This is a genomic window from Bradyrhizobium sp. T-1 (assembly GCF_053592855.1).
The window spans coordinates 6,829,317-6,885,784 of record NZ_CM132115.1 but is presented as its reverse complement, the minus strand read 5'-3'; the positions used below and the strand labels follow the sequence as shown (position 1 = coordinate 6,885,784).

The 56,468-nt window shown below is 62.3% G+C and carries 52 protein-coding genes (2 of these 52 cut by a window edge); 28 read left to right on the top strand and 24 right to left on the bottom strand.

The genetic code is table 11. From position 1 onward, the window contains the following. Window positions 1-229: the start of an acyl-[ACP]--phospholipid O-acyltransferase gene (locus ACWAT4_RS32925; RefSeq protein ID WP_212299889.1), read on the bottom strand. 3,176 nt of this gene lie to the left of the window's left edge; only the first 229 of its 3,405 coding nucleotides appear in the window; the start codon lies at window positions 227-229; its stop codon lies beyond the left edge, outside the window. A gap of 681 nt (window positions 230-910) precedes the next feature. On the opposite strand from ACWAT4_RS32925, the gene ACWAT4_RS32920 reads away from it, so the two are divergent. Beyond that, the gene (locus tag ACWAT4_RS32920; RefSeq protein ID WP_449731296.1) at window positions 911-1,531 is read left to right on the top strand and encodes a TetR/AcrR family transcriptional regulator; all 621 of its coding nucleotides are present in this window, start codon (window positions 911-913) and stop codon (window positions 1,529-1,531) included. A 15-nt stretch (window positions 1,532-1,546) separates the two neighbouring features. Here ACWAT4_RS32920 and ACWAT4_RS32915 read toward each other — a convergent pair whose 3' ends face one another. From ACWAT4_RS32915 to ACWAT4_RS32900, 4 genes are all read right to left on the bottom strand, one after another. Continuing rightward, window positions 1,547-2,854 (bottom strand): GGDEF domain-containing protein, encoded by a 1,308-nt coding sequence (locus ACWAT4_RS32915; RefSeq protein WP_212445959.1) that lies wholly within the window; start codon window positions 2,852-2,854, stop codon window positions 1,547-1,549. 244 nt (window positions 2,855-3,098) lie between these two features. After that, window positions 3,099-4,403, bottom strand: a complete 1,305-nt coding sequence (pncB, locus tag ACWAT4_RS32910) for a nicotinate phosphoribosyltransferase (protein ID WP_212299887.1) — start codon at window positions 4,401-4,403, stop codon at window positions 3,099-3,101. A gap of 133 nt (window positions 4,404-4,536) precedes the next feature. Then, window positions 4,537-5,754, bottom strand: a complete 1,218-nt coding sequence (locus tag ACWAT4_RS32905) for an Lpg1974 family pore-forming outer membrane protein (protein WP_449729054.1) — start codon at window positions 5,752-5,754, stop codon at window positions 4,537-4,539. Window positions 5,755-5,917: 163 nt separating this feature from the next. Further along, entirely contained in the window at window positions 5,918-6,847 is a 930-nt protein-coding gene (locus ACWAT4_RS32900) for a LysR family transcriptional regulator (protein ID WP_449729053.1), read from the bottom strand. A 96-nt stretch (window positions 6,848-6,943) separates the two neighbouring features. On the opposite strand from ACWAT4_RS32900, the gene pcaH reads away from it, so the two are divergent. Together pcaH and pcaG are read left to right on the top strand one after the other, a co-directional pair. Further along, window positions 6,944-7,726, top strand: a complete 783-nt coding sequence (pcaH, locus tag ACWAT4_RS32895) for a protocatechuate 3,4-dioxygenase subunit beta (protein WP_212426967.1) — start codon at window positions 6,944-6,946, stop codon at window positions 7,724-7,726. 3 nt (window positions 7,727-7,729) lie between these two features. Continuing rightward, a complete protein-coding gene (gene pcaG, locus ACWAT4_RS32890; protein WP_212445956.1) occupies window positions 7,730-8,356 on the top strand; it encodes a protocatechuate 3,4-dioxygenase subunit alpha in 627 nt (208 codons plus the stop codon). A gap of 24 nt (window positions 8,357-8,380) precedes the next feature. On the opposite strand, the gene ACWAT4_RS32885 is transcribed toward pcaG, so the two are convergent. Beyond that, window positions 8,381-8,992, bottom strand: coding sequence for a LabA-like NYN domain-containing protein (locus ACWAT4_RS32885; protein ID WP_212299882.1), 612 nt, complete (start codon window positions 8,990-8,992; stop codon window positions 8,381-8,383). Window positions 8,993-9,467: 475 nt separating this feature from the next. Between ACWAT4_RS32885 and ACWAT4_RS32880 the strand changes: the two genes are divergently transcribed. After that, the gene (locus ACWAT4_RS32880) at window positions 9,468-9,845 is read left to right on the top strand and encodes an SPW repeat protein (protein WP_449729052.1); all 378 of its coding nucleotides are present in this window, start codon (window positions 9,468-9,470) and stop codon (window positions 9,843-9,845) included. A gap of 8 nt (window positions 9,846-9,853) precedes the next feature. Here the strand turns inward: ACWAT4_RS32880 and ACWAT4_RS32875 are convergent, their stop codons facing one another. Beyond that, complete coding sequence (locus ACWAT4_RS32875) at window positions 9,854-10,759, bottom strand: helix-turn-helix domain-containing protein (RefSeq protein WP_449729051.1); 906 nt, start codon at window positions 10,757-10,759, stop codon at window positions 9,854-9,856. A gap of 50 nt (window positions 10,760-10,809) precedes the next feature. On the opposite strand from ACWAT4_RS32875, the gene pobA reads away from it, so the two are divergent. Next, window positions 10,810-11,982, top strand: coding sequence for a 4-hydroxybenzoate 3-monooxygenase (gene pobA, locus ACWAT4_RS32870; RefSeq protein ID WP_449729050.1), 1,173 nt, complete (start codon window positions 10,810-10,812; stop codon window positions 11,980-11,982). A gap of 196 nt (window positions 11,983-12,178) precedes the next feature. Here pobA and ACWAT4_RS32865 read toward each other — a convergent pair whose 3' ends face one another. From ACWAT4_RS32865 to ACWAT4_RS32855, 3 genes are all read right to left on the bottom strand, one after another. Then, window positions 12,179-14,329, bottom strand: coding sequence for a CHASE2 domain-containing protein (locus tag ACWAT4_RS32865; RefSeq protein WP_449729049.1), 2,151 nt, complete (start codon window positions 14,327-14,329; stop codon window positions 12,179-12,181). A 19-nt stretch (window positions 14,330-14,348) separates the two neighbouring features. Further along, window positions 14,349-15,017: a hypothetical protein gene (locus ACWAT4_RS32860; protein ID WP_212299878.1), complete on the bottom strand. Its 669-nt coding sequence runs from the start codon at window positions 15,015-15,017 to the stop codon at window positions 14,349-14,351. Window positions 15,018-15,201: 184 nt separating this feature from the next. Continuing rightward, window positions 15,202-16,338 (bottom strand): HD domain-containing phosphohydrolase, encoded by a 1,137-nt coding sequence (locus ACWAT4_RS32855; RefSeq protein WP_212426974.1) that lies wholly within the window; start codon window positions 16,336-16,338, stop codon window positions 15,202-15,204. Window positions 16,339-16,619: 281 nt separating this feature from the next. On the opposite strand from ACWAT4_RS32855, the gene ACWAT4_RS32850 reads away from it, so the two are divergent. The 13 genes from ACWAT4_RS32850 to ACWAT4_RS32790 all read left to right on the top strand — a co-directional run bounded on the left by ACWAT4_RS32850 (window position 16,620) and on the right by ACWAT4_RS32790 (window position 29,337). Next, window positions 16,620-16,943: an STAS domain-containing protein gene (locus ACWAT4_RS32850; RefSeq protein ID WP_194477496.1), complete on the top strand. Its 324-nt coding sequence runs from the start codon at window positions 16,620-16,622 to the stop codon at window positions 16,941-16,943. Further along, window positions 16,943-17,308 (top strand): response regulator, encoded by a 366-nt coding sequence (locus ACWAT4_RS32845; RefSeq protein ID WP_212299876.1) that lies wholly within the window; start codon window positions 16,943-16,945, stop codon window positions 17,306-17,308. The genes ACWAT4_RS32850 and ACWAT4_RS32845 overlap by 1 nt, the downstream gene beginning before the upstream one ends. After that, on the top strand, window positions 17,305-19,380 hold the full coding sequence (locus ACWAT4_RS32840; RefSeq protein WP_449729048.1) for a chemotaxis protein CheA: 2,076 nt from the start codon (window positions 17,305-17,307) through the stop codon (window positions 19,378-19,380). Before ACWAT4_RS32845 ends, ACWAT4_RS32840 begins: the two co-directional genes overlap by 4 nt. Beyond that, entirely contained in the window at window positions 19,380-19,841 is a 462-nt protein-coding gene (locus ACWAT4_RS32835; RefSeq protein ID WP_212299874.1) for a chemotaxis protein CheW, read from the top strand. Before ACWAT4_RS32840 ends, ACWAT4_RS32835 begins: the two co-directional genes overlap by 1 nt. Window positions 19,842-19,879: 38 nt before the next feature. After that, window positions 19,880-21,577, top strand: a complete 1,698-nt coding sequence (locus ACWAT4_RS32830) for a methyl-accepting chemotaxis protein (protein ID WP_449729047.1) — start codon at window positions 19,880-19,882, stop codon at window positions 21,575-21,577. Window positions 21,578-21,608: 31 nt separating this feature from the next. Next, window positions 21,609-22,091, top strand: a complete 483-nt coding sequence (locus ACWAT4_RS32825; protein WP_449729046.1) for a chemotaxis protein CheW — start codon at window positions 21,609-21,611, stop codon at window positions 22,089-22,091. Between the two features lie 59 nt (window positions 22,092-22,150). Next, complete coding sequence (locus tag ACWAT4_RS32820; protein WP_212299871.1) at window positions 22,151-23,956, top strand: methyl-accepting chemotaxis protein; 1,806 nt, start codon at window positions 22,151-22,153, stop codon at window positions 23,954-23,956. Window positions 23,957-24,091: 135 nt separating this feature from the next. Continuing rightward, on the top strand, window positions 24,092-24,946 hold the full coding sequence (locus ACWAT4_RS32815; RefSeq protein WP_449731295.1) for a CheR family methyltransferase: 855 nt from the start codon (window positions 24,092-24,094) through the stop codon (window positions 24,944-24,946). Between the two features lie 17 nt (window positions 24,947-24,963). Then, window positions 24,964-26,055 carry a protein-glutamate methylesterase/protein-glutamine glutaminase gene (locus tag ACWAT4_RS32810; protein ID WP_449729045.1) on the top strand — a complete coding sequence of 364 codons (1,092 nt, stop codon included), beginning with the start codon at window positions 24,964-24,966 and terminating at the stop codon, window positions 26,053-26,055. Between the two features lie 5 nt (window positions 26,056-26,060). Continuing rightward, entirely contained in the window at window positions 26,061-27,782 is a 1,722-nt protein-coding gene (locus ACWAT4_RS32805) for a methyl-accepting chemotaxis domain-containing protein (RefSeq protein WP_212299868.1), read from the top strand. 151 nt (window positions 27,783-27,933) lie between these two features. Continuing rightward, window positions 27,934-28,380, top strand: coding sequence for a hypothetical protein (locus tag ACWAT4_RS32800; RefSeq protein WP_212445947.1), 447 nt, complete (start codon window positions 27,934-27,936; stop codon window positions 28,378-28,380). A gap of 126 nt (window positions 28,381-28,506) precedes the next feature. Then, window positions 28,507-28,824, top strand: a complete 318-nt coding sequence (locus ACWAT4_RS32795; protein WP_449729044.1) for a hypothetical protein — start codon at window positions 28,507-28,509, stop codon at window positions 28,822-28,824. An 87-nt stretch (window positions 28,825-28,911) separates the two neighbouring features. Beyond that, on the top strand, window positions 28,912-29,337 hold the full coding sequence (locus ACWAT4_RS32790) for a CHRD domain-containing protein (protein WP_433995308.1): 426 nt from the start codon (window positions 28,912-28,914) through the stop codon (window positions 29,335-29,337). Between the two features lie 54 nt (window positions 29,338-29,391). Here the strand turns inward: ACWAT4_RS32790 and ACWAT4_RS32785 are convergent, their stop codons facing one another. The 4 genes from ACWAT4_RS32785 to ACWAT4_RS32770 form a co-directional block, all read right to left on the bottom strand. After that, a complete protein-coding gene (locus ACWAT4_RS32785; RefSeq protein ID WP_449729043.1) occupies window positions 29,392-29,757 on the bottom strand; it encodes a VanZ family protein in 366 nt (121 codons plus the stop codon). Window positions 29,758-29,907: 150 nt separating this feature from the next. Further along, complete coding sequence (locus ACWAT4_RS32780; RefSeq protein ID WP_449729042.1) at window positions 29,908-31,500, bottom strand: EAL domain-containing protein; 1,593 nt, start codon at window positions 31,498-31,500, stop codon at window positions 29,908-29,910. Between the two features lie 265 nt (window positions 31,501-31,765). Further along, window positions 31,766-32,017, bottom strand: coding sequence for a hypothetical protein (locus ACWAT4_RS32775; protein ID WP_449729041.1), 252 nt, complete (start codon window positions 32,015-32,017; stop codon window positions 31,766-31,768). Window positions 32,018-32,233: 216 nt separating this feature from the next. Next, window positions 32,234-32,407 (bottom strand): hypothetical protein, encoded by a 174-nt coding sequence (locus tag ACWAT4_RS32770; RefSeq protein WP_212299862.1) that lies wholly within the window; start codon window positions 32,405-32,407, stop codon window positions 32,234-32,236. 589 nt (window positions 32,408-32,996) lie between these two features. Between ACWAT4_RS32770 and ACWAT4_RS32765 the strand changes: the two genes are divergently transcribed. Then, a complete protein-coding gene (locus ACWAT4_RS32765) occupies window positions 32,997-33,152 on the top strand; it encodes a hypothetical protein (RefSeq protein WP_212299861.1) in 156 nt (51 codons plus the stop codon). Between the two features lie 303 nt (window positions 33,153-33,455). Continuing rightward, on the top strand, window positions 33,456-33,725 hold the full coding sequence (locus ACWAT4_RS32760; RefSeq protein ID WP_212299860.1) for a hypothetical protein: 270 nt from the start codon (window positions 33,456-33,458) through the stop codon (window positions 33,723-33,725). Window positions 33,726-33,803: 78 nt separating this feature from the next. Here the strand turns inward: ACWAT4_RS32760 and rfbB are convergent, their stop codons facing one another. Then, entirely contained in the window at window positions 33,804-34,868 is a 1,065-nt protein-coding gene (gene rfbB / locus ACWAT4_RS32755; protein ID WP_449729040.1) for a dTDP-glucose 4,6-dehydratase, read from the bottom strand. A 12-nt stretch (window positions 34,869-34,880) separates the two neighbouring features. Then, window positions 34,881-35,762, bottom strand: coding sequence for a glucose-1-phosphate thymidylyltransferase RfbA (rfbA, locus tag ACWAT4_RS32750; protein WP_212299858.1), 882 nt, complete (start codon window positions 35,760-35,762; stop codon window positions 34,881-34,883). An 85-nt stretch (window positions 35,763-35,847) separates the two neighbouring features. Here rfbA and rfbC point away from each other — a divergent pair, with 85 nt between their 5' ends. The 3 genes from rfbC to ACWAT4_RS32735 all read left to right on the top strand — a co-directional run bounded on the left by rfbC (window position 35,848) and on the right by ACWAT4_RS32735 (window position 37,841). Then, window positions 35,848-36,402 (top strand): dTDP-4-dehydrorhamnose 3,5-epimerase, encoded by a 555-nt coding sequence (gene rfbC / locus ACWAT4_RS32745; RefSeq protein WP_212299857.1) that lies wholly within the window; start codon window positions 35,848-35,850, stop codon window positions 36,400-36,402. A gap of 1 nt (window position 36,403) precedes the next feature. Further along, complete coding sequence (gene rfbD, locus ACWAT4_RS32740; protein ID WP_449729039.1) at window positions 36,404-37,300, top strand: dTDP-4-dehydrorhamnose reductase; 897 nt, start codon at window positions 36,404-36,406, stop codon at window positions 37,298-37,300. Between the two features lie 118 nt (window positions 37,301-37,418). Continuing rightward, window positions 37,419-37,841, top strand: a complete 423-nt coding sequence (locus ACWAT4_RS32735; protein ID WP_212299855.1) for a hypothetical protein — start codon at window positions 37,419-37,421, stop codon at window positions 37,839-37,841. 82 nt (window positions 37,842-37,923) lie between these two features. Here the strand turns inward: ACWAT4_RS32735 and ACWAT4_RS32730 are convergent, their stop codons facing one another. Then, window positions 37,924-38,658, bottom strand: a complete 735-nt coding sequence (locus tag ACWAT4_RS32730) for a metallophosphoesterase family protein (RefSeq protein ID WP_212299854.1) — start codon at window positions 38,656-38,658, stop codon at window positions 37,924-37,926. Window positions 38,659-38,827: 169 nt separating this feature from the next. Further along, window positions 38,828-39,106: a hypothetical protein gene (locus tag ACWAT4_RS32725; protein WP_449729038.1), complete on the bottom strand. Its 279-nt coding sequence runs from the start codon at window positions 39,104-39,106 to the stop codon at window positions 38,828-38,830. Between the two features lie 343 nt (window positions 39,107-39,449). Here ACWAT4_RS32725 and ACWAT4_RS32720 point away from each other — a divergent pair, with 343 nt between their 5' ends. After that, window positions 39,450-40,874 (top strand): undecaprenyl-phosphate glucose phosphotransferase, encoded by a 1,425-nt coding sequence (locus ACWAT4_RS32720; protein WP_212426993.1) that lies wholly within the window; start codon window positions 39,450-39,452, stop codon window positions 40,872-40,874. A gap of 480 nt (window positions 40,875-41,354) precedes the next feature. Here the strand turns inward: ACWAT4_RS32720 and ACWAT4_RS32715 are convergent, their stop codons facing one another. The 3 genes from ACWAT4_RS32715 to ACWAT4_RS32705 all read right to left on the bottom strand — a co-directional run bounded on the left by ACWAT4_RS32715 (window position 41,355) and on the right by ACWAT4_RS32705 (window position 44,914). Further along, the gene (locus ACWAT4_RS32715; protein WP_212299851.1) at window positions 41,355-43,604 is read right to left on the bottom strand and encodes a polysaccharide biosynthesis tyrosine autokinase; all 2,250 of its coding nucleotides are present in this window, start codon (window positions 43,602-43,604) and stop codon (window positions 41,355-41,357) included. A 27-nt stretch (window positions 43,605-43,631) separates the two neighbouring features. Next, entirely contained in the window at window positions 43,632-44,270 is a 639-nt protein-coding gene (locus ACWAT4_RS32710; protein WP_449729037.1) for a hypothetical protein, read from the bottom strand. A gap of 281 nt (window positions 44,271-44,551) precedes the next feature. Further along, complete coding sequence (locus ACWAT4_RS32705; protein ID WP_449729036.1) at window positions 44,552-44,914, bottom strand: hypothetical protein; 363 nt, start codon at window positions 44,912-44,914, stop codon at window positions 44,552-44,554. Window positions 44,915-45,217: 303 nt separating this feature from the next. Between ACWAT4_RS32705 and ACWAT4_RS32700 the strand changes: the two genes are divergently transcribed. The 4 genes from ACWAT4_RS32700 to ACWAT4_RS32685 are packed head-to-tail and all read left to right on the top strand — an operon-like array spanning window position 45,218 to window position 50,022. Beyond that, window positions 45,218-46,438, top strand: a complete 1,221-nt coding sequence (locus tag ACWAT4_RS32700; protein WP_449729035.1) for an acyltransferase family protein — start codon at window positions 45,218-45,220, stop codon at window positions 46,436-46,438. An 8-nt stretch (window positions 46,439-46,446) separates the two neighbouring features. Beyond that, a complete protein-coding gene (locus ACWAT4_RS32695) occupies window positions 46,447-47,817 on the top strand; it encodes a hypothetical protein (RefSeq protein ID WP_212426996.1) in 1,371 nt (456 codons plus the stop codon). A 10-nt stretch (window positions 47,818-47,827) separates the two neighbouring features. Beyond that, window positions 47,828-48,931, top strand: a complete 1,104-nt coding sequence (locus ACWAT4_RS32690; RefSeq protein ID WP_212427008.1) for an acyltransferase family protein — start codon at window positions 47,828-47,830, stop codon at window positions 48,929-48,931. After that, window positions 48,928-50,022, top strand: coding sequence for an acyltransferase family protein (locus ACWAT4_RS32685; RefSeq protein WP_212426997.1), 1,095 nt, complete (start codon window positions 48,928-48,930; stop codon window positions 50,020-50,022). Before ACWAT4_RS32690 ends, ACWAT4_RS32685 begins: the two co-directional genes overlap by 4 nt. 28 nt (window positions 50,023-50,050) lie before the next feature. Here ACWAT4_RS32685 and ACWAT4_RS32680 read toward each other — a convergent pair whose 3' ends face one another. The 3 genes from ACWAT4_RS32680 to ACWAT4_RS32670 all read right to left on the bottom strand — a co-directional run. Next, complete coding sequence (locus ACWAT4_RS32680) at window positions 50,051-51,397, bottom strand: acyltransferase family protein (protein ID WP_449729034.1); 1,347 nt, start codon at window positions 51,395-51,397, stop codon at window positions 50,051-50,053. 145 nt (window positions 51,398-51,542) lie between these two features. Continuing rightward, the gene (locus ACWAT4_RS32675; RefSeq protein ID WP_449729033.1) at window positions 51,543-52,661 is read right to left on the bottom strand and encodes an acyltransferase family protein; all 1,119 of its coding nucleotides are present in this window, start codon (window positions 52,659-52,661) and stop codon (window positions 51,543-51,545) included. A 189-nt stretch (window positions 52,662-52,850) separates the two neighbouring features. Continuing rightward, window positions 52,851-56,468, bottom strand: partial view of a beta strand repeat-containing protein gene (locus ACWAT4_RS32670; RefSeq protein ID WP_449729032.1) — the 3' portion only. 993 nt of this gene lie beyond the right edge of the window; the window shows 3,618 of its 4,611 coding nt (coding positions 994-4,611); its start codon lies off the right edge, out of view; it ends in the stop codon at window positions 52,851-52,853.

Here is a 56,468-nt window from a genome sequence, read left to right as displayed (position 1 = left end):
ATTTGACGTATTTGTCGGCGAGCTGCCCGCCAAGCCCTGACAGGATGAAATAGGGAAAGATGAAGACGGCGCCTGCCACCGTCACCAGCGCATCGCCATGGCCTGTCGCCGCACTGTAAAGCAGGATGATGACGAGCGCATTCTTGAGCACATTGTCATTGAGCGCCGAGAAAAATTGCGCCCAGAACAGCGGCGCAAAGCGGCGTGACGACATCAAATCCCTGATCATGACTAGTCCTGTTTTGGAAAGGCAGCCTGAGGTTGTTACCTTGTCGGTGAAATGTCACGACCGGAAGGCTATGGGAGGAGCGATTTGCAGGTGACGATGGTCGCCGGCCTGCTATGTCCCCCTCGGTCCCTCCGATCCTGTTGGTCTCCAAGTGCTCTCGTTAGGTTCGCAAATATCCCGTCGCGGCCGCAGTATCGGGCGGAAATGCCGCGCTTGCCGGGATATCGCCCGGGGGCGATAAGGAAAAGCTGAACGGCATCTCTGACATCAGCGAAGTCGGCCACGAATGTCCGGACATAGTAAGTCCTTTGTTGCATCCGGCCCTCGCATTCGAATCGACCACGCATGCGTGGACGCCTCTCCTCAGGTGAGGTGAGCGAGATGGCGAAAGGGGTTCAAGCGGCCGAGCAGGCTGAAGCGGCGGCCCTCGTGGCGGGCACTGGCGCGGCTCGCCCGCCACATCCGGAAGGTCGCGCGCCGCTCGGTGAGCACGCCGGCAATGTCACAGGCATTTGCGATGCGATCGATCGGGGCCATGGCGAACCGCAGCAGCGCGCGGCCGAGCCCGGTCACGAGAGCCGCAGCGTCATCGATGAAGGTGGAGGCGATATCAACAGCAAGGGTTTGCATTTTGCAGGTCTCCAGGTTAATTTGAACATTGTTCAAATGAGTAGCTTGAAAATGAACAATGTTCAAGAAGAATCGCTGCGAGATCAGAAAAAAAATCGGCGCCGGCTCCAGATCCTGGAGATCGCCCGTCGCATTATCGCAACTAAGGGATTGAGATCGTTGAAGGTTCGGGACGTGGCCGAGGCCGCCGGCTGTTCGGTCGGCAGCGTCTATAACGAGTTCGGCGACTTCGACGGGGTGATCCTGACGGTCAATCGGGAGACGGTTCAGGCGCTGACGATGCGGCTGGGCGGGGTTCCGGCCGAGGACCCGGTCCGCCAGTTCTTTGGTCTGGCCGAGACCTATCTCGACTTCTTCGCCGAGCACGCCAATCTGCTGCGCTCGCTGTTCGAGCATCGGATGGAGGACGATCGTCCTTATCCCGACGACATTCTCCAGATGGTGATGGATGCCTTCGCGTTGATGCATCCGCCGCTGGTGCGGGTGCTACCGGATGCGGATGACGTGAAGATCGCGCTGCTGTCGCGCACGCTGTTCTCGGCAGTGCACGGGATCATCTCCCTCGGCCTCGAAGAGCGCATGGTCGCCGTGCCGCCGCAGATGCTTCGTCAGCAAGTCACGCAGTTCCTGGACGCGCATCTCGTGGGTCTTGGCATCCTGCCGGCACGCTAACCGGGACGGCCGCTGTCACGCGCGCGCAGCTTCGCGCGGCCTGGTGGCGACGACAACGACGTCCGGTTTCCCGTTGTCGACCTGAACCCGGTTGCGTCCCTTTTCCTTGGCGCGATAGCAGGCGGCATCCGCCCACCGCATCGCCTCCTCGAGTGTGGTATTGCCGTCGGCAATGCAGGCAACGCCGATGCTGGCGGTCACCGCAAAGCAGCGGTCGTCCCAGGCGAAGTTGAACAGCTCGAGCGACCGCCGCAACCGCTCGGCGATATCGACGGCGTCGTAGGGCGCGCATTGCGGCAGGACCAGTCCGAATTCGTCGCCGCCGAGCCGGGCGACCAGATCGTGCGCTCGCCGGTCCCGCTGCAGCAATTGCGCGACCTGACACAGCAACCGATCGCCGGCGAGATGGCCGCAACTGTCGTTGACGCTCTTGAACTGGTCGAGGTCGAGCAGGATCAGGCTGAGTGAGCCTTCACCACGACTATCGAGCTCGCTCTGCAGGCGCGCCTCGAAGGCTCGCCGGTTGGCGATACCGGTCAGCCAGTCATGCGAGGCCTGGAAGGCGAGCCGCTCCTTTTCGGCATGCAGCGCATCCTCGAACGCCTGCCGCTGCAGCACCAATCGTCGCGTGTGCCAGATCAGGAGCAGGATCAAGCTCGCGGCGGTCGCGATGTTCAGGCATGTCAGCGTCAGCTTGATGGCGCGGGAGCCTTCTCCCAGCACGGTCGAGAACCGCTCGGCATGCCCCGTGAACTGCCGGTTCAGCTCGGAGAGCCGCGACGACAGGGTTTGCAGGCGGTGGCTGTCGCCAATCGGACCGTTCCTCAATTCACTCCGGATGACTTCGCCGAAGACGCTGAGCTCCAGCAGCATCGGGTCAGTGGCAGTCCACTCCCGGATCGCTTCCCGGAAGAAGCTGACCTGGTTGAAATAGCGGTACAGCCAGATCAGGCCGGGCACGTCATCCGGGTGGTTCCCGCCCTGCAAAAAGCCGATGCGCGCGGTCTCGACGTCGACCGGATCGCGCTCAAGGGCCCATCTTGCATATTCGTCACCGATCGGAACGGCGAGCGATGTCTGGTACTCTGCGAATTGGCTGGCTTCGCCCGAATGCAGATAGAGATTGAGAAAATAGACGGCGTTCTTCTGCGAGCGCGACCACATCGCCTCGCCTGCGACATAGGCGCGAACCGACGACATCACTTCCAAGCTGAACCCGGCAATCGTCGCCTGGAGCACAACGACCATGACGAAGGGCGAGACGAGCTTGATCACGTGAAGGAAGCTGCGTTCCCTCGCCGACGTTGCTTTTCTGCGAAACACTGCGTTCCCCAAATCGCTCAACGACCCCAGCGGAGCGGTCCGCTGATAACGCGAATAAGACGGGAACGCTGCTTAACTCGACCTGAAATTGTCGAGAGACCGTGGCGCAAGGTGAAAGCGCCATGAAACGGATGCGCGCAGATCGCAGCAAATGCGACGAAGCCGGAACCGCCGCGGCATCACCGCGCAGATGTCGCGAATCCAAACGTTGCGATTTACTCGATCGAGAGAATTTGGCCCGGCGCTAGACCAGCACCGGCTTGCGGACACGGCCGGCGTCGCCGAACACACGCAGATAGCGCTCGATCTCCGAGGGCATGCCGGTCGCCTTCTCCGGATTGTCGGAGAGCTTGACGGCCGGATGTCCGTCGACCGACGATACCTTGCAGACCAGTGAGATCGGATCGAGATTGAACGAGCCGTCGGGCGCGCAGCCGACGAAATCATTGGTGAGGTTGGTGCCCCAGCCGAACGACAGTCGTACGCGGCCGGCGAAGTGGTGATAGGTCTCCTCGATCGAGCCGACATCCATCGCGTCGGAGAACACGAGCAGCTTGTCTTTGGGGTTGCGGCCCTTCTTCTCCCACCAGGCGACGATCTCCTCGCCGGCCTGGATCGGCGGCGCGCTGTCGGGGCGGAAACCGGTCCAGTCGGCGACCCATTCCGGGGCATCGCGCAGGAAGGCCTTCGTCCCGAAGGCGTCCGGCAGCGCGATCAGCAGATTGCCGCCATAGGTCTGGCGCCACTGGTCGAGGATGCGATAGGGCGCCCAACGCAATTCCTCGTCGTCCCTGGCGAGCGCGGCCGCGACCATCGGCAGCTCGTGCGCATTGGTGCCGATTGCCTCGAGATCGTTGTCCATCGCGAGCAGCACGTTGGAGGTGCCGATGAAGGACGGTCCCAGCCCCTCCTTCACCGCTTCCACGCACCAGCGCTGCCAGAGGAAGCCGTGGCGGCGGCGGGTGCCGAAGTCGGACAGCCGCAAATTCTCGAGTTCACGCAGCCGCTCGACCTTGGTCCACAGCTTGGCCTTGGCGCGGGCATAGAGCACGTCGAGCTCGAAGCGGCCGCGGCCTTTCATCGCCGAACGCGAGCGCAATTCGTTGAGAATGGCGAGGGCGGGAATCTCCCACATCGTGGTGTGAGCCCAGGGCCCGTGGAAATGCAGCTCGTACTGGCCCTCGACCTTGCGCAGCTCGTATTCGGGAAGGCGGAATTCGGCGAGCCAGCGGATGAAGTCCGCCGAGAACATGTGGGTCTTGCCGTAGAAGGTATTACCGGCAAGCCAGATCAGCTCTTTCTTGGTGAAGCGGATGGTGCGGGCATGGTCGAGCTGGGCGCGCAGCTCGCCCTCGTCGATGATCTCGGCGAGCCGCACATGGCGCGAGCGGTTGATGACCGAAAATGTAACCTGCTGATCCGGGTATGATTCCCGAATCATTTGTAACATCAATAGCTTATAGAAGTCGGTATCGAGCAGGCTGCGAATGATGGGATCCAGCCGCCAGCTGTGATTGTAGGTTCGGTTCGCAATGTCGGTCACTGTCATGACCGAATTCTAGCGTGGCCGACCGCGCGCAACCAGTGGGTTTGGCGAGAGGGCAGGGCCACGCCCCACCCTCGGCGGCAGCGTTGCCCGGGGCGGCCGCCTCAGCGGCAGCGCAGTCTCTCCATCCTATTCCCTACATCGCGTCGAACTGTCCAGTGAGCGTGACGCGCGGGCCGTGCGTGTAGCGGTCCGGCGTGAAACCGGAGCCGGAGGAGCCGGCCTGGTTGAACACGTTGATGAACGTGTCAAGCCGATAGCCTGCGCCGAGCTTCAGGTTCTGCGTCAGCCAATAGGACAGGCCGACCTGGATGTCGGCGCTCAGCACGCCGGCAAACAGCCGGTCACCGCCCGTCGCGAGCAGGTCCGTGGCAGAGGGAGCAGGGCCGGTCACGACGGTCATGGTCCTCGCCGTGACCTGCGACTGCTGCCGCCCGAACAGCAAGGCGACGTCACCGTTATAGTCGAACGACCATTTGCCGGCGAATGGGACCGAGCCTTCGACGCCGATAAGAGGTCCTGCACCCAAGAAGCTCGCCCGCGTGTCGTTGAAATTCGAGAGCGTGAAGGAAGCGCCGCCAAGCGTAGCGGCCTGGACATCCGAATTCCAACTCCGGGTGACGAATTCGGCGACGCGAACACCGCCCTTCAACTGAAGCGCGTCTGGCCCATGCCCGGCAATGTCACGTCCCACCGCAAGATCGGCAAGCCAGTGAGTTTCCTTGTATGCAGCCCCAAAGGTCTCCGTTCCCACGGCCCCGCCGCCGGCGATGGCGATAGTTCGCTGGCCGTCGGTCTTGCCGCCTTCACCGTAGCGGAATTGGCCGCTGATGTGCCAGGGAGATCCGGCGAAGCGATGGTCGAATCCGACGGCCGCTTCCCAGCCCACCTTGGGTGTCAGATCGAATGCACCGGTCACACCATTATTGTCGTAATTGTTGAACACTGGATCTCCGCCGCTCCAGATAGCGCCGCCTTCGATCCAAGCCCTGAACTGCCCCGGAGCTCCAGGTGGGAGTGCCTTGACCGGCAGGTCGGCGGCGTAGGCTTGCAATGGGCTACTGCTCCGTTGCGTCGGAGTCGACATCGCGGCGGACGCACTGCTTTCCTGCCGAGATCGGGCGACGGTCCCGGCGGATGCGATCGCCGCGCTTGCGCTTTGCGATTTCAGCCGTGCGTTGTCCCGAAGCAGCCGCTGGCTTTCGCGCAACGCGGTGTTTTCCTTCCGGATCGCGTCGCTTTGCCTTTCGAGAACTTCGAGGCGCGCCTTGGTGTCTTCGAGCTCACCGGCCACGGCGCCCGTCGACGTCAATGCCGCACTCGCGCCGAGCATGACTGCAATAATTTTCTTCATTGTATGCACCTCGTCCCGCACCAGTTCCAGTTGCGCGCACCGTGAGGGCGAATCGCGGATCGCGCATCAACCAGACGGTTGAACTCGGCCGGCGGTCGCGCATGGCGCGATATTTCAGGACGTTGGTGTGGCCGATCGGCCGCAGCTTGTGCTCAATGCTTGGTCAGCCGCCCGCGGCTGTCGCTGCGACAGTTTCGAGCTGGCTCCTGATCCAGCGATGCGCCGGGTCCTTCTGATATCGCTGATGCCAGACCATGAACATCGGCAACTCGGCCAGCGTGCGCGTGCGTGAGGCCAGCGGAATCCGCGCATGCGCGAAGCCGTGCATGACGCCGGAGGCGAGCAGGCTCGGCATGCTCGCGAGCATCTGCGAGCCGCGCAGGAACGACGGCACGCCGGAGAAGCTCGGCACGGAAATGGCGATGTCGCGGTGGAGGCCGTTCGCCGCAAGCCGGCGATCGAAGTCGAGCCGCTCGTTATCGGTATAGACCACCGTGATGTGACGTGCGGCGAGATAAGCGCTGCGGTCAGCTGGTGCGGCGCGCGCCCTGGGATCGTAATAGCAGACGTAATGATCGCTCAGCAGCCGCTTCTGCACGATATCGACGCCGGACGGCGGCAGTGGCGTGATCAGAAGGTCGCAACGATTCTCGCGCAGCATCGCGGGCGAGGGCGATTGCGAGGGGATCACGCGCAGGTCCAGCCCCTTCACTTGTGAGGCGACGTGGCCGAAGAAGCGAGGCAGCAGCAGATCGCGCTGGAAGTCGTTGGCGGCGATCGTCAGCGAAAGCTGCGCCTGCGTCGGCTCGAAGGTGACGCCGCCGGCAAAGCTGCGCATCTCGTCGATCAACGCGCGCGCCTTCGCGGCCAATGCCTGGGCGTGGGCGGTGGCGACGATGCCGCGGCCGGACTTCGCGAACAGCGGATCGCCGGCGATCCGCCGCAGCTTGTTGAGGCTGTGGCTGACGGCGGATTGCGTCAGGCCGAGCCGCGTCGCGGCCGCCGTGACCGAGCCTTCCTCCAGCACCGCGAGGAACAATTCGAGGGCGTGGCCGTCGAGCGCCAAATGATCGATTTTCTTCATGGAATACATTATAATCGATCTATTTATCTTGAGAATAGGTGGCGGCATTATCGTTCAATAAGCCGCGCACCCGGCCCCGGGGCGCCTAAGGGAGAGACAACGCCGATGAATGTCCAGGCGCCAGCCTTAAGGGATCCCCGCCTCAACAGCCCCGAGCCATTCACGCCGCGCGACGGCGGCTTCTTCCAGCGCGACCGCTCGATCCATCCGCCGGCCTACGCGCCCGGCTACAAATCGTCGGTGCTGCGCTCGCCGCGCCAGTCGCTGCTGTCGATCGAGAACTCGGCCTCGGAGATCACAGGGCCGGTGTTCGGTCACAACGATCTCGGACCGCTCGACAACGATCTGATCCGCAATTACGCCAAGGACGGCGATCCCGTGGGCGAGCGCATCGTCGTCCACGGCCAGGTGCTGGACGAGACCGGCCGCGGCGTGCCCAACACGCTGGTCGAGTTCTGGCAAGCCAATGCCGGCGGTCGCTACCGGCACAAGAAGGATACCTATCTTGCGCCGATCGATCCGAACTTCGGCGGCTGCGGCCGCGCGCTGACGGATGACACCGGCTACTACTACTTCCGGACGGTGAAGCCCGGCCCCTATCCCTGGCGCAACTTCGTCAACAGCTGGCGTCCCGCCCACATCCACTTCTCGGTGTTCGGCTCGGGCTTTGCGCAGCGGCTGATCACGCAGATGTATTTCGAGGGCGATCCCCTGATCCCGGTCTGCCCGATCCTGACGACGATTCCGGACAAGGACGCGCTGGATCGCCTGGTGGCGCCGCTCGACCTCAACGCCTCGACGCCGTTCGACTCGCTGGCCTACCGCTTCGATATCGTGCTGCGCGGCCAGCGCTCCACCTACTTCGAAAATCGCACCGCGGGGAACTGAGCCATGCCGCAGCCGCTCAACTATCTCAAGGAAACCGCCTCGCAGACCGCAGGGCCCTACGTTCATATCGGCCTGATTCCGGCCATGGCCGGCTTCGACATTTTCGAGAAGAATTTCTCCAACGTGCTGGTGACGCCGAACACGCAAGGCGAGCGTATCACGCTGGAAGGCAAGGTGCTCGACGGCAGCGGCTCGCCGTTGCGCGACGTGCTCCTCGAGATCTGGCAGGCCAACGCGGCCGGCCGCTACAACCATCCAGCCGACCGCTCCGCCGGCGCGCTGGACCAGGATTTCCGCGGCTGGGGTCGTGGCGGCTCGGACTTCGACAGTGGCCTCATCACGTTCGAGACCATCAAGCCCGGCGCCATCGTCGACAAGACGGGCCGCAAATGCGCGCCTCACATCAATGTCTGGATCGTCGCGCGCGGCATCAATATCGGTCTCAACACGCGCCTGTACTTCTCCGACGAGGAAGCCGTGAATGCCGACGATCCGGTGCTCAACCTGGTTGAGCCGGCCGTGCGCCGCAAGACGCTGATCGCCACGCGCGGCGAGCGCGCCGGCAAGGTCGTGTATTCCTTCACGATCAATTTGCAGGGTCCAGACGAGACGGTGTTCTTCGACGTGTGAAGATCCGGCGGCCGTCCTGCAGGATCACTCTACCCAGTCGTCGCGGTTGGTCGCTCCGCGCGCGACGAACTGCGGTGGCTGACGCATCTCGCGCGATCCCGGCCGGTCGGTCGGGGCGCGCCCCACCCTTGGCTTCAGCTCCGCCAAATCAATGAAGAGGTCCGTCTGGCGGCGCAGGGCGTCGGCGACCATGGGAGGCTGAGTGGAGAGCGTGGAGACGACCGTCACGTGGGCACCGCGGCGTTGCAGGGCTTCCACCAGCGAACGGAAATTTCCATCGCCCGAGAATAACACGATCCGATCGACGTGCTCTGCGAGCTCCATCGCACTTACGGCGAGGTCGACATCCATGCTGCCCTTCATCTTGCGGCGGCCAGTTGTGACGTCGACGAACTCCTTGGTGAGTTTGGTGACGACGGTGTACCCGTTATAGTCGAGCCAATCGATCAAGGGGCGGATTGACGAATACTCCTGATCCTCGACGACCGTCGTGTAGTAGAAGGCGCGCAGCAGCTTTCCGCGGCTCTGGAATTCGCTGAGCAGATGCCTGTAATCGATGTCGAAGCCGAGCGCCTTGGAGGTGGCATGGAGATTGGCGCCATCGATAAAAAGCGCGATCTTCTCGACTGAAGACATTGGGTGCAAATCCTCGGTTCCGTGGAAAAGCCGGGCGGTCCAGCCGAAATGGCGCGGTGCGTCAGCCCGAAAACTCTGAAGGCGCCGATGGCTTGCTGAAAAACGGCGCCGGCGACCGACAGGTATGGCCGCCTTGCGCCAAGGTTAGGGAGGATTCGATGCCACCGGCGCCAGGGCGCCGAATGCAGTCAGGCTAAGGCGCGCGCATTCGCTGCTCAATTGTACCGAGGTAAAAAGCCTCCATCCAAAGGATAGGGCTCCACATACGAAGGTAGGTGGTCGCTCCGGCAACAGACCAAAGGCTGCAGGTGGAAGCTGCGTCGTAGCATCTTGCGCGTGCTCCCACCGCGCCGCAGGATTATCGTCGTCGCTTCGGTTCGAGATTGAGACCAAAGTCTAGGCGGAACGCCACTGCTGGTCAGGAACCAAATCGCTTTCCGATCTTTGCTTTGGCACGTCCCGCGCGGAGTGTGTCATGAGCAAGCTGCAAGAGCGCGAAACCGCCCCTGACGTCTACAATCTGTTTCTCGCCGCCGTTCTCTTCATCTCGCCGTGGCTGTTCAAATTGACGAACAGCCAGGGCAAGATCGATCTCTGGATCACGAGCGCAATCATCGTCGTGCTCTCGCTTGCGGCTATCATCGCCTACCGGGACTGGGAGGAGTGGATCAACGTCCTGATGGGAGTCTGGCTGATTGCGTCGCCCTGGGTGCTCGGATTTCCGCACACGCGGGCGATGCATCTGAGCATTGGCTTTGGCATCGTCATCGTGCTTCTGGCCCTGCTCGATCTCTTCTTGCATTACGAGAAGAGACATCCGGAGGAAGCCCCGGCGAAGAGTGCGCACAAGTAAGGTTCGGATCAGCCTTCGTCGCCATGGAGCTGCGCGCGAAAGGCGCGCGGCGATAGCCCCGTGGCCGCAGCATAGACCCGGCTGAAATAGGCGGGATCCTCGAAGCCGAGTGCATAGGCGATCGTCGAGACCGGCAGATTGGTATAGACGAGGTTGCGCCGCGCTTCGCGGATCAGCCGGTTCAGGATCAGGTGCGAGGCTGTGTCGCCGGTCGCCGCGCGCGTGACCCGGTTGAGATGGGTCGGCGTGATTGCCAGCGCCTTCGCGTAGTCCGCCACGGTCCAGCGCTCCAGATGATGCTGTTCGAGCAAGGCCTCGAAACGACGGAACAGATTTGACTCTGCACTGCCGCTGCCGCCGTTCTCGCCTGCGAGCGCACGTGCCACGAGACCGATCATGGCGGCCGACAATGCGCGCAAGACGTGCGCGCGACCGAAATCGCGCGCAGCGTGTTCGGCAAAGATCTGCTTCATGGTCGCGCGGATTTGCGGGGTGCCGCGCACGACGGCGGACCGGGACAGCACGCTGCGCAGGCCCTCGGCGGCAAGCAGGGCCTCGTCCAGGATCTCCGCGGCGATAGTCAGCACCCAGCCCTGGGTTCCCGGAATGAACCGGAATCCATGGACATGGCCAACTGGAACGTTGACGATCTGCATCGGCTTCAGGGGCACCACGCGTCCGTCAAGCGTCGCTTCGCCGCCGCCGCGTTCGATCAACAGCACCTGGTGCAGGCGGGCATGCCGGTGCACGGCGAGTGTCCAGTCATGCAGCACCGAGCGGGACGCAATCGTCTCGCAATGCACGACGTCGGGCAGGTCGCCGGCCTCGCCGAACAGATTGTAGACCCGGATGGCCGGGGCGGGGGCTTCGGTTCTCATGTTCGAATAGTACAAGACAATGGCAAAACCCTCCATCGGTCCGCGCCGCGAAATCTGCAAAAAAGTGCCGACGGGAGGACGGAAAAATGAAAGTTCAGGTTTGCATCATTGGCGGTGGGCCGTCCGGGCTGCTGCTGTCCCAGCTCTTGCACCTGAAGGGCATCGACACGATCGTGCTGGAGAAATACAGCCGCGACCACGTGCTGGCCCGCATCCGTGCCGGTGTGCTCGAACACGGCTTTGCCAGGCTGATGCGCGAGGCACAGTGCGGCGAGCGCATGGACCGTGAGGGCGAGATCCACAACGGCTTCGAGATCGCCCATGACGGGGTGCTCTCCCATATCGATCTGCACAAGCATTCCGGCGGCAATTCGGTGCTGGTCTACGGCCAGACCGAGTTGACGCGCGACCTCTACGAGGCGCGCGACCGTCTCGCCGGCAAGATCGTACATAATGCCGAGGACGTGACGCCACATGATTTGACGTCGGACCAGCCCTACGTGACGTACCGCGCGAACAGTGAGACCGTTCGAGTCGATTGCGACTATATCGTCGGCGCCGACGGCTTTCATGGTGTCAGCCGTAAGTCGATCCCGAAGGATGTGCTGCGCGAGTATGAGAAGGTCTATCCGTTCGGCTGGCTCGGCGTGCTGTCGCGCACCAAGCCGGTGTCGCCGGAGTTGATCTATGTGAGGCACGAGCGCGGCTTTGCGCTCTGCTCGCTGCGCTCACAGGTGCTGAGCCGCTATTACGTCCAGGTGCCTCTGACCGACAAGGTCGAGGATTGGTCGGACGATGCGTTCTGGGACGAGCTGAGGCGTCGTCTGCCGGACGACGTCGCTGCGCGGCTGGTCACCGGCCCCTCGATCGAAAAGAGCATCGCGCCATTGCGCAGCTTCGTCGCCGAGCCGATGAGCTATGGCCGCCTGTTCCTCGCCGGCGACGCCGCTCACATCGTGCCCCCGACCGGCGCGCGCGGGCTGAACAGTGCAGCTTCCGATATCTATTATCTCTATCACGCGATGCTCGCGCATTATCAGCAGGGCGACGATTCAGGGCTGAAAGGTTATTCCGCCAAGGCGCTGGCCCGGATCTGGAAGGCGCAGCGCTTCTCGTGGTGGATGACGATGCTGCTGCACCGCTTTCCCGACCGTTCCGACTATGAAGACCGGCTGCAGCAGATCGAGCTGGAGTACCTGCTTTCGTCGGAGACGGCGCAGCGGTTGCTCGCGGAGAACTATGTGGGGCTGCCTTTTTAAATCTGTTGCGCTTGGCGCTTCTTCCCTTCTCCCCTTGTGGGAAAAGGTGGCGCGGTGCGCCGGATGAGGGGGTGGCTCGGCAAATTCAAAGGCGAGTTGGACGCGCGGAGCGACCCCGTCACCCGTCTCGCCGCTACGAGTCGAGCCACCGTCTCCCACAAGGGGAGAGGGTGGGCCATCATTCTTGGCTAGTTTGCTACTTCCCTTCCAACGTATTCACCGGCGTCCAGTCCGGCGGCGGTGGATTCGCCGCCATTGCCCGGGCACGCCTCGCAAAATATTCGCATGGCGGGTCATCGCCGGCGGCGCTTTCGAACAGCTCGGCGGCTTTCGTGAAGTCGCGTGCGCGCCAGTACGCAAGTCCCTTGGCGTAAGTCGCCGCGTGGATGCTCTGCTGCTGCGTCTCCTGGTTCTTCTCGGCGAGCGGCTCGTATACCCTGATCGGCTCGTCGCGCCCCTGCACCCTGACCAGGTCCAGCTCGCGCCAGATATAGGCGTCGCGGCTTTGGTTCGCGGTCATCTCGGACGCCATGATCACGGTGCCGAAATATTTGTTGGCGCCTTCGAGCCGCGAGGCGAGGTTTACGGTGTCGCTCATCACGGTGTAGTTGAAGCGTCGGCGCGAGCCGATGTTGCCGACCACGGCCTCGCCGCTGTTCAGCCCGATGCGGTGGGCAAGGCCGCGTCCCCGAAACGCGGGATGGTTCTCGTTGAGCTCTTCGAGGCGGTCGCGGCATTGCAGCGCGGCGGCGACCGCGTGCCGCGCGTGATCGGGATCGTCGGCCGGCGCACCGAACATCGCGACGATGGAATCGCCGATATATTTGTCGACATAGCCGCCATGGCCTTCGATGATGTCGGTCATGGCCGAGAGATATTCGTTCATCAGCGCGACCAACTCGGCCGGCGCCATCTTCTCGGCGATCGAGGAGAAGCCGCTGAGGTCCGAGAAGAACATGGTGATGTTGCGCATCTCGCCGCCGAGCACGGGCATCTTGCCGGAGGCAACCATGCTGTCGATCACCTCCGGCGCGAGATAGAACGCAAAACTCTTGCGCAGGAAGCGCTCCTCGCGGTCGGCGACGACGAAGCGATAGCCGATCATCATCGCGAGAGCTGTGAGGCCCGCAAGCACCGGCTCGGTCAAGGGAAGTGCGACGGCATGGGTGAATGTGGCGATAGCGACGGCGGTGTAGGTAACGGTGAGTGCAAACCAGGTGATCGCCGCGCCGGTCGGAGCGAGCAGGCAGGCCGCGCAGGCAGCGATCGCTGCGAACACAATCGCCAGAATCAGCCGCAGTGGAGAGCCGAGCTCGGCGATGGCATCATGCTCGATCAGATTTCGCACGGCCGTGGCATGGACGAAGACGCCGGCGATTCCGCTGCGGACTTCTCGCGCAGCGCCCGCAGGCGCGGGCAGGGCGCATCGCGCCGCAGGCGTCCCGTCATGTGCGCGGCTCAAATGCATCGAAGTGAGCTTGCGGTCTTCGAAGGTCAGCACGCTGCCGAGCAATACGATCTTGCCGTCGAACGCACGGTGGAAGAAGTCGGTGTCTCCCTTCTCGATACAGGCACGCAAATCGGCGAAAGAATAGGCTGGGATATCGCGGCCCATGCCGCGAAAATTGAGTGTGAGCGTGTTGGGGGGCGTGCCCGGGATCGTGTAGCCGGACAAGCTCGTCACGCCGGCCGGTCCGGTCTCGGGCTCGAGGCCGAGTGAACGTGCGGCGAGTTCGACGGCCATTGCGGGTACCGGCTGGCCTTCGATCAAGAAGCTCAACGGCGTCCGCCGGATCACGTTGTCGGGGTCGGTATGAACGTTGAGGGCGCGGATGTTGTTTTTCACCGCCAGTTGCTGCGCGCGATCGGGCCTGTCCGGATGGTCGTTGCTGAGAATCTCGCCGAGCACGAGCTTGCCGCTGTCGGAGAGGCGCCGGAGCGCAATCAGATAGTCCCGGTCAAATCCTCTCACACGGCTGCCGAATGAGGTATCGCCAAAGGGAATTTCCGACTGCTCGATCGAACTCGGAAAGATAACGTCGAATCCGATGACCTTGGCGCCGCCCTCGGTGATGCCGCCGAGCACCCGGCCGATCTCCCGTGTCCAGGTCTGCGTCGGCGAGCCCTTGAAGGGCGGGGTGTCGTAGGTCTCCCCGTCAATCGCGACGACGACGACCGGCGAGGTCGCGGGATCGCGGCGGTCGCCAATCAGCTTCCAGCGCAAGGCCGTGAGAATGTCGAGCGAGAGACCTTGCAGCCTCTGGAGTGGCGGAGACGTGACAGCCGCGCCCGCAACGAGTCCAATCAGGATCGCCGCAACGATGTCCCGCCTGCCGATCCGCCGCATCGCTGCTGACGCGGGCCGTCTATTCGAGCCGCAGCAGACGGCCGACAATCGGCGTCGGCGACGAGGTCGCGCCGGCGTCGACCTGGAAGGTGTAGCGTTTGGCGCCGATCTTCGCGAGATAGCTGCCCCCCGGCGTGAGCGATTTGCCGGCTTTTGAAAGGTCGTAGAATTTTTTGGCGACCATGATGTCGTTCTTGAGCGGCAGGCTGATCGTGGGCTCCTTGCCGTCGGTCCGCTCGATCACCAGCGTGCTGCCGCTCTTGGCCTGGATCAGCGGTGCGGTACCGTAGATCGTCGGCAGCTTGGCCGGCGCGCTGTTGGTGTCAACTCGCATCGTGCGGAACGTGGTCGCAGCGCTCTGGTTCGCCTCGCGCTCGGAGAGCTGTGCAGCGTTGGCATCGCACGGCACCTTGACGCGCTCGACGTTGCCGAGCTGCACGGTGCTCTGCTCCGCCCCGACCAGCACCACGCCTTCGGTGATGGTCTCGCGCAGGCAGGATTTGAGATAGCTCAGCGTGATGCCGGCCTTGGGACCGAGCTTGATGATCTTCCCGGGCGCCACATAATCCATGAATTCGATGCCGTCGACCTTGCCCTGCACGTCCTCGACGATGGCGGCCGGCGTTTCCGCGAGGGCCGGGGCGCTCAGGCAAAACACGCCGACGATGGCGCCGATCAGGCTTCTCATGACTGTCTCTTCCAATTCGAACGATATGCGACTGATCCACGTCCCGGCGGGAGCCTAGCAGGAGATGTCCCAGGCAAGTGTGATCAGAATCACTCTCGGTATTGGTGCACCCCTGGCAGGAACAGGTTCAAATCGTTGATGGCAGAAAACGGCGCCGCAGCAAACCGGAACGTCAGCCGCGATGTCAGACCGCGGCGGCGTCGGGCATTCGGTCCTCGTCCGGACGGTCCCCGGTCGCACCCAATATAAAGGGTGCGAGGACCACCTCGGATTTCTGCAACGGCATTGCAGCTGGTCCGGCTGCGATGCCCATCACCTCGTCCCAGCGCGACAGAAAGGCCTCGACGCAGGCCGGGTCGAACTGCCGCCCCTGGTTTGCGACCAGATAGTCACGCGCTAGTTCCAGCGGCATCGGCTCTTTATATGGCCGTCGGGTCGTCAGGGCGTCGAAGACGTCGGCGACCGCGACCACGCGCGCGGCGACCGGGATCTCGTCCGCCTTGAGGCCGTTCGGATAGCCGGTGCCGTCCCAGCGCTCATGATGGCCAGACGCGATTTCTGCACCGAGCTGGATCAGCTCGCAGCTGGAACCGGCCAAGATCTTCTCGCCGATCGTCGCATGGGTACGGATCACCGCCATCTCGTCGTTGGTCAGCTTGCCGGGCTTGAGCAGGATGTTGTCGGGAATTGCGACCTTGCCGACGTCGTGCAGGGGGGCGGCAAGATAGATGTCACGGCACAACCGGGCGGGAAGGCCGAGCTGTTCGGCGATGATCCGGCTGTAGCGGGCGACCCGCAGCGTATGCTCGCCGGTGTCGTTGTCGCGATATTCGACCGCGAGCGCGAGCCGCAGGATGATCTCTTCCTCGCGCTCGCCGAGCTTGCGTGTTGCGGCAGCAACCTCGCTGGCCAGATGCGCGGCGCGATCGTTGAGCTTGCGCACGGCTGCACCGAGCTGAATCAAATTCCGTAAGCGCACCGTCATCTCGACGCTCTGCGGTGCCTTGGGCAGGAAATCGGTTGCACCCGCCTGCAGCGCTTCCATTTTGATGTCGTCGGTCTGCCGCGACGTGATCATCGCGATCGGAATGTCAGCGCAGCCCGGCAGCGTACGAAGTGTGCGAATGAAGCTGATGCCGTCCATGTGCGGCATTTCGTAGTCGACAAGCACGAGGTCGAAGACGCGTTCGCGCGCGCAAGCCAGCGCCTCGACGGGATCGAGGAATGTGGTGGCCTCGACGAGGCCTTCCGCTTCGATATGACGTTTTAGGAAATTGAGGACAGAGCGGCTGTCATCAACCAGAAGCGCTTGGGTCAGCATCGGCGGCCGGACTCGTTCGGATGGCGAGGCGTGATCTCAAGGAATAGCCGGCGCGATTTAACGCGGAGCAAACGCCGGCACCGCGGCAAATCGCCTCAACGTTACGCGCACGTGATTTTACGGGCTGTGCACGCTTGCATGCATTTGCGCGAATTCCGATGAAATGTGACCCGTAGTTGTACGGAGGATTCCATTAGGGGTTTGCATACTCTCCCCCCGAATAGTCGTCGTGTGGGATTCGTTCGGTAGTTGCAGCGAATTCCAGCAAATCTGGGGGACGAATGTCGTCTGATGTCACTGAGCCGAAGTGGTCCCTACGGCTGCCTGCAGATTGCAGCATCGCCGCGATCCGCAGTGTTTACGACCTGATCCGCGAAGCATTCGGCCGGCAGGACCGGCTCGAGATCGATTGCTCCAGCGTCGACAAGGCCGACGTGACCTCGATCCAGCTTCTGCTGTCGGCCGCCAAGACCGGCGACGCCCAGGGCCGCCCGGTGGTCCTGACCTCCTTCTCCCAATCTCTGCGTAACACCCTTCGCCGCGCCGGATTCGCCAGCGACGCGATGATCGATCAGCACTTCCCGCAAAAGAAAGATGGCATCTGATGGCCACGATTCTCACGGTCGACGATTCTCCCAGCATCCGGCAGATGATCAAGGTCGTGCTCGAGCCGGCCGGTCACAGCGTGATCGAGGCCGGCGACGGCGCGCAAGGTCTCGCCAAGGCGCAAGCCGGCAAGCTCGACCTCGTCATTACCGACCTCAATATGCCTGTCATGAATGGGCTGGAGCTGATCAAGGCGCTGCGCAAGCTGCCGAGCGCGGTCGGCATGCCCATCGTGTTCCTGACCACCGAGTCCAACGACACGGTGAAGCAGGAGGCCAAGAGCGCCGGCGCCACCGGCTGGATCACCAAACCGTTCAAGCCTGAGCAATTGCTCGCAGTCGTCGCAAGACTGGTGCGCGCATGAGCGCGATGGACCCGACCGAGGTCTTTCGCCAGGAAGCCAGCGAGCTGTTCGAAGTCCTCGAAGGGGCCCTGCTCGATCTCGGCCAGCGTCCCGACGACCGCGAGCTGGTCGATTCCGCCTTCCGCGCTCTGCACACGATCAAGGGCTCGGGCGCCATGTTCGGCTTCGACAAGGTTGCCTCTTTCACTCACGAATTCGAGACTGCGTTCGATCGCGTCCGCAGGGGCGAGATCAAGCCGACCCAGGAGCTGATCTCGGTGGCGCTTGCCGCCAAGGACTATATCCGCGCGCTGATCGAAGATCCGCAATCGACCGACGATATCATCGGCGAAGCCATCCTCGACGACCTCAAGCGCTTCGTATCCTCGGATCAGCCCGTCGCAGCGGTCGCCGAGATTGTTGAAGCGCCGCCGCTGGCAGCTGTCGAGAGCAAGCAGGCCGGCTGGCAACTCTACCTGGAATTCGAATCCCACATCCTGCGCAACGGCTCGAACCCGCTCGACCTGCTGGAAGATCTCTGCAAGCTCGGTCCCTGCTTCGTCGTGCCAATCACCGACGGCGTCCCATTCCTCGACGAGATGGAGCCAGAAGACTGCTATCTGAAGTGGGACGTCAAGCTGCACGCAGCCTGCGACAAGGACGCAATCGACGACGTCTTCATGTTCGTCTCGGACGAGATGAAGCTGACGCTTTCGCCGCTGGAGCATGTCGAAGCGCCTGCGCCGGCGCCGCTGTTCCAGCTTCTCGACGAGGAGCTTGCCCCGGCGGCCGAGGCGCCGGCACCGGTCGTCGAGGCGGTTGCGGCCGCCGCGGTCGAGAAGCCCGTCGCAAAGGCGGAGCCCAAACCTGAATCCAAGCCTGAATCCAAGGTCGAAGCCAAGCGTGACGATCGCGGCATCGCCACCGTCCGCGTCCAGGCCGAGCGCCTCGACGAGCTGATGGACCGCGTCGGCGAGCTCGTCATTGCCCAGGCGCGGCTGACCCAGCTCGCAGCTTCCGGTTCTGATCTCTCGATCAAGATGATCGCTGAGGAGATCGAGCGTCTCGCCTCCTCGTTGCGCGACACCACGATGGGCGCGCGCATGGTGCCGATCGGCTCGCTGTTCGGCCGCTTCCGCCGCCTGATCCACGATTTGTCGCGCGACCTGTCGAAGCCGGTCGAGTTCGTGACCTCGGGCGAAGATACCGAGCTCGACAAGACCATGATCGAGTGCCTGGCCGATCCGCTGGTGCATCTGATCCGCAACGCCATCGATCACGGCATCGAGGATACCGCGACCCGTTCCGCGAACGGCAAGACGGAGCAGGGCCGGATCGAGCTCGCGGCCGTCCATTCCGGCGCACAGGTGCTCGTCACCGTGAAGGACAATGGCGGCGGCCTCAACACCGCCCGTATCCGCGCCAAGGCCGAAGAGCAGGGCTTGATCGCCGCCGGCGCCGTGCTCTCCGATCACGAGATCCACCAGTTCCTGTTCCATCCGGGCTTCTCGACCGCGCAGACCATCTCGGCACTGTCCGGCCGCGGCGTTGGCATGGACGTGGTCAAGCGCACCATCGAGAACATGCGCGGCTCGATCGACCTGTCGACCAAGCCGGGCCAGGGCACCACCGTGACGCTGCGCCTGCCGCTGACGCTGGCGATCATTGAAGGCCTGCTGATCCGCGTCGGCGAAGGCCGCTATATCATTCCGCTGTCGGCGGTGGAGGAATGCGTCGAGCTGACCGCCGAGGACGAGCGCTCGCGCGGCCGCAATTTCCTCAACGTGCGCGGCAATCTCGTTCCCTTCCTGCGCCTGCGCGAGATCATGTCGTCGGCCGGTGCGCCGGACCGTCACCAGAAGACGATCATCATCTCGACCGGCGAGACCCGCGTCGGCCTCGTCGCCGACCAGATTATCGGCAACCACCAGACCGTGATCAAGTCACTCTCCAAGCTGCATTCGGACGTCACGATCTTCTCCGGGGCGACCATTCTCGGCGACGGCACGGCGGCGCTGATCCTCGACGTCGCGCAGCTGGTCACGCTGGCGCAGTCGAAGGTCGAGAGGCAACACATCAGCGAGGCGGCGTAATGTCGGATGGTTTGGCGGTCGAGCACCGGGCCGACGCGATGCAGGTCGTGATGATCGGTCTCGGCGAGGAGAAATTCGCGCTCGACGCCGGTCTCGTGCGCGAGATCATCGATCCCGTGCCCGTGACCAAGGTGGCCGGCGCGCGCGCTTTCGTTCCCAGCGTCATCAATGTGCGCGGCAACGTCATTCCGCTGGCGGATTTGCGCATCCGTTTCGGCATGCCGCAGCTCGAGGACTCCGCTGATACGCGTATCGTCGTCATCGAGATCGAGCTCGACGACGAGCCCGTGCTGGTCGGCGTCACCGCCGACAAGGTCTATGAGGTCACGGAAATCTCGCAGACAGACGTGCAGCAGACGCCGCGCGTCGGCATGCACTGGAAGCCGGAGTTCATTCGCTTTATCGCGAAATGGCGCGAAGAGTTCGTCATCGTTCCGAACATGGAACGCATTCTGAATTGAAACGGAGTCTCGGGCGAGACTGGGGTTAGGGGCTGGATATGAGATTTACGGTCAAGGCGAAACTTGCCAGCGCGTTCGGCCTGGTCATCGTCCTGTCGATGGTCGCCGGCGGCGTCGCCTACATGAAGCTCGGCGACATGATGGCGACGGCCGACAACATGGTCCTGCGCGCCAAGCGCATGGAAAAAGCCACAGAGATCGAAAAGCACATTCTCATCCAGCTTCGTGCGGAAAAGAACGCCATCATCGGCAACGAGGGCGAGGTCGAGCAGGCAGCAGCCGATGCCGCCAAGCGCCGCGAGGCCGCCATGAAGACCAAGGATGAGGTCTATGCCCTGGCGAGCGAGGCGGGCAAGAAATTGCTCGACGCCTTTGCCGTGACCTACGCCAAGATGAATGCGTATCAGGAGGAGACGATCCGGATCGCCAAGACCGACAAGGTCAAGGCGGCGGATCGCTCCACGACCGAGGGACGCAGAATCGTGAACGAAGCGCTCGACTCCATGGGCGCTTACGTCGAAAACACCAAGAAGCAGATGGCGGACCAGGCGGTCGTGTCGAAGGAAGAGGGACATCAGGCCCAGTTCATGCTGATGACCCTCCTCGGCGTTTCGCTGATGGTCGCGATCGCTGCCGCCTTGTGGATTTCGATCTCGATCAGCCGCTCCCTCGGCCGCGCAGTCAGCCTCGCCGGAGCAGTGGCCGACGGCGATCTCAATCAGACGATCCCCTCTGCCAGCAATGACGAGATTGGCGACCTCATCAAGTCGCTCAACATGATGGTCGGGAAGCTCCGGCAGATCGTGGCCGAGGCGCTCACCGCCGCCCAGAACGTCTCTGCCGGCAGCCAGGAGCTTTCCGCCAGCGCCGAGCAGCTTTCGCAGGGCGCGACCGAGCAGGCCTCGTCGGCCGAAGAGGCGTCGTCCTCGATGGAGGAGATGGCCTCCAACGTGAAGCAGAACGCCGACAACGCCAACCAGACCGAGAAGATCGCGGCGCAGTCGGCCAAGGATGCGGAAGCCAGCGGCGTCGCCGTGGGCCGCGCCGTCCAGGCGATGCAGACCATCGCCGAGAAGATCACAATCGTGCAGGAGATCGCGCGTCAGACCGATCTGCTCGCCTTGAATGCTGCAGTCGAAGCCGCCCGCGCGGGCGAGCATGGCAAGGGCTTTGCAGTGGTCGCCTCTGAAGTGCGCAAGCTCGCCGAGCGCAGCCAGGCTGCCGCGGCCGACATCGGCACGCTGTCGAGCGAGACTGTGAAGGTGGCGCAGGAAGCCGGTTCCATGCTGTCCAAGCTCGTGCCCGATATCAAGAAGACCGCCGAGCTGGTCCAGGAGATCACCGCCGCCTGCCGCGAGCAGGATGTCGGCTCCTCGCAGATCAACCAGGCGATCCAGCAACTCGACAAGGTCGGGCAGCAGAACGCCAGTGCCTCCGAGCAGGTCTCCTCGACCTCGGAAGAGCTGGCCTCGCAGGCCGAGCAGCTCCAGTCGACCATCTCGTTCTTCCGCATCGAGCAGGGCGGGCGCAGTGAAAGTGCGGCGCCCGCGCCGATCGACCGCGCGGTCACCCAGCTCCGCAGCAAGGCGGTGCAGATGCAGGCGGCGGATCGCGGCGGGAAGAAGCCGGTGCCCGCTCGAAAGCCGGCGCGTGCGATGAAGGTCGCAAACGGCGGCGGTTTCGCCTTCGACATGCAGGACGGCGAAGACGATCGCGACGCCGAGTTTCAGCGCTGACCCCCAGAACCATCGGAGCCCGGACCCAAGCATGGCCGCAACCTCGCAATATCTGACGCTCGGGCTCGCCGGCGAGACGTTCGGCATTAGCATCCGCAACGTGCGGGAAATTCTCGACATGCGGCCGATCTCGCGCCTGCCGCATGCCCCGGACTTCCTGCTCGGCATGATCGACGTGCGCGGATCCGGCTACCCGATCGTGGATCTCCGGACCAAGCTCGGCCTGCCGGCGATCGCCGCCACCGAGGCGACCCGCATCATCATCCTCGACGTGCCGATGAAGGACCGTCTCGTCGGCGTTGGTTTCGTCGCCGACTGCGTGTTCGAGGTCACGGACATCGACGAGCAGGCGATCGAGCCGATCCCGGAGGTGGGCGGAAAATGGCAGTCCGACTATGCGGTCGGCATCGGCCGCAAGGGCGAGAAATTCGTCGTGATCTTCGATCTCGCCAAGCTGATGGCGCATGACCGGATCCCGGAGAGCACCAACACCGACGCATCCCGGGCCGCCTGAATTGATATGCGTGACGCGTTGCCGATAAGTACCCGTAATTCGAACCGACGAGATCGACCATGAGATTCACTGTCAAGGCAAAGCTCGCCAGCGCGTTTGGCGTCGTCATCCTGCTCTCGATGATTGCGGGTGCCGTCGCCTACCTGAAGCTTAGCGACACCGTCAACACGGCCGAGCACCTGTCGGCGCGCGCGGCCCGTCTGGCCAAAGTCTCCGAGTTGCAGCAAAGCGTTCTTCTCCAGGTACGGGCCGAGAAAAACACGATTCTTGCCGCGACCGAGGCCGACCAGGATAAGTTCATCGGCCAGATCATGCAGCTTCGCGAAACGGCGCTGAAGGTCAAGGACGAGACCTATGCCGGTGCGAGTGAAGCCGGCAGGAAGATGATCGATGCATTTGCCGTCGCCTATACCGCGTCGAACACGGTGCAGGACGAAACCATCAGGATGGCCAAGCAGGATAAGGTGAAAGCCGCCGAACATTCGATGAATCAGGGCCTGAAGACGACGACGCAGGCCCTCAATGCCGCGAACGACTACATCAGCTACGTCAAGAAGGCGATGGCCGAGGAGAGCGCTGAGGCTCGGCTGGAAGGCAGCCGGGCGATCACCATGCTGCTTGCGCTGGTCGGCCTGTCCCTTGTGATTGCCGCGGCGGCCGCGTTCTGGATCGCGCTCAATATCAGCCGCGCGCTGGCGCTTGCCGTCGGACTGGCCGACGCTGTCGCGGTCGGCGATCTCAGCCACAAGATCGATTCATCCAGCAATGACGAGATCGGCGACCTGATCAAGTCACTGAATACGATGACGGTGAATCTGAACCAGACGGCTGCCCTCGCCAACGAGATCGCACAGGGCAATCTCATAGTTGAAGCCAAGCCGCTGTCGGACAAGGATACGCTCGGTCTCGCGCTCGAGCGCATGGTGGTGAAGCTCCGCCAGATCGTCTCGGAAGCCCTGACGGCGGCACAGAATGTTTCCGCGGGCAGCCAGGAGCTGTCCGCCAGCGCCGAGCAGCTTTCACAGGGGGCGACCGAGCAGGCTTCGTCGGCCGAGGAGGCGTCGTCCTCGATGGAGGAGATGGCCTCGAACGTGAAGCAGAATGCCGACAACGCCAACCAGACCGAGAAGATCGCGGCGCAATCGGCCAAGGACGCCGAAGCCAGCGGTGCAGCGGTCGGCCGCGCCGTCAACGCGATGCAGACCATCGCAGAGAAGATCACCATCGTGCAGGAGATCGCGCGCCAGACCGATCTGCTCGCGCTCAACGCGGCGGTCGAGGCCGCGCGCGCCGGCGAGCACGGCAAGGGTTTTGCCGTGGTCGCCTCCGAGGTCCGAAAACTTGCCGAGCGTAGCCAGGCAGCTGCCGCCGAGATCGGCACGCTGTCAGCCGACACCGTCAAAGTGGCGCAGGAAGCAGGCTCCATGCTGTCCAAGCTCGTTCCCGATATCAAGAGGACGGCAGAGCTCGTCGAGGAGATCACCGCGGCCTGCCGTGAGCAGGACGTCGGCTCCGCTCAGATCAACCAGGCGATCCAGCAGCTCGATAAGGTCGGTCAGCAGAACGCCAGTGCCTCCGAGCAGGTGTCCTCGACCTCGGAGGAACTCGCCTCGCAGGCTGAGCAGCTTCAGTCGACGATCGCCTATTTCCGCATCGAGCAGGGCGGCAGGAGTCAAACGCCGGCGCCGATCGACCGGGCCGTCAATCAGCTCCGCGCCAAGGCTGCGACCATGGCGGCGGCCGAGCGTCCCGCCAAGAAACCGCAGGCCAAGCCGGCACGCGCGATGAAGGTCGCCGGCGCTGGCGGCTTTGCTTTCGATATGAACGACGGCGAGGATGATCGGGACGCCGATTTTCAGCGTTGAGAGTTTTCTGGGATAGGTCCGCCTCGGAGGCGGGCCTATCTGTCTTCTGCTGTCAAGTGAACACGTAGGACTCAAGATGGCCCGTTTGGCCCGACATTCCCTGTATGCGGGCCTTCGAGGCCGGGGTTGGCGGCCATGATGCCGGCCGTGCAGGATGCGGCTGTGCATCTATCGGACCGTCATTTTCGGACCATCGCCGAACTGATCGAAGGTCAGGTCGGCATCAAGCTGCCGCAGGGCAAGCGGTTGATGTTGGAAGGACGCCTGCACAAGCGCGTGCGTGCGCTCAATTTCTCCGACCTGAACGAATATGTCGACAACCTGTTCGAGGCCGATCATTTCGAGGCTGAACTCACCCATCTGATCGATGTGGTGACGACCAACAAGACCGACTTCTTCCGCGAGCCGCAGCACTTCGACTTCATGCGGGAGATCGCGATTCCGGCGCTGCTCAAGTCGCATGGAAGCAAGAATGCGGATCTGAAGTTCTGGAGCTCGGCGAGCTCGACCGGCATGGAAGCCTACACCACCGCCATGGTGCTGGACGATATGACGCGGAACGGATCTCGGTTTCAGTATCGCATCCTCGGGACCGACATCTCGACCGCGGTGCTGCGCCTCGCCAAGACCGCGATCTACACCCGCGACGTGCTGGCGCCCGTGCCGGAGCCGTTCGTGAAGCGATATTTCCTATCCTCACGCGACAAGTCGCGTGGCGAGGTGCGGATAGTACCGGAATTGCGACGCATGACGCATTTCATGCGGATGAACCTCATGGATCCGTCCTATCCCGTCGACCGGGACGTCGACCTGATCTTCTGCCGCAATGTGCTGATCTATTTCGACAAGCCGACGCAACGAAAGGTCGTCGAAAGGCTTTGCAGTCACCTGCGGCCGGGAGGATATCTGCTGGTAGGACATTCCGAGTCGATGGTTCACAGTGCCGTTCCAGGGCTGAAGCAAGTTCAGCCGACCATTTTCCAGGTCTGATCGGGAGCACATTCATCATGCCGAGGGAGAAAGTTCGCGTACTGATCGTGGACGATTCGGCGTCGGTGCGCCAAATCCTTCAGACGATCCTCAACGATGATCCCGACATCGAGGTGATGGCGACGGCGTCCGATCCGTTCGTGGCGGCGCGGCGTCTCCAGGACGAAATCCCCGATGTCATGATTCTCGATCTCGAGATGCCGCGCATGGACGGCATGACGTTCCTGCGGAAGATCATGGCGCAGCGTCCGATCCCGGTGATCATCTGTTCCTCGCTCACCGAGGAAGGCTCGAACGTGATGTTCGAGGCATTCGAGGCCGGCGCCGTCGACATCGTGCCGAAACCGAAGATCGACACGAGACAGGCGTTGCTCGAGTGCTCCACCCGGCTGCGTGAATCCGTGAAGTCGGCAGCGCGCGCGCGTGTGCGGCCGCGCACGGAACGGCGAGTGATCGAGAAGAAGCTGACAGCCGACGCCATCATCCCCCCTCCAGTGCAGGGAAAGATCAGGCCGGCGACCGAGGGCATCGTATGCATCGGTGCATCGACCGGGGGCACGGAAGCGCTGAACGACGTCCTCGAGATGCTGCCGGCGAATTGTCCGCCCATTCTGATCGTGCAGCATATGCCGGCGGGCTTCACGGCTGCTTTCGCCAAGCGGCTCGACAGCATTTGCCAGATCCGCGTCAAGGAGGCGGAGGATCGTGAGCCGGTATTGCCGGGCTGCGCGTACATCGCGCCGGGCGCCCGCCACATGCTGCTCCAACGCATCGGCCTGCGCTATCAGGTCGCGATCAAGGATGGCCCGCCGGTGTCGCGGCATCGGCCCTCCGTCGACGTGTTGTTTCGCTCCGCGGCCCAGCATGCCGGCGCCAACGCGCTCGGGGTCATCATGACCGGCATGGGCGACGACGGCGCACGCGGCATGCTGGAGATGCGTAAGCTCGGCGCCTCGACCCGGGCGCAGGACGAGGAGAGCTGCGTGGTGTTCGGCATGCCCAAGGAAGCCATCGCTCATGGTGGAGTCGAGAAGGTGGTCGCGCTGCACCACATTCCGCGCGAGATCATGCACTGGTATCAGGTTGGGCACGCGGCGACGGCGGGTTGATCGCGATGACTGCTCCTTCTGCCGGCAATTTGACGGATGCGATCGCCGCGGTCGAGGCCGTCTCGTCGCGCATCGAGGACGTGTTTGCGCGCGTCGGCCACGAGCTCGGTCGCGGCCACATCATCTTCAAGGAGCTGAATCTGGGTCTCGCGTCTCTTTCCGGGGAGCTCTCCGGCGCCGAGATCGAGGGCGCCGCAACCGCGCTGCAGGAGATCGCGGCGCGGCTGAGTGAGCTGGCGCAGGCACTGCCGGCCGAGAGCGCGCTGCTCGCGATGATCGGCAAGAGCACGACCGAGGCGTCCGCGCTGTTGAAGTCGCTGTTCAAGCATATCCAGATGATCACCATCATCGCGCGCAGTGCGCGGATCGAGGCGGCGTCGCTCGAGGGCGATCGCGAGGGCTTTCTCGCCTTCACACAGGAAGCCTACGACCTTGGCAAGGCCGTGCAGGGCTCGATTGAGGGCTGCGCGCGGGACCAACAGCGTCTGTCGGAGGCGGTCGCCACCGCATCCGGCCGGCAGAAGGAGTTCGAGAGTCGCTACGGCGATCAGCTGGTCGCAGAGAGCGCCGAACTCGGTGCGGCCTATTCCGGCCTGCGCGACCAGCGCAGCAAGAGCAGCCATCTCGCCGATCTCGCAAGCGGCAGCACGCGGAAGATCGCCGAGGCGGTCGGCAGCGCGATCATTTCGTTGCAGGCTGGTGATAGCACGCGGCAACGGCTCGAACATGTCTGTCATGGTCTGCGTCTTTCCTCCGGCCCGGAGCCAAGTCTGGTTCCGGGGACGACCGCGAGCGAAGACGGCGCGCATGCGATCCGCCGGCTGCAGGCGACCCAGCTCAGGGACGCCCAGCGCGAGTTCGGCGGCGATATCGACCAGATCATCCGGGCGCTGTCGGCGATCCTGCATGATGCGGGGAGCGTCGTCGGTCACGGCCGCTCGCTGTTTGGCGGCGAGAACGGCTCCTCGTCGTCGTTCCTCACCCGCATCAAGCAGACGCTGGCCCAGGCCTCGACCCTGATCGCCACTTGCGAGAACGGCGGCCACGCGGTCGACGAGGCGCTGGCGGTCGTCGAGGAGACGCTGGCGAAATTCCGCCAGGCCATTGCGGGCCTGGCCGAAGCCTCGGTCGATATCACGCTGATCGGCATGAATGCGGGCCTCAAGGCGAGCCATCTCGGCAGTCGCGGCAGCGCCTTCGTCGTCATCGCCAACGAGCTCAAGGCGACCGCCGACCAGGTTTCGGCCGGCGCCGGGCGCTTGCGGCCAGTGCTCGATGGCATCGAGCGGTCCGCCAACGAATTGAAGGAGCTCCGCGTTCAGGGCGATCCTACCCAGCTTGCTAACCTCGAGCCGCAGATCCTTCAGGCGCTGCGCGAGGTCGAGGCCGGCAATGAACGGCTCGGCAAGCTGATGAGCCGGCTCGTCGACGAAGGTGCCGAGTTTGAGGGGCTGATGAATTCGGCGCAAGGTCTGATGAGCTCGCTCGGCGAGAGCTCTGCGACGCTGCCCGCCGTCGCTGCGCGCCTCGAGACCGTAAGCGCAGGCGCGCATCGTCCGCAGCCACAAGACGAGGTGCTGCTCGACGATCTGTTCGCGCGTTACACCATGGAGCGCGAGCGCGATGTCCACCGGGAGTTTTTGCAATCTCTCGGGCTTTCGTCGACCGCTGCCGCCCGCCGGGCCGAGGTGATCGAGGCGGCGGATGACGGGATAGAACTGTTCTGATCCCGCCGCCGAAGTCGCGCATGCGGCGACGGCAATTTGACGGATTGATTTTGCAGGGCGTTAACCGTGGCGGAATACGCGCCGCGTCGGTCATTGTCGCGCCCCAGAGTTGGTTGCAAATATATTTGAAATTTTTACGGTGGATGTCTTCATGCTGAGAGACGGCAAATACGCTGCCTGGTTCCGGACCGCGCGCGGTCAGGGCACGGGCCTCGTGGAGTTGGTCGATGGGCAGATCACGGGCCGCGACACCTTCTTCACTTATGGCGGCTCCTATCAGGTCAATCAGCAACGCTTCACGGCTGTACTCACCGTGAAACGGCATACCGAGGGCAATCCGAGCGTATTCGGTCCTGACGAGGTCGAGGTCGATCTCTCCGGCGTCTGCAGCGGCGCGATGGCGACATGTTCGGGGACGGCGAGGGAGGCGCCCGAGGTCGGATTCGAGTGCACGCTGATCTATAGCCAGGAAGAGGTCCTGCCGGCCGACGCCAAATGCGCGATCGTGAAGCTCAATGCCGACAAATTGCCCAGGGGGCCCGACAGCCGGTCGCGGCCGCGAGCACCGTTCACGCCCTCCAGGCCTCCTGCGTCCTGATGTTTCCCGCGCCTTAGCTTTGCGTTGACGTTGTTGTCGCGAAAGCATGCGGCGGCCGCACCGCGGCAAGAGTGCTTTTAGATGTGAAATCTAGGTTGAGGCCCATAACAAAAGGCGGACAGGGATATGCCTCAGATCTGGATGACATATGACGAACTCGCGGCGCTTACTGGCTGTAGTGCCGCCGAAGCCAGGACGCAGGCGCTGCATCGGTTACTCGATCGTCGCAAAAGCCGCGATGGAAACACCCGTGTCAAGCTGGATTTCGCCTTGATGACCCGGTTCTTCGAGATCATTCGCGAAGCCGAATTCGGTCTTGATGACGCGATTACGGCACTGCGAGAAACGCACCGGCAGATGTCCGTCGCCTCCGATCAGGAGCGGCGCGGCATGGCGCCAGTTCGACGCTCCGGCAGCAGTCGGCTCGGTTCGAATCAGGCATAATCGTTCAACCGGAATTTACCGCGCCCCTTGGTGTTTCACACCGGAACGGGTCGAAACCAACGGGATCCGGGCTGGGAGGTTGCCATGATGAGAGCCGTGTGCCTGGCGGGTGCGATGGTTTTTGCGCTCCCGCTTCTTCTCGCGACGGCGGCCAGTGCTGAAGTGGTCAAGCTCCAAGCGGAACTCAGGGGCAGCAACGAGGTGCCGCCCAATGCGAGTTCCGGCTCCGGCAAGGCCGAGGCGGCTTTCGACACCAATACGAAAGTCCTGACTTACACGGTCACCTACGCGGATCTGACCGGTCCTGCGCTTGGGGCGCATTTCCATGGACCGAGCGAAGCCGGCAAGAACGCCGGCATCGCGCTGCCGTTCAAGTCGACGCAGAGCCCGATCCAGGGCACGGCGACCCTCACCGATACGCAGGCTGCCGATCTCCTGGCCGGCAAATGGTATGCGAACATCCATACCGCGGCCAATCCAGGCGGCGAGCTGCGCGGGCAGATGGCAAAGTAATCTATTGGACCAAGCTGCACATCGCGCCTGCGATGTCGGCTGACTCTACGCGGGTCAGGACGGCGGCCTGGGCAGGAAAGCCAGAACGGTCTGGGCGAGGATGATGCCGAGGATGCCGCCGGACGCCTTTTGCAGCACGTCGAGGACCCCCGGATCGCGGTCGGGCACGATCGCCTGCAACGCCTCGAGGCCGATCGCGACGGCAATCACGAATGCGCAAGCCAGCTTGAAGCGCCCCGGCAGCAGGAAGGACAGCAGGAAGCCGAGCAGGCAATAGGCGCTGAAGCGCTCGATGACGACGACCCAATACGCCTCGGCATGGCCCATCAGCACCGGCCTGCCCGCAAGCGTGGCAAGCGTGGCATAGGCGATCAGCGCAAGGCAGACGGCCGCAGCTGCGATGAGGTGGTTTCGGCGCATCGCCGGATCATAGCCGGTCGACCGGCGCGCCGCTTTCAAAAGCGGAGAACATCGTTAAGGAGCCTACATCGTCGACGACGCGTTCATGACCGTTGGTTCGCAGCGGGGCAGGTCGGGATTACGGCTGTTCGAATTCGGGTCAACGGCCGGTCAGGCCACCCGTGCAGTGTCTCGCGTCGGAGCTGCGAGCGAGGTCGCTCCACGCCGCGCCGCCATCAATTCGCTGAATTTCGCAAAGGGCAGCGGCGCAGCGACGAGATAGCCCTGGCCCTCTTCGACGCCGCACGCGATCAGGGCGCGGACCTGATCCTCGGTTTCGACGCCTTCCGCGACAACGGTCATGTGGAAGTCCCTGGCGAGCGCCACCAGCATCTCCACGATCGTCGTGGTCGAGGCGTCCACCGTGATGGTATCGACAAAGAACTTGTCGATCTTGATCGTGTTGGCACCGAGCCCCTTCAGCCGCGACAGCCCGCTATGGCCGACGCCGACATCGTCGATCGCGATACGGAAGCCGTAGTCGCGCAGCTCGGCAACCACAGCTGCGGCGCGCGCCAGATCGTCGAGCTCGTCGCGCTCGGTCACCTCGATCACGATCTGGCGTGCCGAAACCCGTGCCGCAGCGACGGTGCTGCGGAGCGTTTCGACGAAGCCGGCGCCGAGGATGTGCCTCGGCACGACATTGAGCGAGAGCTTGAAATCCTTGTCGGCCTTGAGCAGCGGCTGGAGGTCGGTCAAGGCGCGGCCGAGCAACTGCCAGGTCATGGCTTCGATTCGTCCGCTGGATTCCGCGAGTGGAATGAAATTCATCGGCGGAACCACAGTGCCGTCTTCGCGCAACCAACGCGCGAGGATCTCACAGCCTCGGATCTCGGAGGTGCGAAGATCGAAGATCGGCTGGAAGTAGGGCTTGAACTCGCCACGCGCCAGCGCTCGGTCGAGATCCGCGACGGGGCCCTCCGTGCGCCGGGTCCGCGACAGCAGGACACCGAACAGGAAGCCGAGCGCGAGCGAGACCGCCATCGCAGGCCAATAGGCTTCGCTGTTCCACGTCGACAGCACCGATTTGTCGATGCGGATGACCGCGCGCAGCGGATAGCGCGCCGAACTTTTCTCGAAGTCGATCGGATGCAGCAGCGCCTTGCCGGCATCGAGTGCGAACTCGCCGAGCTGTGCGCCGTTCTTCAGCGCAAGCAGCACTTCGCCATGGGCGCGCAGCTCGGCCGGCATGATGTCGAACAGGCTGGAGTTGATGCCGAGAATGGCGACCAGCGCCTTGTTGTCGCCGATGTCCCTGAGCACGCCGAGTGCATCGCCGCCGAACTGCTCGACGCGGAACAGCATCAGCTTCGAATCGCGCGATGCAAGCATGTCCGTCCGGTTGACCCAGCCCTTGTCGAATTCGAGGGTCTCGGAATAGGCCGAGCAGATCACCGAGCCGTCGGAATTGACGAGGCGGACGTCTTTGACGGCGGAGCGTTGATAAACATGCAGACGGATCGCCTGGAGCGAGGCGGGCGCGCATGTCGCGAGCCCGCGGCCGGCCAGCTCGTCGAGGCTTGTGGTTGCGAAATCAACGGCGAATTCGGACCGGCGCAGCACGACTTCGGTCAGCTCGTCGAGCTGGCGCGTCTGCTGATCGTGGATGAACCGCGTCGCCGCGATGTGACCGGCGAGCGCGAACGCTGCCATGCCCGCAAGCACGAGCGCCGCCAATGAGAGTCTCGGCCGTGCTGCTGTCATCCGGCCCGCGGAAGTTAACAAAGGGTGGCGGCACCCTAGCCTGGGAGGCGCTAAGATAGGGTTTAAGGAGATCGCATGCGATCGTTTGACCTGATGTTCAGGATGATCGGTCTCCACGTCCCCGGGGAACAGCACTGGGGCGGGCCGAGAGTTCCGCTGGTCGAGGCGGGCTATGCCGCGCAAGTTCCTCTTATCGGCAGGCTCGCCCGCCGGCGCAGGCGCCAGGCTCTCCCCTCAGCACATGGCCGCTCGGGGCTCCGCCCGTTCACCGCCGATTGTAGGACCAGCCCTTGTCTACATCGGTGGGATAGCGGGCCGCGAAGTAGGGATTCTTGAGGCAGTTGCGTGCGGGATCGTAGATCCTGCGCGCGCATTCGCGGAAGTTCAGGAATCTGCAATCGAAGCCAAACGCACACCAGGGCGCGCCCTTCGGAAATCCGAAATGCACGGGAACTTGCGCCGACGCCATCGAAGGCAGGGCCAGGAGGACAATTAGGGCAAGAGCGCGGGCCAACATGGTGCAATCCTCCCACAAATGATCGGTCGGATACCAAGGCTATCGAGCGATCGCCCTTGGCGAGCAACAGCCGACGTTCGGTTGGATAGTCTAACATCCATACGTGGAGAGAGCGAGGGCGCCGTAGCGCCCGGACTACGTCGCTTCGCGCGGTTGTATCCGGCCAGTGCCGACGGCAATCGTCCGCGAACGCCGCTCACCCTGTGCGGGCGCGCGCTAGCTCTTCTTGGTGGCCTTCGATTTCAGCGCCAGGCCGAGACGCAAGGCCATGCGCTTGATCGCGTCGGGCGATCGCCCGAGTTGCTTCGCCGCTTCCTCCAGCGACGTCGAAGACTTGGCCAGCTCCATGAGCCGGCGGTCTTCCTTGAACGACCAGGGCTTCCGCGCCATAACCGAAATGATCCTCTTGCATCGACACAACGACAAAGCCGCCAAGCGGACCCATGTCGCTCGACGGCTTTGCTTGGGTGGGGCCGGGCCCTTGGGGGAAGCCCGGTGCAGAGATGGATATGCGATCGGCGAGACTTCGCAACAAACAACGCGGATTAAGCTAACTGCTCAACCTTACCGCGACGAAATCAGCCGCTGACGCTCCGTATAATTCCGGGGTTTTTCTCGATGTCGAGCCGAGCGGCGATGATCGCCACTCTCCGACCTGGTGCTGCGCAGCCGCGTCCGGCTGCGCAGACCGTCCCGTGACCGGGCAAGCCCGCTTGAAAAATCCTCTCATGCCGTCATCCGGGTGCTTCACGTCAAGATTGCAAATCATCGAATCAGGTCGAGCTCTGATCGAACGCATCATCGGAAAATTTGTTCCGTTGCCGGGTGCTGCGCGCCGCGCCGATTCAAAAATCGTTGAAGATCGATGTCGTGACGGAGCTTGCGCGCACACCAGGCGCTTCTCGCCTGCATCCGTCACGAGATCGTCGAATTCGTTCGGCTATGATCGTGCGAACGATACGAATAGAAGAAGATCGAGATGCTTCAAAAAACGCTGTCTGCAAAGCCTCTAGCGAAGATGAGAGAGCGGGCATTCGAAGGTGTCTTTCTCGGTGTTGCGCTGATCGCGATGGTGGGATGGGCTTATTTCGTCATCCTGCTGTCGGTGAAATTCTTCTTCTGGCTGGTCAGTTGATGCGAACGATCAGGACGGCAGCACGCTGCTGCCCAAAAATTCCCACCTGTGACGACAAAATCAGCGAACGCCATCATGATCTCGACACAACTCGAAGATGAGAATGTTCGCGTCGCGAATAGCGACGGCCGTGCATTCTGAGTGGGGCAGCCGAGCGCTGCGCGGTGCGACAGTAACCATATCCGGCAAGGTCAGACCGCGCCGGTCATTGTTCCCCACGCACGTCCCCATTTGGTTGCGCATGGTTCTTGCGGGCGTGTCCTGTTGATCCGTGCCGCCCCTGGATCGCGAAAGAGGTGCGCCATGACGAGCATCAGGAACAATAATGCGCCACGGCGATATTTTGTCGATGCAGTCGGCCGGCGTGTTTTGATCGGTCTTACGCCGGAGGAGACCTTCGAGTTCGAGCGGCTCGACAGCGAGCCGGATGACGACCGCGCCGGAGCAATCTGGATCGAGCGCGGCTCTCAACCCGCTCCCGGAGAGCAGCGCTGGCTAGAGCTATACGCCAAGCATGAAGATGCGTGGAAGGTCTGGATGGCGCGGAGCCGCGTCGATCAGCCTTACCTTTAGTTTCTTGCGGACCGATGCGGTCAGGCTGCCGTCGCCCGCGTGCAAGACGGCAGCCGTCGCGAAGGGAGGATCGACCCGCTATCCGAGGCCGATGCGCTTCTGCTGATAGCCGCGATCGAGAATGGCTTGCCACCATTGCCGATTGTCGAAGAACCAGCGAACCGTTTTAGCCAGACCGCTTTCGAAATTCTCGTCGGCGCGCCATCCGAGCTCGCGCTCGAGCTTCGAAGCATCGATGGCGTAGCGGCGATCGTGACCGGGGCGGTCGGCGACGAACGAGATGAGGCCGCGCCGCGGGCCGGCCGCGCGCGGCGACATCCCGTCCAGCAGGTCGCAGATGCTTTCCACGACGTGCAAATTGGTGCGCTCGTTCCGGCCGCCGACATTATAAGTCTCGCCGACCGCGCCGCGTTCGAGCACCAGTGTGAGCGCCTTGGCGTGATCCTCGACGTAGAGCCAGTCGCGGATATTCTGGCCGTCGCCGTAAACCGGCAGCGGCTCTTCGGCGAGACCCTTGATGATGATGTGGGGAATGAGCTTCTCGGGAAAGTGATACGGCCCGTAATTGTTCGAGCAGTTCGTCACCATGGTCGGAAGGTCGTAGGTCTCGCGCCAGGCGCGGACCAGGTGGTCGGACGACGCCTTGCTCGCCGAATAGGGCGAGTTCGGTGAGTAGGACGTGGTCTCGGTGAAATAGCCGTCCTTGCCGAGCGATCCGAACACCTCGTCGGTGGAGATGTGGAGGAAGCGGAACTTGGAGCGGCGGTCCGGGGGCAGGCCCCTCCAGTATCGCAGCGCTTCCTGCAGCAGCGTGAAGGTGCCGACGATGTTGGTCTGGATGAATTCGCCGGGGCCGTCGATCGAGCGGTCGACATGGCTCTCGGCCGCCAGATTCATCACCGCGGCGGGCTGGTACTTCTCGAACAGCTTGCGCAGCGAGGTAGCCTCGCAAATGCATTGCTTCTCGAATGCATAACGCGGGTTTGCCTCGGCGCCAGGGAGTGACTCGAGATTTGCCGCATAGGTCAGCTTGTCGATGTTGACCACGCGCGCATGCGTGTCGCGGAGCAGATGACGGACGACTGCGGAACCAATGAAACCCGCACCGCCCGTGACGAAAATCGTGGAGCCTTCGAAACGCATGGATGATATGCCTCAGTCTTGAGCGGCGAAGGAACGGGCCACCGATTGCAGATATTCGCCGTAGCTGCTCTTGGCGGTCTTCTCGGCCACCTTCTTGAAGGCTTCGAGAGAGATGTAGCCGCGCCGCAAGGCGATTTCCTCGGGGCAGGCGATGCGCAACCCCTGGCGCTGCTCCAGGATCTGAACGAAATGGCTGGCTTCGACCAGCGAGGCGTGGGTGCCGGTGTCGAGCCATGCAAAGCCGCGCCCGAGCACTTCGACGAACAGATCGCCGCGGGCGAGGTAAGCGTTATTCACGTCGGTGATCTCGATTTCGCCACGCGCCGACGGTTTGATTCCCGCGGCGATGTCGACCACGCTGTTGTCGTAGAAATAGAGGCCGGTCACGGCCACATTCGACTTCGGATGCTTGGGCTTCTCTTCGATCGAGCGCGCGCGCCCGTCATTGTCGAGCTCGACCACGCCATATTGTTCGGGCGCGTTGACGACGTAGCCGAAGATCGTGGCGCCGCTCTTGCGTGTCGCCGCCCTGGCGAGCATTTCCGGAAGTCCGTGGCCGTAGAAGATGTTATCGCCGAGAACCAGGGCGACGGAATCCGATCCGACGAATTCGCGGCCGACGATGAATGCGTCGGCAAGACCGCGCGGGGTTTCCTGGGTGGCGTAAGAAAAGTTGACGCCGATCTCCGATCCGTCGCCGAGCAGGCGCTGGAACAGCGGCTTGTCCTGCGGCGTCGAGATGATGAGAATGTCGCGAATTCCAGCGAGCATCAGTGTCGACAGCGGATAGTAGATCATCGGCTTGTCGAAAACCGGCAGCAGTTGCTTCGACACCACTGTCGTGACGGGATAAAGGCGCGAGCCTGTTCCGCCAGCGAGTATGATTCCCTTCATAGGTCCCTCTGGTTTACCAACTTGAAAATATCAGATAGTGTGCGCTGCACAAGATTGTTGTGCGCACGGAGCTGAAGTCGCTGGAATGAACGTTATCAAGACAGACCTGCCCGAAGTTCTGATCATCGAGCCGAAGCTATTCGGCGATCAACGCGGCTTTTTCTTGGAGACCTACCAGTTCGAGCGCTACGCGCAGAACGGTGTTGCACAGCCCTTCGTCCAAGACAATCTGTCACGCTCGCGTCATGGCGTATTGCGTGGGCTGCACCTGCAAAATCCAGGCGCGCAGGGCAAGCTGGTCACGGCGCTTCGCGGCCGGGTCCTGGATGTGGCCGTCGATGTGCGCGTCGGTAGCCCGAATTTTGGCCGTCATGTGGCGGTTGAATTGAATGAGGACAACCGGCGGCAATTGTGGGTTCCTCGCGGCTTCGCGCATGGCTTCGCCGTTCTCTCCGAGACGGCTGACTTCTTCTACAAATGCGACGCGCTCTATAGCCCGAAGGACGAGATCTCTGTGCGCTGGAACGATCCGGCGATTGGTATCGATTGGGGCCTCGCTGATCCCTCGCTGTCGCCCAAGGATGCCGATGCGCCTTTGCTCGCAGATGTGAAGAATCTCCCGCGTTACGGGGAGATCTGACATGAGGATCCTGCTGACGGGTTCTGCGGGGCAGGTGGGCGGAGCGCTGCTTCCGCTGCTTCGGGAGCGAGCCGATATCGTTGCGCCGTTGCGGGATCAGTTCGATCTGTCGCGGCCGGACGAGCTTGCCGGCAAGCTGGACTCGATCAAGCCGGATCTGATCATCAATCCCGCTGCCTATACGGCTGTCGACCGCGCGGAAGACGAGCGAGAGCTCGCGTTTCGGATCAACGCTGAATCTCCCAAGGCAATTGCCGAGTGGGCCGCGCCCCGCGGCGTGCCGCTGGTGCATTTTTCGACCGACTACGTCTTCGACGGTTCCGGCGATCGCCCTTGGCGCGAGGACAGTCCGCCGGCGCCACTCTCCGTGTATGGCCAAAGCAAGCTCGCGGGCGACCAGGCCATTGCCGAGGCGGGCGCGCTGCATGTGATCGCGCGCACGTCCTGGGTGTACGCTGCAACCGGGGCAAATTTCCTCAAGACGATCGTGCGGCTCGCCGGAGAGCGCGAGCAGCTGCGCATCGTTGCCGACCAGGTCGGTGCGCCGACGACAGCCAGTGCGATTTCGCAAGCGGTGGTTGCGATGCTCCCCAAAGGCGACGACGACCTCCGCAAGACGTTCGAGCAACGAAGTGGCGTCGTCAATCTGGTCTGCGCCGGCGAGACCAGCTGGCACGGCTTTGCGACTGCGATCGTTGCCGGTTTGCAATCGAGGGGCGCTACGTTCGCCGTGAAGGAAATTGTTCCGATCCGTTCGGACGAATTTCCCGTGAAGGCGAAGCGGCCGTCCAATTCCCGCCTCGATCTCACGCGGCTGCGCGAGCGGTTCGGCATCACGCCGCCGAGTTGGCAGCAGGCGCTCGATCGTGAGCTGGATGCCCTGAAGGCCTCGATCTGAACGTCCTCCGCCCGGCTCACGGGGCCGCGCCGCAGCATAACGTTCTGTGGCCTTTAGCCTTTGTTAACCATCCAGGGCCCATTTTCCGGTCTGGCGCCTCGAAACCGGAAATGCACGCATGTTTCAGCTCTTCTTGCGGGCCCGAACCCACAATTTCCTGAAAGATCGTTTCGGCGGAGAGCAGACGTTTCGCGCCCGCTCGCCCGAGCGCGACGCCGAAACCGATCGCACGCGCGTTGAGGCGATCATGGTCGCAATCGAGGAGGCGCTGCATGCGGCGGAGCGCGAGCAATCCGGCCTGAATCGCCGGGTGGAAGACGTGCTGGCACGTGCAGCCGTGACAATCGGCAATGGTGATGATGAATATCTGGAGCGCGAGGCGCTGGACAATCACCACCAGGATCTGTTCGACAAGGAAATCCTGAACGGCCAGCGCAGGCTCAAGGAGCTCAGCGCTTCGATCGCCCATTTCAAATTCCTGAAGGCGGCGATGCTCAGCCGATTCCCGGAATACCGGCCGCCGGTAAGCCAGGCCAACTGACGGCGCGCGCAGGCTCGACGGATTTTTGTTTTGATGCGTTTTCTTGACGCGAACCGGTATCCACTTCGCTCGAAAACGCCACCTAGATCGCGAGCATGCTGTTGCCCTGTATAGACAGCAGCGTCAGGTTGCCGGTGGCATACGCTCCGGTATCGATATTGGCGCGGTTCTCGAGCAACTCGGCCTGGCGCACGGGCGTGTGGCCGTGCACGACGTATTTCCCAAAACGTTTCTTGCTCTGGAGAAATTCGTCCCTGATCCAGAGCAGATCCTGCTCACGCTGCTCGGACAGCGGGATGCCCGGACGAACGCCCGCATGCACGAAGAAGAAGTCGCCGCATGTGAATGTCGGCCGCAACTGACGCAGGAACGCGATGTGCTGCGGCGGCATTGCGGTCGTGAGCTCGCGCACGAGATCGGATTGTTCATCCTTGCTGAGATCGGAGGCCGCCGAGATCCCGTAGGACATCAGGGTCTGGAGGCCGCCGAACTGAAACCAGTCGGTGGTGCGCGAGGGATCGTCCAGCACCGAGGTGAAATAGGCCTCGTGATTACCCTTGAGAAAGACCGTGTTGCGGCGGCGGCTGCGGTCGATCAGCAGATCCAGGGTGTGACGCGAGTCCGGTCCGCGATCGATGTAGTCGCCGAGAAAGACCTCGATCGCGCGATAGGGGCGGCTGTTCGCCATGTCGGCATCGATGACAGCGAACATCTGTTCGAGCAGATGCGCGCAGCCGTGGATGTCGCTGAGTGCGTAAATCCGTACGCCGTTCGGCAGCTTCGGCCGGGGCGAGTTCTGTGTCGGGATCGTGACCATGGGGTCCAACCCTTGGAGAGAGCTTCGCCCGAGATGTCAATATGCTATCGACCAATTCGAGTCAGCGAGAGTGGTTTTTTGGCCCACGCCAATGTGAACGCCAACTCGCGCGACGGTTGCATTACTCCTGCCATTTGATGAGGCGTCGATCTGCCACGCCGGGCTTCGATCAGCTGAAGCCGCGGCTGTCGAAAGACGGTGCGGCCTTGGTGCGATACGCCGCTGCGCGAGAGCGGACGAGGATCGCGCCGCAGAGATAGCCGAGCTGGAGCACTGTAGCAAAGACCAGGATCGTAACGACCGCGTGAGCCGGTCCCTCGCCGTAGAGTGCGCAGACGGTGCCGATCATCACGGCACCGAGAACAATGATCGGAGGCAGGACGAAAATCCGGAATCGGCTCCCAAGCAACGATCCGATCAGCAGACTCAAAACGGCGACGGCACTCACGGTACAACTCCCCCGAAACAGCCGTGAGTGTGAACGATGCCGACCTAAGGGCGGCTTAAGCAACAGGGTTGAGCAACCGTTCAAATGTGCGCGCAATGATGTGTAAAATTAGCGCGATCTGGCGCGAAACGCGGCGCGATGCTGCGCTGAATGTCACGCGTGTGACAGCACATTGAGCATGCGCGTATGCGAGTATCGCATTGCAAAAAATCGTTTTGATTTTTTCGTTGCAGTGCCGCAATGTTGCTTTGTTTGGTTAAGACACTGTCCAAGACGCATCGCAAATTTAATGGACTGCTTGCAATTTCCGATTGCGAGTGCGTGACTAGGCAGCGAGGTTCGGATGGCTGTAGCAACTTACGGTTCGGAAAACTTCTATTCGGTTGTCTCGAACCGTGGTGGAGCCCTCCAACGCCCCCTCCAGATCGCCCTGATCGCGGGCGACTTCCTTGCACTCATGCTCAGCTATTTCGCAGCGAGTGGTTTGTATCGCATGCTCGTGGCTGAGCAGGATTCGTCGGTTGGTGCGGGCCTCGTCGTCGCTGCGGTGTTTGTGACGATTTCGTATTTCCAGGGCGTCTATGATCATCATCGCTTCCTGAGCACGGTGTGGCAGCTCCGCAAGACGCTGGCGATCTGGGTCGTCTCATTGACCATTCTCGCGGTCGAGGCGTTCCTGCTCAAATCGTCGGCCGATCTGTCGCGCGGAACCACGTTGCTGTTTGCCGCGACCGGCAGCGTTGCCTTGGGCGGGCTCCGGGTCCTGTGGCGCATAGCGCTGAACTCGAGCTACGCCAGAGGCCGTCTGGTCGACCGGAAGATCCTGCTGCTCAGCCTGAAGCCGCTCGATTTCACGTCGAGCCGTTTCAAGGATCTGCGCAAGCACGGCTTCAACGTCGTGCGGCATTTCGTCCTCGGGCCATCCGCAGAAGGCGCGGGGTGGGATCACGAGATTCGCGACATCGTCAGTCAGGCGCGCGCGGCCGATGTCGAGGAATATCTTCTGGTCATCGACTGGGACGAAATGCCTCTGCTCCAGAAGCTGAGCCAGCACTTGCGCGTGGTTCCCCAGCCGATCCGCCTGTTGCCTGACTTTCCGATCGCCGATCTCGTCTCCCGCCCGTTCCAACCCGTCAGCGGAACGGTTGCCATCGAAATCCAACGTGCGCCGCTCACTGTGTTCGAGCGCGCGCAGAAGCGCTGCCTCGACATCGGCCTTGCCTCGTTTGCCCTGTTGCTGCTGGCACCGTTGCTGGTGACGGCTGCGGCCATGATCAAGCTCGACTCGATCGGGAATGTGATCTTCAAGCAGTCCCGGCGTGGGTTCAACGGCAAGCCATTCCAAATCTGGAAGTTTCGGTCCATGACGGTGGCCGAGAACGGCCACACCGTGACGCAGGCGACCAGGTCTGACGCCCGGGTCACCCGCGTTGGCCGCGTCTTGCGACGGACCAGCATCGATGAGTTGCCGCAGCTCTGGAATGTCCTGCGCGGTGAGATGTCGCTGGTCGGGCCGCGACCGCACGCGCTCGCGCATGACAATTATTACGACCAGCTGATCAGCAACTACGTGTATCGGCATCACATGAAGCCGGGCCTGACCGGTTGGGCCCAGGTCAACGGTTTCCGTGGCGAGACGCCGACCATCGACCTGATGGAGAAACGGGTTGAGTACGATGTCTGGTACGTCAGCAATTGGAGCATCTGGCTCGATATCAGGATCATCCTGAAGACCGCGCTGGCGCTGGTCCATCAGGAAGCCTACTGAGCGGTGCGGAACTCGGTCCGTCGGGCGGCAGAGCCATTCTTCTGCGGCATCAACCGGCGAGTTGGCGAGGCGTTCTGATCCCGCGGTGGCCGAGAGTTGCCGCCGGCCAGACCAGAACGCTCTCAGCCACCCCGGCGTTTCTCACATTCCAACAGGATCCTGCTCATCCGCTGCACGGCGCCGACATCCGCATCCGCCTGGATGGTCATGTCGGCGGCCGACAATTGCAGGACAAGCAGTTCCCGAAATCGCCGTTCGGTTCGCACGGGCGCTAAGCCGCGGGCAGGTGTTCCGTCACGATGCGCCTCAGCAGAGGTGCATCGTAGCTCTCGCCGGCGGCGATTTGCCGGGCACCCCGCGAGACGGTCGGACCGGACGGGTGGGGACGATCGACACCGCCCATGCAAGGCAGAGGCCGCCAGCAAATAATTGGCGCCGCGCGCGAACCAGCGCGAGCCGTGAGATGTACCGCCTTCGGTCTTAGGCGCCTTCGACATAGTAGGCGTTGTAGTGCGAGCCCTTGTAGCCCTCGATGCGCTTCAGCATCTTCGGGTTTGCGCCGTTGAGAACGGCGCCCAGCACCTTCTTCTGAATGCCTTCGGAGCTCGACAGCGACTCCTGCAGGGCCGTACGCGTCGTGCGGCCCCATTCGATGACATAGACGTAAGCGTCCATGAGGTGGCTGATGGCCTTGGCATCGGTCACCGGCATCAACGGCGCAAGATCGATGACGATGTAGTCGTATTCGTTACGCAGCAAGGTCAAGAGGTCGGCCATCGCCTTCGAGGCCATGATGTCGGCGGAGTTCACCATGCGCGAAACGGCGAAGGAGGGCAGGAAATCCAGCCCGGTCTCTGCGCTGCGCCGGATGTGGTGGCCGACCGACTGTGGATTCTTGAGCGACTCGAGCAGACCGCTCTTGGCGGTCGGGTCGAGCTCCTTGGTCAGCGAGCGCGTATGAAGGTCGCCGTCGATCAGCAGCACGCGCTTGCCGGTGAATGCGGTGAGGTGCGCGAAGTTGGCTGAAACCGTGGTTTTGCCTTCCTTCGGAAGCGAGGACACGATGCCGATGACCTTCACCTCCCGCGACAGGCGGGCGAGATCGATCGAGACCTTGATGTTACGCATGGTCTCGGCATAGCGCGAGAAGGGATGATCGATGACGTAGCGCGACAGCTGGCCGCTGGCCTCGACGGGGGCGCCATCGGACGATCGCGATCCGCGTATTTTCGGCAAGCCCATTGCCTTGGTCCCGATGGCGGGGAGCACGCCGAGGCATTTGACACCGATTTCGTCCTCGACCTCGATCGGCGAGCGCAGCACGTCGCTCAGCATCTCGCGGGCAAAGGCGGCGCCCAGGCCGAAGCAGAGGCCACCGAACAAGGCCCCGATCAGCGAGAGTACGGTCTTGGGGGAGCTCTTGCGGTCCGGCTTCACAGCGGTGCTGATGATGCGAGATTCGCTGATCGGGAAGCTCTGATTCTGCATTGCCTGCTGCTGCTTCTCCAGGAAGCTGTTGTACAGGTTGCGGTAGGTGTCGGCAGCGCTTTCCAGATCACGCAGCTTCACCTGTGCCTGTCCGGTGTTGCCGGCCTGGCTGACCAGGTTCTTGAGGTTTTCCTCCAGCGAGGTCTCGCGGCTCTTGGCGATCTCGTAATCGCTGCGGTAGGCATCGCCGATACGCTTGACTTCGTCCGCGATCGACTTGCGCAGCTCTTCCATGCGGTTGGCGAGATTGACCGAGGCCTGATGGGTCTTGCCATAGCGGGCCGACCAGTCGGAATACTGCGCCGACAGATCGAGGTATTGAGCGCGCAGGCGGGTGATCACGGGATTGTTCAGCGCGTCGGTGACCGTCGGCTGGGCAATATCCTTGTCGCTGATCGCCTCGATGCGGTCGAGCCGCGCCTTGGCCTCGGAGGTGGCCGCGCGCGCCTGGATGAGCTGCGTGTTTACGTCGGTGAGCTGCTGCTCGTTCATCAGGCCGCGGCTGGTGCCGACGATGTTGTTCTGGCTCTTGAAGGTCTGCACGGCGCGGTCGCTGGCGGTCGCCTGCTCGCGCAGCTCGGCGCTGCGCTGCTGCAGCCATTCGCTGGCACGCTTGGTGGACTGGTACTTCGCGTCGAGGGCGCCCACGATATAGGCATCAGCGATCTCGTTGGCGATCTGGGCCGCTTTGTCGGGGTCCCGCGAGCGGAAGCTGGCCGACAGGACGTAGGTCGTCAGCAGGCGCTCGACCTTGAGGTTGTTCTCAACTGCGGCGACCGTTCCGCGTTCGATGCGTTCCTTCGACGAGGGCCCGTCCGATCCGAACAGTCCGATGACCTTTCCGATAATGCCGGGCAGCAGGCCCGGATCCGAGCCGTTGAACTCGGGATCTTCCGTCAGGTTCATGCGACGGACGACGGACCGAATCAGATCGTCCGAGGTGATGATCTCGACCTGGCTGTCGACGAAGCCGGGGTCGATCAGCGCGTTGGACGTGCCGTTATCCTTGTCGAGCACCTGCGTCTGGCGCGTGTCCATCAGGATGCGCGTGTTCGCCGTATACATCGGCGTGGCCGTCAGCAGGTAAACGAGGCAGATCGCCAGCGCGACGCCGGCGACCCCAGCGATAACCGGCCACTGCCGGCGCAAAATGCCGATGATGCGCTCGAGACTGAGACTCGACCCCGCCAACTCCAGGGCGGATCTCTCTTGCACGTGGAATTGCTCTCTGGGCTGATACATCTGAATGTTCATCGACCTGACGTGAAACTATTGGGGGAGCGGCGCTGGAGCAAACGGATCGCCGACATCCGTACTCCATTCGCCAGTCATGAGGCTGTTCGCAGAGCTGGAAGGCTTTTGGGGCGACGATCCCGGCGTGCCTCCAGCCGACGGGGACGCCACCGCATTCGGATTGAATTCGACGGCCTCGAGCTCGGCGGAGTAACCGGCGCTCACGGCCGAGTCCGCCAGTTTCTGAATAAACTGGCTGATCTTCTGCGCAGTCTCGGGCTTGCGAGGCACACAGATCAGCTGCGCGCGGCGCAGGGCCATGCCGATCGCATTGCGCTCGACGTTGGAAGATTCGCTGACGAGATCGCGTACTGCAGGCAGGATTGTGATGTCGCTTACGACGTAGGCGGCGAGACGGCCCGTGAGCTTGTTGCGATCGCCGCGGACGGTGGGGTCGCGCAGCAGCGACGTAGGTTCGGTCTGGAAGACCTTCAGGATGGAGGCGGGGACACGCTCCCCCTGCTCGACGCATTGAGCCTCGCAAGGCTTGGCGGCGCACGCCAGCATCAGCACTGCGAGCGCAAGTGCCGCGCGAAAGCCATCCGAGAATCCGCCCATGGGCCGATCGGCAGATCGTCGTCGTTGAGACAGGGCCAAACCATTCATCGCGTTCATTTCAAATCGGCGCAAGACTTCTCGGCGCAAGACTTCGCTCAAACCGAGTGTCGCGCTTAACTATGTCAAATTCTTGTGCGGTGCAAAACATAGTCGGAAAGCCCCTGAAATTCACAACGAATTTCCTGATGAGCAGATGAGCGGTGAGACGCCCGGATTGAACAGTGAATAGGCAAACGACAATGGCGTCTCTCGAAGCTTGAGTCCCGTGATCGCCTATACTCACGCAGAGGCGGGAAGTTCCTGACTTGTATCGACATCGATTCGTCGCCGAAGCAATTTCAGGGCGAACGGTCAACGACCGATGTCCAGCACCACGCCTCCGTCCTAAAGCTGCGCCGCCAAGTGCCCTTGTGGTCGTGAATACTTGCAACCGCAAGGAGAGTGGCGGTCTGTAGCCGTCCCATCGCGATCAATTGAGGTTGCTTGGTGAGCGCGTCGTAGCGCAGCCATGGTCGCAGAAACAGCAGGGCGCAGCTTTCGAAGAAGGCCGCGACTGTGTTTCTGTTGACGAACGTGTGACGAAACCGAGACAGGCTCGCCCAAATCGCCGCAAACCGCGAGGCTTTGCACAGGATCAACTCCGAGAACCGCAGCTTGGCGTCGTACTCCAGTTCCCGAGCTTGCGAGCGCTTTTGCCACATTCGTGCCGAATGAACAGGTTAACTGCACAGTTCGCGAACACGCAAAGCGAGCAGCATCAACGCAAAGGTGTTTTGCGTGGTGAGCTTCTTGTTCTGCACAGGGCAGGCTGCTCATCCTGCAGGCAAACGACCGCTTCACCGTCATGTTCGGGTGCGTTGCCTGCGGCAAATCAACCGTGACGTCACGGCTTATGGTGCGGGCGACTGCTTCGATCGAAATGCATGCAGCGAATGCCGGCGGAGATTGTATTCGCGTCGAATGCTCAGTAGTAATGCTGCGCTGCGGGGTGCTAGGAAATTGTCGTGACTGTGCCGGTTCATCGCGAGAAAGCGCATGTCCTGCCCCTGGACAGCATTCGAGGAATAGCCGCGGTCACCGTGGTCGTTCACCATGTGATCCTGATGCCGACTTTCCTTGCGGCGTTTCCAAATCGTGCGTGGATCGACTGTGCGTTCTTCCGCAGCGGCGGATTTCTGGTCGATCTTTTCTTCGTGCTCAGCGGCATCGTGATGTCATTGAGCTATCTGCAAACCGATTTCGGGCGCTTCTCCTTGCGCGAGTTCATGGTTCGACGGTTCGCGCGCGTCTATCCGCTGCACATCGTGATGCTTCTCGTGCTGCTGCTGTTCCGGCTCGCGCGCATCGGGCTCGGACTGGTGATGGCGGGCGTTGTCGTGACTGCTCCGGCGGCGTTTGAAGTCAACAACGGCTATTCGTTCTTTCTGAACGTCTTCCTGCTGCACTCGCTCGGCTTCGTTCAGTACCTGAATTGGAATGCCCCGAGCTGGAGCATCAGCGTCGAATTCTACACCTATCTCGTCTTCGGCTTGATGCTGCTGGCCGCGCAGCGCCTCAATTCGCTTGCCTGGTTCTACTTCGCCGCCGCCACGCTGGCGCTCGGCAGCTGGTTGGTGCTGACGACGGTGGTCGCGACGCCTCAGCTGGACGTCCAGTTTGATTGGGGGCTGCTGCGCTGCTTCACGAGCTTCTTTCTCGGCGTGCTCACTGCGAAAGCAGTCGGGGCACTGCCACGCGGCATCAGTCCGGCCTTGCAGGGCGCCATTCAACTTGCGGCCGTAGTTGCGGCCGTGGCGCATGTGTCCCTGACCGAAGCCTATCCGTGGATCAGCTATCTTGCGCCCGTAACCTTTGCCGTGCTGCTTGGCTCGTTATTGGCGTTTCCAAAGGCCGCTGTCGTTCCCCCCATGCTCACGGTCAGGCCGCTGTTGTGGCTGGGGCAACGGTCATACTCGATCTACATGGTCCATGCCTTCGTCGTGCTGCTCGCCGAGTATTTTGTCCGTGCCGCCGGCAAGCCGGCGGTGGCCCACCTGGAAGCCATCCATCCAGGGCTGGCGCCGACGCTCAACCTGCTGATCGTGCTCGGCGCCGTGTTCGCTCTCTCGCAATTGACCTATCGGTGGATCGAACTGCCCGGGTCCAGGCTGGTGCGGAACATCTTCCGCGGAGCGGTGGCGTATTCGCCGGCGCCGGCCGAGCCCTCGACACGCCTTTCGAGCTAAGGACGAATATGACGACGACAACGCTAGCGCTGCGCCGGACGATGCCGCTCCTGCGACTCCCGCTGTTGATGTGGGGGGCGTTCAGTCTCGAAGCCGTTGCGATGGCGACGTATTTCCTGCGCGACGATTTCTCGGCCGCCGCGCGATATTATCTCTACATTGCCCATCTGAGCTCGATCTGGTTCATACCGGATGCTTTCGGGCTCATCTGTCTCTTCCTGTTCATTCACCGCTGTATCATCCAGAACCGCAGCATCATTGCCCTGGTCGTGCTGGTGTGGATCTTTCTGTCGCTCGGGATCGGCTATCTTTTCCTGGGCAACTTCACGGCGTTCGCCTCGTCTTTCAAGATGATCCTGCCTGTCTTCATCGGCTTCAGCTTTTGCGATTCGGACACCGCTGCCTACAAGAAGCTTCTGCTGCTGATGTCGATACTGTTCTACGCATCGATCTTCGGCGTGGTCCTGTCGGCGCATTGGAAGGCGCCGTGGCTCAATTACACCTATGAGGCGTTCGGCGTGAAGCGCCAGGCGGGGCGGCTGTGGTGGGCCGGCTCCGAGCAGCGGCTCTCCGGTTTTTGCGAGGACAGCACCGTCGTCAGCCTCTTCATTCTGGTTGGCTTCGTCATGACGTCGATACGAAAGAACGTGTGGTGGTGCCTCATTTGCGGCGGGCTTGCGCTCTATGCGTTGAAGCTGACGACGAGTAAGACGACCATGGGCGTTCTCGCGATGTATCTCATCGCGTTGCTCGTCATCCGGGCAATGCCTGAAAAGATGCGTTTCCCGACTCTGAGGATGTTGGCGGCATGGTCCTATGCCACGATCCTTGTTCCGATCTTCCTGATCCTGGTCTTTGGCGGGACGTCGGTCGGTCAAAAGGCGTTTCTCTTCAGCCTGGTCGACCGGATCAACAACAGTTGGCAGAAGCCGTTCGTCTTCATGTCTCAGTTGATGCCGATCGGCTACATCACCGGATGCGGTGTGGGCTGCTTCAACTATCCGATGAATCAGTTTTCGAACCTGACGTCCTATTGGGTCCCGGTCGATAATTTCTATCTCGTCACCTTCCTGATGTTTGGCCTGCCTTTCGTCGTCTTCATGTTCTTCGTCATCCGTGCGACGTTGCTGACGACCGACATCTACAAACTGTCCCTCACATTCGTGCTGAACATCTTCAGCATCACCGTGGCCGACTACGGGCCGGCGTCGGGCCTGCTGCTGATGTCGTTCATCTTCAGCGGCGTGTTCTCGAGGCGGGCTTCCTTCGTTTTCCAGGGCGGAAAGCCGAAACGACGTCTCACGTTGCACCCGACCATCGCCGCCCAGGGCGTGCCCGCAATGGGCGGAGCGACGCCCCGGCTGAATGAATCGAGCTGAAGGACCGGTGATGCACAGGCGGCTCGCATTCATAGATACCTTACGCGGCATCGCTGTTCTGTCGGTGCTGCTCCAGCATGCGCTGGAGCAGGTCGTGCTGAACCAGGCGGCCGGCGGCTACTACCGGATCTTCCACAATGCGGTCGGCGAGTACTTCAATTTCGGCCGGTTCGGCGTCGTGCTGTTCTTCTTCGTCAGCGGCTTCGTGATTCCGAACAGTTTTCCGAACAGCTCCGCGCCGATCCGGGACTTTGCCATCAGCCGCTTCTTCAGGCTCTATCCGGCCTATTGGATGTCGATCGTCGTTGTCCTGCTCATTGCGCCGACGTTCGAGGGGAAGGCGTTTTCGCTGTCGCAGATCGTCGCCAACATCACCATGTTGCAGATGTTCGTGAACATCCAGAACCTCAACATCGGATATTGGACGCTTGCCGTTGAGCTGATCTTTTATGTCGGATGTATCGCGCTGTTTGCGATCGGGCTTCTCAGGGTGCGCTGGACCGCCATTTTGATCGTCGTCGCCGCCTCTGTGACCGCCATCGCGGCCTTCCCTTTCGTCAAGAACCATCTCGTCTGGGGTCTGCTCGAGCTCATGCTGGACCTGACAGCGATGTTCCTCGGCAAGGTGGTGCGCGATGCTGCGATCGGCGAGCGCCTGCAATGGCGTCATGTCGCGATCTGCACGCTGCTTTACGTGCTCTACGCGGCCGCCTGCGCCTATCGGCGCTATGGTGTGGATTATCAGGACAATTTCTTCTGCGCTTACGGCATGGGAGCCGCCTATATCGGGGCTGCCGTCGTGTTCCTGGTGTTTGCCGCGCTCGGCGAGCGCGGGGCCTCGAGCGTCCTGTCCTTTGTCGGCCGCATCAGCTATTCGGTCTACCTGATGAGCCCCTATGTGCTCGTGGTGATCGTGCAGGTTTTCGGAACGGGTCAGAGCCCGGGCCAATGGTCTCTCTTTGTAGTCGGAATTGGCTTGGTGTCGATCTTGGTCAGCTGGTTGAACTATCTCGCTGTGGAGAAGCCGATGGTGGCCTTCGGTCACCGGTTTCGTTCGCAGGCATTTACCGCAGTCGCGCTTCAGCCGTCGCTGCGGGGACAGGGGGCCGAATGAGCAACCAAAACGAAAAAACTTACGCGGAGTCCGGCGGCGCGTTCGTGGCGTCAATTCAGGGATTGCGCGGAATCGCTGCGCTCACCGTCCTGATCTGTCATTTTCGTGACATGCCGAAGGGCGGTATGCCTGACGTTCCCGGCGCAGGCTTCCTGCCGCCGATCTGGCCGTGGCTTCAAGCGGTGCTCAACTCGGGCGGGCACGGCGTCGAGCTGTTCTTCATGATCAGCGGCTTCCTGATTCCGGCAAGCCTGGTGAGGCATGCGTCGATCGGGAAGTTCATCTACGACCGCGTTCTGCGCATCATGCCGCTGTTCGTCATCCTGCACCTGACGCTGTTCCTGGTCGGGCCGTTCGTCGGCTACAAGTTCTTCCGCGGCTTGGACCTTCCGGGCTACGTGGAGATCTTCATCGCGAACCTGTTCTTCCTGCAGAATGCACTCGGCTTGCCGATCGCCCAGCAGAACGCCTGGACGCTGACCTACGAATGGGCATTCTACATCTGGTTTGCGCTCACGTTTTGTGCGGTCATCCAGCTCAAGAACTGGTGGCTGGCGGCACCGATGATGGTGGTCGCCGTGATCTGCCTGCTGCATTTCCCGATCGCGGCGTTCTTCGGCATCGGCATGCTGTTCAGCGCCACCAACATCCGCATTCCTGCGTCCGGTCCGCTGGGACTGGCTGCCGGCCTGATCTGCTTTGCCGCGATGTATGCGGCGCTCGACCTCTTTCACCCCTTTGTCAGCCTCGTTCCCGGCTTCCTCCTGTTCGGAATGGTGCTTGCGCCGGGCTCCGGCGTTTCCGGGATCCTCAAGGCGCAGCCGCTGCAATACCTCGGCAAGATCAGCTACAGCTTCTACCTGGTCCATCCCTTCATGCTGTTTCCGTTGCAGATGATGGGGCTGAAGCTGGTCGAGCGCGGCTACGATCGATGGGTGCTGTGGTCGGGTTTCGTCATCATCGGGACCGTGCTGGTGCTGATCGCCAGCGCCATGAGCTATGAGCTCATCGAGGTCCGCTTCCGCCGGCTGATCGACAGCACATTCCGGAGCGCCCTGTTCGGAAAGCGGGCGGAGCGCAGCCCGGCGTGATCCTCGAGCCGGACAACGCCCGGTTCCGTCAGGCCGGCCTCTGATAGAACCGGCGCAGCCGCAGCGCCGGTTTCTCGATGAAGTTCCAGGAGAAAGCCGCAAAGCCGAGGGTCAGCACGATGACAATCGGCAGGATCACCGCCAGCGAGAGGTGGTGATCCGGCCCCAGCATGCGCCGGAAGATGTCGATCGTCGCCTGCGTGATCGGGAAACCGTAGAGATAGATGCCGTAGGAAAGATCCTGGCTGAACAGGCGATCGAACGCCTTGAAACTCTGCATGCCGATGTAGACCGTGCAGTAGGTCAGGAAGATCCCCGCCAGCGGCAGCAGAACGTTGAGCCACATGATCGCCGCGTAGCAGAGCGCAGAGCCTGCAAAGATCGCCCAGTGAATCGGCACGTATTTCGCGTGGAGGCGGAACACCATGCCGAAGAAGAACATGTAAACCAGATACCAGCCGGCCAGCCGCGTTGAATCGGACCGGACGTTGAAGGTCGCGGGATCGATGAAGTAGGCGACCAGTTCGGCGAGCAGCGCTGCGCCGACCAGAAGCGTGATCCAGCGGATCTTTTGCGGCTCACCCGAGATCATGCGCAAGAACAGGAGCGCGAAGGCGAAGACGTAGCACCAGAGCTCCCAGGGCAGGGTCCAGAGATTGGCATTGACCATCTCCGGCCAGGGATTGTGCACGAACAGGCCCGGCAGCTCAAACGTGACGTGGCCGACGATGTTGCCGAAGTAGCGGTAGAACTGATAGTCGGAGAAATAGTGCGACAGCGGCAATTGCGTCAGCAGCGGTCCGACCAGGAGGGCGCAGAGCGTCACCTCGACGCTGAGGGCCGGGACGATCCGCAACACGCGGTTGATGAAGAACGTCTTCAGATCCGGATTCTTGATGGCGCTGCCGGTGACCAGGAAGCCGCTGAGCGCGAAGAACATTCCGACGAGCGCGATCAACCCTGGCCGAAGCAGCTCCTGGATGATTTCGGAAGCGTGGAGGTGGCCGAAGGACAGCGCAGTCAGTCCTCCCATCTTGTCGAAAGCGGCGGCGCCGGGATCCCTGAGGACATAGACGGCCATTCCCGGTTCATCGAGCTTCTTGACGAAGGCAGCCCCGGCGAACAGGCCGGCAACTGCGACACGACAATGATGCGACAGGATGACCAGCGACAACAGGTGTCGCATCATGTTGAAGCCCGGTCCGAGACCCTTGTTCCTGGCCAGAACGCTTTCCGCGGTGTCGTGCCGCGCCAGGCCCGACTGGATGATGTCGGGCAGCCGCCAGAGGCGTGTTGGAGTGGAGAGGCGCTCGCGGCCGAGTGCGCCCGGCAACGACACGGTTGCGAGCTCTGCGTCTCGATCCGGCTGCGACATTCTCTTGGGCCTTTCCCTTGGGCCTTTCGTGCGCCTATTTTGGCGGCATCAGCGGATGCCACGAAGTTGAAGCCAATTCATGGCGGCGAGGCGGCCTTGGCGCAGGCCTTGGCACGGTTCTTGGCATAGCGCCGAATTGCGGCATTCAGCCAATCGATCGCCGCTCCGCGACAATCGAGCGGCGACGTCCGAGCCTGCGGCAACAGGCAATGAGCGGCTGCTCGACATACCAATGGATCAGGATCCCGGCGAGGATCGACAAGAGCACCGCAGCGATGACGAACAGTGTGGACGGCAGCGCATTGTGCAGCCGGGCCGACATCTGAATCAGCACGACTGCCGTCGCGGCGTGGGTGAGATAGATCGAATAGGAGGCATCGCCGAGCAGCATGCCGAGCGAATGCAGCGCTCCGGACTTCTCGGCCGAGACGATGCCGAGCCAGACGACGATCGTCGCGAACAAGGTCCACCACAGGGCGCGGAGGGCGTTGTCTTCCGACAGTGTCGCCCCGACAAGGGCGGTTGCAAGAATGGTCGCAACGAGCGTGAGCAGAAATGCCGCCGGGAATCGGCTTTGCACCAGGAAATGCCCCTTCAGCCATAGCAGGCCCAACGCAAAACCCATGCCGAACTGAAGGTTCGGCATCATGATGTTGCCGTAACCGACCACGGTTGCGAGCGCGAGGCCTGAACTTTCGGGCTGCAGCAGTTCCGGCCAAGCCAGCACGCGAGACGCCGCATACCACGCCAGCGGCGCAAGGAACCAGCCGACCAGCACATATGACAGCGGGCGCGGCCGCAACATGGTGAGTGCGAACAGGATATAGAAGATGAACTCGTGCCGGAGTGTCCAAACCACGTGGGGCCGCAGCTCTCCGATCGGCCAGAGCGCCATGGCTCGCAGGCCCGGGAGAAGATCGATCCTTGCCGTGCCGGCCATCGACAGCAGGTTGTATCCGATCACGCACACCCACATGAAGGGAATGATGCGCACGAAGCGGCGGGCAAAGAATTCTGCGCGCGTGCTGCGCGCCGGACCGAATGAAACAATCGTGATGATAAAGCCGCTGATGACGAAGAAGATTGCGACGCCGAACAGGCCGGTTTCAGCAAGCGCAAACGGGCTCTCGCCATAGGACGGTGGCAGGCTGACCAGCCAGTTGACGTGCCAGATCACCACCAGAATGGCTGCAAAACCGCGCAGGTATTGAATTCCCGGCACGATCCCGCCCTTGGGGGAGCGTGCACCCTCGATATCCGTCAATGTCGCCTCGATGCCGCGCTGGTTCCCGATTCTACCGATCGCATCAGCGATCGGTCAAACCCTAGTTTTTTGGCGCGATGATGATGGATGAGGCAATGCTGCAGCAATAACGGGGCTGCATGAGGGCGCGTTGTGGATACCGGATTGCGTGTGGCGGGGCGAGGCCCGCCGCACGCAATCCCCGATCGATCAGACGAACAGGAAGTCGCTGCTGGTCACGTTCGCGGCAACGACATTCTTGAGCAGGATGGTGTCGTTCGCCGTGACGTGAATCAGGGTGTCGGCGCCGGACTGGCTGAGCTGGAGCTGGCTGTAGTCGGTGGCCATCAGCTTGGCGATCGCGACCGTGTCGTGGCCGGTGGCCGATCCGGCGTGGAAGCCGTTCACCGTGTCGTTGCCGCCGCTGAAGGAGATCGTGGTCGATCCGGCGCCGGCCATCGCAAACGTGTCGTTTCCGGTGCCGCCGGCGAGCGTGATGCCCGCGACCTTGGCCGATGCGTTGTGTGTGCCGTCCGAGTTCAGGATGTCGACATAGGTCAAATTGCCGGCCGTATTGTAGGCGTCGTGTTCGGTGTTGGTGGCGTTGAAGTAGAAATTGTCGTGCGAGCCGTCGGCATTGTTGACGTACATCTTCGCCTTGACGCCATCCGTGTAAACGGTCGTCGAGTTCGAGCCGTCGGTGTTCTGGACGTAGTCGCTGGCGATCTTGCCGCTCGAATAGGTCTGGGTGTCCTTCGAGCCGTCGGCATTGTTGATGTAGACCGATGTCTTGACGCCGCTGCTGAAGTTGGTCGTCGTGGTGTTGCCGTTGGCCTTCGCCACCGTCTGGGTCACGCTGCCGGTGGTGTCGTAGGTGGACGACAGGGTCGAACCGTCGGTGTAGTTCTGCACCTCGGTCGTCTTGTGGCCCGTCGAGTCGTACAGGTCCGTGGTGATGCTGCCGTCCGAATTGACGACCTTGGTGTATTGCAGAGTGCCGTCGGCGTGCAGATCGGTGATCGACGTGATCGTGCCGTCCGCCTTGCTCTGCTGGATCTCGGTCGTGTAGGCCTTGCCGGTAACGTTGAAGAACGTGTTGGTGTGCGTGCCGTCGGCGTGCGTTTCGTAGGTCGCGGTCTTGATATCGTTGCTGTAGACCGTCGTCGACGACGAGCCGTCGGTATTCTGGATCAGGGTGCTGGTCAGGTGACCGGACGTGTAGAGATCGGACTCCTTCGAGCCATCCGCGTGGGTGATGTAGACCGACGTCTTGACGCCGCTGCTGTAGTTGGTCGTCGTGGAATTGCCGCTGGCCTTCGCGACCGTCTGCGTGACGGCTCCTGCCGTATTGTAGGCGGACGTCAGCGTCGAACCGTCGGCGTAGTTGATGATCTCGGTGGTCTTGTTGCCGGTGCCGTCATACTGATCGGTGGTGATGCTGCCGTCGGAGTTGATGACCTTGGTGTACTGCAAGCTGCCGTCCGCGTGCAGGTCGGTGATCGCCGTGATGGTGCCGTCGGCCTTGGTCTTCTGGATCTCGGTCGTGTAGGCCTGACCGGTGATGTTGTAGAAGGTGTTGGTGTGGGTGCCGTCGGCGTTGGTGGCATACACCTTGGATTTCACGCCATCGGCGAAGACCGTCATCGTCGACGAGCCGTCGGTCTTCTGGACGAGATCGCTGGCGATCACGCCGGCCGTGAACAGCTTGGTTTCCTTGGTGCCGTCGGCGCCGGTGACGTAGATCGAGGTCTGGACGCCGGCGCTGAGGTTGGTGGTCGTGGTGGTGCCGTCGACTGCCTTGGCCACGGTCTGTGTCACGACGCCCGAAGTGTTGTAGGTCGTGGTGAGGCTCGAGCCGTCGGTGTAGTTGCGCACCTCCGTGACCTTCTGCCCGGCCGTGTTGTAGAGGCCGGTGGTGGTGCTGCCGTCCGCGTTGGTGATCTTGGTGTACTGCGTCGTACCGTCGGCATGCAGATTGGTGAAGGCGGTGATCGTTCCGTCCGCCTTGGTGGTCTGGATCTGCGTCGTATAGGGCTGGCCGGTGATGTTGTAGAAGGTGTTGGTGTGGGTGCCGTCGGCGTGGGTGACATACACTTTCGATTTCACGCCGCTGACATAGACCGTCATCGTCGACGATCCATCGGTGTTCTGGACCAGATCGCTGGCGATCACGCCGGCTGTGTACAGCTTGGTTTCCTTGCTGCCGTCAGCGCCGATGATGTAGATCGACGTCGGAACGCCCGCGCTGAGGTTCGTCGTCGTGGTGGGGCCGTTGACGGCCTTGGAAACCGTCTGCGTCGCGACCCCTGATGTGTTGTAGGTCGTCGTGAGGCTTGAGCCGTCCTGGTAGTTTTGGACGTCGGTGATTTTCTGCCCGGCCGTGTTGTAGAAGCCGGTGGTGGTGCCGCCGTCCGCATTGGTGATCTTGGTGTACTGCGTCGTGCCGTCGGCGTGCAGCTGGGTGATGGAAGTGACCGTTCCGTCGGCCTTGGTCGTCTGGATCTGCGTTGTGTAGGCTTGGCCGGTGATGTTGTAGAAAGTGTTGGTGTGGGTGCCGTCGGCGTTGGTGACGTACACCTTGGATTTGACGCCGTTGGCATAAACCGTCATCGACGACGATCCGTCGGTCTTCTGGACCTGATCGCTGGCGATTACGCCAGCCGTGAACAGCTTGGCTTCCTTGGTGCCGTCGGCGCTGGTGATGTAGATCGAGGCCAGCACGCCGGCGCTGTAGTTCGTGGTCGTGCTGGCACCCCCCGCAGTCTTCGCAACGGTCTGCGTCACCGCGCCGGATGTGTTGTAGTTTGTGGTCAGGCTCGAGCCGTCGGCATAGTTGCGCACCTCCGACGTCTTCTGACCCGCGCTATTGTAGAGATCCGTAGTGGTGCTGCCGTCGGCGTTGAGCACTTTTGCGTATTGTGTCGTTCCGTCGGCGTGCAAATTGGTGATGGAGGTGATCGTCCCATCGGCTTTGAGCGTCTGGATCTGGGTCGTATAGGCCTGCCCGGTGATGCCGTAGAACGTGTTGGTGTGCGTTCCATCGGCATTGGTCACGTAGACCTTGGACTTCAGGCCGCTCGTGTAGACCGTCGTCGTGATCGACTTGTCCGAACTGATGACGGTCTCGCTCGAGATGCTGCCGTCGGAATTGTAGTTGGTGGTCTGTTTGGTGCCGTCCACACTCACGATCACTTCCTGCGTCTTCACGCCGTTGGCGTACAGGATCGTGTCGCTGCTCGAATCGACGTTGACGAGCGATTTGCTGGTGATGACGCCGTTGCTGAAGTTCGACGTCTGCGTTCCCGTCTGCGTGCCGGAGGCATTGAAGAATTTCGTCTCGCTCCAGCTTGTGGTGGAGGTCGTGACGGAGAAGGAGTAACCGCCCTGGATCGACGCGAGCGCGTTGCCGTAGTGCGAGATGATGTAGTTCATCGTCGACACCGACGCGACGGCGAGCACGTGGGTGTCCGTCAGCGTGATCGATTGCAGGGTCGTGGATGCGGAGAGATCGGCGAGCTCCGCGACGATCTGGGCGGCCGTGCCGGTGACGTCGGTGGCGCCGGCTGGATTTGAGGACGCCCGGGCCACGCCGTCGATTTCGATGATGATGGGGTGATCGCTCACGGGAACCGTGAACGAGCTGACATTGGTATAGGTCGCGATCGGGTCGGTGCCGCCGGTCGGATCGTAAACCTTGATGGATTGGTGCACGCCGTCGAGCTGAACCGTGACGGTCTGGCTCGGATTGCTGATCTCGGTGTTCGTCTTCGGATCCCAGACCTTCGGTTCGGCCCAGACGACGAGATCATAGGCGCCGTTGCTCTTGCC

Bases quoted from the DNA above. Each gene is read 5' to 3' on its own strand.
- ACWAT4_RS32920 (WP_449731296.1), top strand. From the start codon at position 911: ATGAACAATGTTCAAGAAGAATCGCTGCGAGATCAGAAAAAAAATCGG.
- pncB (WP_212299887.1), bottom strand. From the start codon at position 4,403: ATGACAGTGACCGACATTGCGAACCGAACCTACAATCACAGCTGGCGG.
- ACWAT4_RS32905 (WP_449729054.1), bottom strand. From the start codon at position 5,754: ATGAAGAAAATTATTGCAGTCATGCTCGGCGCGAGTGCGGCATTGACG.
- ACWAT4_RS32900 (WP_449729053.1), bottom strand. From the start codon at position 6,847: ATGTATTCCATGAAGAAAATCGATCATTTGGCGCTCGACGGCCACGCC.
- pcaH (WP_212426967.1), top strand. From the start codon at position 6,944: ATGAATGTCCAGGCGCCAGCCTTAAGGGATCCCCGCCTCAACAGCCCC.
- pcaG (WP_212445956.1), top strand. From the start codon at position 7,730: ATGCCGCAGCCGCTCAACTATCTCAAGGAAACCGCCTCGCAGACCGCA.
- ACWAT4_RS32885 (WP_212299882.1), bottom strand. From the start codon at position 8,992: ATGTCTTCAGTCGAGAAGATCGCGCTTTTTATCGATGGCGCCAATCTC.
- ACWAT4_RS32880 (WP_449729052.1), top strand. From the start codon at position 9,468: ATGAGCAAGCTGCAAGAGCGCGAAACCGCCCCTGACGTCTACAATCTG.
- ACWAT4_RS32875 (WP_449729051.1), bottom strand. From the start codon at position 10,759: ATGGAGGGTTTTGCCATTGTCTTGTACTATTCGAACATGAGAACCGAA.
- pobA (WP_449729050.1), top strand. From the start codon at position 10,810: ATGAAAGTTCAGGTTTGCATCATTGGCGGTGGGCCGTCCGGGCTGCTG.
- ACWAT4_RS32865 (WP_449729049.1), bottom strand. From the start codon at position 14,329: ATGCGGCGGATCGGCAGGCGGGACATCGTTGCGGCGATCCTGATTGGA.
- ACWAT4_RS32860 (WP_212299878.1), bottom strand. From the start codon at position 15,017: ATGAGAAGCCTGATCGGCGCCATCGTCGGCGTGTTTTGCCTGAGCGCC.
- ACWAT4_RS32855 (WP_212426974.1), bottom strand. From the start codon at position 16,338: ATGCTGACCCAAGCGCTTCTGGTTGATGACAGCCGCTCTGTCCTCAAT.
- ACWAT4_RS32850 (WP_194477496.1), top strand. From the start codon at position 16,620: ATGTCGTCTGATGTCACTGAGCCGAAGTGGTCCCTACGGCTGCCTGCA.
- ACWAT4_RS32845 (WP_212299876.1), top strand. From the start codon at position 16,943: ATGGCCACGATTCTCACGGTCGACGATTCTCCCAGCATCCGGCAGATG.
- ACWAT4_RS32840 (WP_449729048.1), top strand. From the start codon at position 17,305: ATGAGCGCGATGGACCCGACCGAGGTCTTTCGCCAGGAAGCCAGCGAG.
- ACWAT4_RS32835 (WP_212299874.1), top strand. From the start codon at position 19,380: ATGTCGGATGGTTTGGCGGTCGAGCACCGGGCCGACGCGATGCAGGTC.
- ACWAT4_RS32830 (WP_449729047.1), top strand. From the start codon at position 19,880: ATGAGATTTACGGTCAAGGCGAAACTTGCCAGCGCGTTCGGCCTGGTC.
- ACWAT4_RS32825 (WP_449729046.1), top strand. From the start codon at position 21,609: ATGGCCGCAACCTCGCAATATCTGACGCTCGGGCTCGCCGGCGAGACG.
- ACWAT4_RS32820 (WP_212299871.1), top strand. From the start codon at position 22,151: ATGAGATTCACTGTCAAGGCAAAGCTCGCCAGCGCGTTTGGCGTCGTC.
- ACWAT4_RS32815 (WP_449731295.1), top strand. From the start codon at position 24,092: ATGATGCCGGCCGTGCAGGATGCGGCTGTGCATCTATCGGACCGTCAT.
- ACWAT4_RS32810 (WP_449729045.1), top strand. From the start codon at position 24,964: ATGCCGAGGGAGAAAGTTCGCGTACTGATCGTGGACGATTCGGCGTCG.
- ACWAT4_RS32805 (WP_212299868.1), top strand. From the start codon at position 26,061: ATGACTGCTCCTTCTGCCGGCAATTTGACGGATGCGATCGCCGCGGTC.
- ACWAT4_RS32800 (WP_212445947.1), top strand. From the start codon at position 27,934: ATGCTGAGAGACGGCAAATACGCTGCCTGGTTCCGGACCGCGCGCGGT.
- ACWAT4_RS32795 (WP_449729044.1), top strand. From the start codon at position 28,507: ATGCCTCAGATCTGGATGACATATGACGAACTCGCGGCGCTTACTGGC.
- ACWAT4_RS32790 (WP_433995308.1), top strand. From the start codon at position 28,912: ATGAGAGCCGTGTGCCTGGCGGGTGCGATGGTTTTTGCGCTCCCGCTT.
- ACWAT4_RS32785 (WP_449729043.1), bottom strand. From the start codon at position 29,757: ATGCGCCGAAACCACCTCATCGCAGCTGCGGCCGTCTGCCTTGCGCTG.
- ACWAT4_RS32780 (WP_449729042.1), bottom strand. From the start codon at position 31,500: ATGACAGCAGCACGGCCGAGACTCTCATTGGCGGCGCTCGTGCTTGCG.
- ACWAT4_RS32775 (WP_449729041.1), bottom strand. From the start codon at position 32,017: ATGTTGGCCCGCGCTCTTGCCCTAATTGTCCTCCTGGCCCTGCCTTCG.
- ACWAT4_RS32770 (WP_212299862.1), bottom strand. From the start codon at position 32,407: ATGGCGCGGAAGCCCTGGTCGTTCAAGGAAGACCGCCGGCTCATGGAG.
- ACWAT4_RS32765 (WP_212299861.1), top strand. From the start codon at position 32,997: ATGCTTCAAAAAACGCTGTCTGCAAAGCCTCTAGCGAAGATGAGAGAG.
- ACWAT4_RS32760 (WP_212299860.1), top strand. From the start codon at position 33,456: ATGACGAGCATCAGGAACAATAATGCGCCACGGCGATATTTTGTCGAT.
- rfbB (WP_449729040.1), bottom strand. From the start codon at position 34,868: ATGCGTTTCGAAGGCTCCACGATTTTCGTCACGGGCGGTGCGGGTTTC.
- rfbA (WP_212299858.1), bottom strand. From the start codon at position 35,762: ATGAAGGGAATCATACTCGCTGGCGGAACAGGCTCGCGCCTTTATCCC.
- rfbC (WP_212299857.1), top strand. From the start codon at position 35,848: ATGAACGTTATCAAGACAGACCTGCCCGAAGTTCTGATCATCGAGCCG.
- rfbD (WP_449729039.1), top strand. From the start codon at position 36,404: ATGAGGATCCTGCTGACGGGTTCTGCGGGGCAGGTGGGCGGAGCGCTG.
- ACWAT4_RS32735 (WP_212299855.1), top strand. From the start codon at position 37,419: ATGTTTCAGCTCTTCTTGCGGGCCCGAACCCACAATTTCCTGAAAGAT.
- ACWAT4_RS32730 (WP_212299854.1), bottom strand. From the start codon at position 38,658: ATGGTCACGATCCCGACACAGAACTCGCCCCGGCCGAAGCTGCCGAAC.
- ACWAT4_RS32720 (WP_212426993.1), top strand. From the start codon at position 39,450: ATGGCTGTAGCAACTTACGGTTCGGAAAACTTCTATTCGGTTGTCTCG.
- ACWAT4_RS32715 (WP_212299851.1), bottom strand. From the start codon at position 43,604: ATGTATCAGCCCAGAGAGCAATTCCACGTGCAAGAGAGATCCGCCCTG.
- ACWAT4_RS32710 (WP_449729037.1), bottom strand. From the start codon at position 44,270: ATGAACGCGATGAATGGTTTGGCCCTGTCTCAACGACGACGATCTGCC.
- ACWAT4_RS32705 (WP_449729036.1), bottom strand. From the start codon at position 44,914: ATGTGGCAAAAGCGCTCGCAAGCTCGGGAACTGGAGTACGACGCCAAG.
- ACWAT4_RS32695 (WP_212426996.1), top strand. From the start codon at position 46,447: ATGACGACGACAACGCTAGCGCTGCGCCGGACGATGCCGCTCCTGCGA.
- ACWAT4_RS32690 (WP_212427008.1), top strand. From the start codon at position 47,828: ATGCACAGGCGGCTCGCATTCATAGATACCTTACGCGGCATCGCTGTT.
- ACWAT4_RS32685 (WP_212426997.1), top strand. From the start codon at position 48,928: ATGAGCAACCAAAACGAAAAAACTTACGCGGAGTCCGGCGGCGCGTTC.
- ACWAT4_RS32680 (WP_449729034.1), bottom strand. From the start codon at position 51,397: ATGTCGCAGCCGGATCGAGACGCAGAGCTCGCAACCGTGTCGTTGCCG.